This window comes from Cupriavidus phytohabitans (assembly GCF_017815025.1).
Classification (GTDB): Bacteria; Pseudomonadota; Gammaproteobacteria; order Burkholderiales; family Burkholderiaceae; genus Cupriavidus.
The window spans coordinates 1-56,272 of record NZ_JAGIQB010000009.1 but is presented as its reverse complement, the minus strand read 5'-3'; the positions used below and the strand labels follow the sequence as shown (position 1 = coordinate 56,272).

At 66.3% G+C, this 56,272-nt stretch carries 55 protein-coding genes and 1 tRNA gene (1 of these 56 cut by a window edge); 38 read left to right on the top strand and 18 right to left on the bottom strand.

The genetic code is table 11. The features are described from left to right. Window positions 1–566, top strand: partial view of a tRNA pseudouridine(55) synthase TruB gene (gene truB, locus J8I34_RS08305; protein ID WP_209805806.1) — the 3' portion only. 391 nt of this gene lie to the left of the window's left edge; the window shows 566 of its 957 coding nt (coding positions 392–957); its start codon lies beyond the left edge, outside the window; its stop codon occupies window positions 564–566. Window positions 567–590: 24 nt separating this feature from the next. On the opposite strand, the gene J8I34_RS08300 is transcribed toward truB, so the two are convergent. From J8I34_RS08300 to J8I34_RS08260, 9 genes are all read right to left on the bottom strand, one after another. After that, window positions 591–1,583: a Bug family tripartite tricarboxylate transporter substrate binding protein gene (locus J8I34_RS08300; RefSeq protein ID WP_115661856.1), complete on the bottom strand. Its 993-nt coding sequence runs from the start codon at window positions 1,581–1,583 to the stop codon at window positions 591–593. A 67-nt stretch (window positions 1,584–1,650) separates the two neighbouring features. Next, the gene (locus J8I34_RS08295; protein WP_209805805.1) at window positions 1,651–2,358 is read right to left on the bottom strand and encodes an AroM family protein; all 708 of its coding nucleotides are present in this window, start codon (window positions 2,356–2,358) and stop codon (window positions 1,651–1,653) included. After that, the gene (locus tag J8I34_RS08290) at window positions 2,355–3,278 is read right to left on the bottom strand and encodes a DUF1177 domain-containing protein (RefSeq protein WP_209805804.1); all 924 of its coding nucleotides are present in this window, start codon (window positions 3,276–3,278) and stop codon (window positions 2,355–2,357) included. The genes J8I34_RS08295 and J8I34_RS08290 overlap by 4 nt, the downstream gene beginning before the upstream one ends. A 29-nt stretch (window positions 3,279–3,307) precedes the next feature. Next, a complete protein-coding gene (gene pepE / locus J8I34_RS08285) occupies window positions 3,308–4,024 on the bottom strand; it encodes a dipeptidase PepE (RefSeq protein WP_209805803.1) in 717 nt (238 codons plus the stop codon). Window positions 4,025–4,045: 21 nt separating this feature from the next. Then, window positions 4,046–4,834: an IclR family transcriptional regulator gene (locus J8I34_RS08280; protein ID WP_209805802.1), complete on the bottom strand. Its 789-nt coding sequence runs from the start codon at window positions 4,832–4,834 to the stop codon at window positions 4,046–4,048. Window positions 4,835–5,006: 172 nt separating this feature from the next. Continuing rightward, window positions 5,007–6,617, bottom strand: coding sequence for a DHA2 family efflux MFS transporter permease subunit (locus tag J8I34_RS08275; RefSeq protein ID WP_029046205.1), 1,611 nt, complete (start codon window positions 6,615–6,617; stop codon window positions 5,007–5,009). A 2-nt stretch (window positions 6,618–6,619) separates the two neighbouring features. Continuing rightward, window positions 6,620–7,933 (bottom strand): HlyD family secretion protein, encoded by a 1,314-nt coding sequence (locus tag J8I34_RS08270; RefSeq protein ID WP_245175837.1) that lies wholly within the window; start codon window positions 7,931–7,933, stop codon window positions 6,620–6,622. A 44-nt stretch (window positions 7,934–7,977) separates the two neighbouring features. After that, the gene (locus J8I34_RS08265; RefSeq protein WP_209805801.1) at window positions 7,978–9,531 is read right to left on the bottom strand and encodes an efflux transporter outer membrane subunit; all 1,554 of its coding nucleotides are present in this window, start codon (window positions 9,529–9,531) and stop codon (window positions 7,978–7,980) included. A 105-nt stretch (window positions 9,532–9,636) separates the two neighbouring features. After that, window positions 9,637–10,122 carry a MarR family winged helix-turn-helix transcriptional regulator gene (locus J8I34_RS08260; RefSeq protein WP_209805800.1) on the bottom strand — a complete coding sequence of 162 codons (486 nt, stop codon included), beginning with the start codon at window positions 10,120–10,122 and terminating at the stop codon, window positions 9,637–9,639. A 212-nt stretch (window positions 10,123–10,334) separates the two neighbouring features. Between J8I34_RS08260 and typA the strand changes: the two genes are divergently transcribed. Beyond that, window positions 10,335–12,155 (top strand): translational GTPase TypA, encoded by a 1,821-nt coding sequence (gene typA / locus J8I34_RS08255; protein ID WP_029046208.1) that lies wholly within the window; start codon window positions 10,335–10,337, stop codon window positions 12,153–12,155. Between the two features lie 44 nt (window positions 12,156–12,199). Here typA and J8I34_RS08250 read toward each other — a convergent pair whose 3' ends face one another. Next, window positions 12,200–13,063, bottom strand: a complete 864-nt coding sequence (locus J8I34_RS08250) for a sterol desaturase family protein (RefSeq protein WP_209805799.1) — start codon at window positions 13,061–13,063, stop codon at window positions 12,200–12,202. A gap of 138 nt (window positions 13,064–13,201) precedes the next feature. On the opposite strand from J8I34_RS08250, the gene J8I34_RS08245 reads away from it, so the two are divergent. The 6 genes from J8I34_RS08245 to J8I34_RS08220 all read left to right on the top strand — a co-directional run bounded on the left by J8I34_RS08245 (window position 13,202) and on the right by J8I34_RS08220 (window position 18,198). After that, a complete protein-coding gene (locus J8I34_RS08245) occupies window positions 13,202–14,290 on the top strand; it encodes an enoyl-CoA hydratase/isomerase family protein (protein WP_209805798.1) in 1,089 nt (362 codons plus the stop codon). A gap of 160 nt (window positions 14,291–14,450) precedes the next feature. Continuing rightward, window positions 14,451–15,014, top strand: a complete 564-nt coding sequence (locus J8I34_RS08240; protein WP_209805797.1) for an NADPH-dependent FMN reductase — start codon at window positions 14,451–14,453, stop codon at window positions 15,012–15,014. Window positions 15,015–15,254: 240 nt separating this feature from the next. Next, window positions 15,255–16,292, top strand: coding sequence for a tRNA dihydrouridine(20/20a) synthase DusA (dusA, locus tag J8I34_RS08235; RefSeq protein WP_035877126.1), 1,038 nt, complete (start codon window positions 15,255–15,257; stop codon window positions 16,290–16,292). Window positions 16,293–17,289: 997 nt separating this feature from the next. Then, window positions 17,290–17,568 (top strand): hypothetical protein, encoded by a 279-nt coding sequence (locus J8I34_RS08230; protein WP_209805796.1) that lies wholly within the window; start codon window positions 17,290–17,292, stop codon window positions 17,566–17,568. A 101-nt stretch (window positions 17,569–17,669) separates the two neighbouring features. Then, window positions 17,670–17,745: transfer RNA gene (locus J8I34_RS08225), tRNA-His, on the top strand. Between the two features lie 108 nt (window positions 17,746–17,853). Continuing rightward, window positions 17,854–18,198, top strand: a complete 345-nt coding sequence (locus J8I34_RS08220; RefSeq protein ID WP_232232466.1) for a hypothetical protein — start codon at window positions 17,854–17,856, stop codon at window positions 18,196–18,198. Window positions 18,199–18,240: 42 nt separating this feature from the next. Here J8I34_RS08220 and J8I34_RS08215 read toward each other — a convergent pair whose 3' ends face one another. Beyond that, a complete protein-coding gene (locus J8I34_RS08215) occupies window positions 18,241–18,411 on the bottom strand; it encodes a hypothetical protein (protein WP_198030846.1) in 171 nt (56 codons plus the stop codon). A gap of 113 nt (window positions 18,412–18,524) precedes the next feature. Then, a complete protein-coding gene (gene lexA / locus J8I34_RS08210) occupies window positions 18,525–19,181 on the bottom strand; it encodes a transcriptional repressor LexA (RefSeq protein ID WP_029048697.1) in 657 nt (218 codons plus the stop codon). Window positions 19,182–19,470: 289 nt separating this feature from the next. Between lexA and J8I34_RS08205 the strand changes: the two genes are divergently transcribed. From J8I34_RS08205 to J8I34_RS08170, 8 genes are all read left to right on the top strand, one after another. Continuing rightward, window positions 19,471–20,463, top strand: coding sequence for an asparaginase (locus tag J8I34_RS08205; protein WP_209805795.1), 993 nt, complete (start codon window positions 19,471–19,473; stop codon window positions 20,461–20,463). A gap of 112 nt (window positions 20,464–20,575) precedes the next feature. Next, a complete protein-coding gene (gene rpsF, locus J8I34_RS08200) occupies window positions 20,576–20,950 on the top strand; it encodes a 30S ribosomal protein S6 (protein ID WP_029048699.1) in 375 nt (124 codons plus the stop codon). Between the two features lie 77 nt (window positions 20,951–21,027). Continuing rightward, a complete protein-coding gene (priB, locus tag J8I34_RS08195) occupies window positions 21,028–21,327 on the top strand; it encodes a primosomal replication protein N (RefSeq protein WP_029048700.1) in 300 nt (99 codons plus the stop codon). A gap of 3 nt (window positions 21,328–21,330) precedes the next feature. Continuing rightward, window positions 21,331–21,609 carry a 30S ribosomal protein S18 gene (gene rpsR / locus J8I34_RS08190; RefSeq protein WP_011298166.1) on the top strand — a complete coding sequence of 93 codons (279 nt, stop codon included), beginning with the start codon at window positions 21,331–21,333 and terminating at the stop codon, window positions 21,607–21,609. A gap of 31 nt (window positions 21,610–21,640) precedes the next feature. Next, window positions 21,641–22,093 carry a 50S ribosomal protein L9 gene (rplI, locus tag J8I34_RS08185; protein WP_029048701.1) on the top strand — a complete coding sequence of 151 codons (453 nt, stop codon included), beginning with the start codon at window positions 21,641–21,643 and terminating at the stop codon, window positions 22,091–22,093. A 173-nt stretch (window positions 22,094–22,266) separates the two neighbouring features. Further along, on the top strand, window positions 22,267–23,658 hold the full coding sequence (locus J8I34_RS08180; RefSeq protein ID WP_029048702.1) for a replicative DNA helicase: 1,392 nt from the start codon (window positions 22,267–22,269) through the stop codon (window positions 23,656–23,658). 192 nt (window positions 23,659–23,850) lie between these two features. Further along, window positions 23,851–24,477, top strand: coding sequence for a DUF47 domain-containing protein (locus tag J8I34_RS08175; RefSeq protein WP_029048703.1), 627 nt, complete (start codon window positions 23,851–23,853; stop codon window positions 24,475–24,477). Between the two features lie 13 nt (window positions 24,478–24,490). Then, window positions 24,491–25,498 carry an inorganic phosphate transporter gene (locus tag J8I34_RS08170; protein WP_029048704.1) on the top strand — a complete coding sequence of 336 codons (1,008 nt, stop codon included), beginning with the start codon at window positions 24,491–24,493 and terminating at the stop codon, window positions 25,496–25,498. A gap of 70 nt (window positions 25,499–25,568) precedes the next feature. Here the strand turns inward: J8I34_RS08170 and J8I34_RS08165 are convergent, their stop codons facing one another. The 5 genes from J8I34_RS08165 to J8I34_RS08145 form a co-directional block, all read right to left on the bottom strand. Continuing rightward, a complete protein-coding gene (locus J8I34_RS08165) occupies window positions 25,569–26,240 on the bottom strand; it encodes a C40 family peptidase (protein WP_209805794.1) in 672 nt (223 codons plus the stop codon). A 47-nt stretch (window positions 26,241–26,287) separates the two neighbouring features. Further along, window positions 26,288–26,695, bottom strand: coding sequence for a hypothetical protein (locus J8I34_RS08160; RefSeq protein ID WP_035878244.1), 408 nt, complete (start codon window positions 26,693–26,695; stop codon window positions 26,288–26,290). Window positions 26,696–26,826: 131 nt separating this feature from the next. Then, window positions 26,827–28,530, bottom strand: a complete 1,704-nt coding sequence (locus J8I34_RS08155; protein ID WP_029048707.1) for a PhoH family protein — start codon at window positions 28,528–28,530, stop codon at window positions 26,827–26,829. Window positions 28,531–28,905: 375 nt separating this feature from the next. Beyond that, a complete protein-coding gene (locus J8I34_RS08150; protein ID WP_029048708.1) occupies window positions 28,906–29,370 on the bottom strand; it encodes a peroxiredoxin in 465 nt (154 codons plus the stop codon). 141 nt (window positions 29,371–29,511) lie between these two features. After that, a complete protein-coding gene (locus J8I34_RS08145; protein ID WP_029048709.1) occupies window positions 29,512–29,901 on the bottom strand; it encodes an Mth938-like domain-containing protein in 390 nt (129 codons plus the stop codon). A 354-nt stretch (window positions 29,902–30,255) separates the two neighbouring features. Here J8I34_RS08145 and J8I34_RS08140 point away from each other — a divergent pair, with 354 nt between their 5' ends. From J8I34_RS08140 to crcB, 7 genes are all read left to right on the top strand, one after another. Then, complete coding sequence (locus tag J8I34_RS08140; RefSeq protein ID WP_029048710.1) at window positions 30,256–31,491, top strand: pyridoxal phosphate-dependent aminotransferase; 1,236 nt, start codon at window positions 30,256–30,258, stop codon at window positions 31,489–31,491. A 49-nt stretch (window positions 31,492–31,540) separates the two neighbouring features. After that, window positions 31,541–32,851, top strand: a complete 1,311-nt coding sequence (locus J8I34_RS08135; protein ID WP_029048711.1) for a homoserine dehydrogenase — start codon at window positions 31,541–31,543, stop codon at window positions 32,849–32,851. Window positions 32,852–32,873: 22 nt separating this feature from the next. Beyond that, window positions 32,874–34,322: a threonine synthase gene (gene thrC / locus J8I34_RS08130; RefSeq protein WP_209805793.1), complete on the top strand. Its 1,449-nt coding sequence runs from the start codon at window positions 32,874–32,876 to the stop codon at window positions 34,320–34,322. Between the two features lie 183 nt (window positions 34,323–34,505). Continuing rightward, window positions 34,506–35,747: a molybdopterin molybdotransferase MoeA gene (locus J8I34_RS08125; RefSeq protein WP_209805792.1), complete on the top strand. Its 1,242-nt coding sequence runs from the start codon at window positions 34,506–34,508 to the stop codon at window positions 35,745–35,747. Between the two features lie 36 nt (window positions 35,748–35,783). Then, window positions 35,784–36,041 (top strand): molybdopterin converting factor subunit 1, encoded by a 258-nt coding sequence (moaD, locus tag J8I34_RS08120; RefSeq protein WP_029048714.1) that lies wholly within the window; start codon window positions 35,784–35,786, stop codon window positions 36,039–36,041. 1 nt (window position 36,042) lies between these two features. Then, complete coding sequence (gene moaE / locus J8I34_RS08115; RefSeq protein ID WP_029048715.1) at window positions 36,043–36,528, top strand: molybdopterin synthase catalytic subunit MoaE; 486 nt, start codon at window positions 36,043–36,045, stop codon at window positions 36,526–36,528. After that, window positions 36,528–36,908 carry a fluoride efflux transporter CrcB gene (gene crcB / locus J8I34_RS08110; protein WP_209805791.1) on the top strand — a complete coding sequence of 127 codons (381 nt, stop codon included), beginning with the start codon at window positions 36,528–36,530 and terminating at the stop codon, window positions 36,906–36,908. The genes moaE and crcB overlap by 1 nt, the downstream gene beginning before the upstream one ends. Here crcB and J8I34_RS08105 read toward each other — a convergent pair. Beyond that, on the bottom strand, window positions 36,890–37,756 hold the full coding sequence (locus J8I34_RS08105) for an alpha/beta fold hydrolase (RefSeq protein ID WP_209805790.1): 867 nt from the start codon (window positions 37,754–37,756) through the stop codon (window positions 36,890–36,892). The genes crcB and J8I34_RS08105 overlap by 19 nt on opposite strands. Window positions 37,757–37,981: 225 nt before the next feature. On the opposite strand from J8I34_RS08105, the gene J8I34_RS08100 reads away from it, so the two are divergent. From J8I34_RS08100 to J8I34_RS08030, 15 genes are all read left to right on the top strand, one after another. After that, window positions 37,982–38,635: a TetR/AcrR family transcriptional regulator gene (locus J8I34_RS08100; protein WP_371748050.1), complete on the top strand. Its 654-nt coding sequence runs from the start codon at window positions 37,982–37,984 to the stop codon at window positions 38,633–38,635. Then, a complete protein-coding gene (locus J8I34_RS08095; protein WP_029048718.1) occupies window positions 38,632–39,414 on the top strand; it encodes an enoyl-CoA hydratase/isomerase family protein in 783 nt (260 codons plus the stop codon). Before J8I34_RS08100 ends, J8I34_RS08095 begins: the two co-directional genes overlap by 4 nt. 77 nt (window positions 39,415–39,491) lie before the next feature. Further along, window positions 39,492–40,679: a substrate-binding domain-containing protein gene (locus J8I34_RS08090; RefSeq protein ID WP_209805789.1), complete on the top strand. Its 1,188-nt coding sequence runs from the start codon at window positions 39,492–39,494 to the stop codon at window positions 40,677–40,679. Window positions 40,680–40,804: 125 nt separating this feature from the next. After that, a complete protein-coding gene (locus tag J8I34_RS08085) occupies window positions 40,805–41,569 on the top strand; it encodes an ABC transporter ATP-binding protein (protein WP_029048720.1) in 765 nt (254 codons plus the stop codon). Next, complete coding sequence (locus J8I34_RS08080; RefSeq protein WP_209805788.1) at window positions 41,562–42,302, top strand: branched-chain amino acid ABC transporter ATP-binding protein; 741 nt, start codon at window positions 41,562–41,564, stop codon at window positions 42,300–42,302. Before J8I34_RS08085 ends, J8I34_RS08080 begins: the two co-directional genes overlap by 8 nt. Window positions 42,303–42,402: 100 nt before the next feature. After that, window positions 42,403–43,428, top strand: a complete 1,026-nt coding sequence (locus J8I34_RS08075) for a branched-chain amino acid ABC transporter permease (RefSeq protein ID WP_029048722.1) — start codon at window positions 42,403–42,405, stop codon at window positions 43,426–43,428. A gap of 16 nt (window positions 43,429–43,444) precedes the next feature. Then, window positions 43,445–44,521: a branched-chain amino acid ABC transporter permease gene (locus J8I34_RS08070; protein WP_209805787.1), complete on the top strand. Its 1,077-nt coding sequence runs from the start codon at window positions 43,445–43,447 to the stop codon at window positions 44,519–44,521. 15 nt (window positions 44,522–44,536) lie between these two features. After that, window positions 44,537–46,081: an acyl-CoA synthetase gene (locus J8I34_RS08065; RefSeq protein WP_209805786.1), complete on the top strand. Its 1,545-nt coding sequence runs from the start codon at window positions 44,537–44,539 to the stop codon at window positions 46,079–46,081. A 131-nt stretch (window positions 46,082–46,212) separates the two neighbouring features. Further along, window positions 46,213–48,363 carry a D-(-)-3-hydroxybutyrate oligomer hydrolase gene (locus J8I34_RS08060; RefSeq protein WP_209805785.1) on the top strand — a complete coding sequence of 717 codons (2,151 nt, stop codon included), beginning with the start codon at window positions 46,213–46,215 and terminating at the stop codon, window positions 48,361–48,363. After that, window positions 48,363–49,247: a MaoC/PaaZ C-terminal domain-containing protein gene (locus J8I34_RS08055; protein ID WP_209805784.1), complete on the top strand. Its 885-nt coding sequence runs from the start codon at window positions 48,363–48,365 to the stop codon at window positions 49,245–49,247. The genes J8I34_RS08060 and J8I34_RS08055 overlap by 1 nt, the downstream gene beginning before the upstream one ends. 196 nt (window positions 49,248–49,443) lie before the next feature. Next, entirely contained in the window at window positions 49,444–52,032 is a 2,589-nt protein-coding gene (clpB, locus tag J8I34_RS08050; RefSeq protein WP_209805783.1) for an ATP-dependent chaperone ClpB, read from the top strand. Between the two features lie 253 nt (window positions 52,033–52,285). Further along, window positions 52,286–52,825, top strand: coding sequence for a ferritin-like domain-containing protein (locus tag J8I34_RS08045; RefSeq protein ID WP_209772147.1), 540 nt, complete (start codon window positions 52,286–52,288; stop codon window positions 52,823–52,825). 424 nt (window positions 52,826–53,249) lie between these two features. Continuing rightward, on the top strand, window positions 53,250–54,254 hold the full coding sequence (locus J8I34_RS08040; protein ID WP_209805782.1) for a sulfate ABC transporter substrate-binding protein: 1,005 nt from the start codon (window positions 53,250–53,252) through the stop codon (window positions 54,252–54,254). Window positions 54,255–54,342: 88 nt separating this feature from the next. Next, window positions 54,343–54,978: an NADPH-dependent FMN reductase gene (gene ssuE, locus J8I34_RS08035; RefSeq protein WP_209805781.1), complete on the top strand. Its 636-nt coding sequence runs from the start codon at window positions 54,343–54,345 to the stop codon at window positions 54,976–54,978. Between the two features lie 167 nt (window positions 54,979–55,145). After that, a complete protein-coding gene (locus tag J8I34_RS08030; RefSeq protein ID WP_209805780.1) occupies window positions 55,146–56,195 on the top strand; it encodes a sulfonate ABC transporter substrate-binding protein in 1,050 nt (349 codons plus the stop codon). Window positions 56,196–56,272 lie beyond the last annotated feature (77 nt).

Here is a 56,272-nt window from a genome sequence, read left to right as displayed (position 1 = left end):
TGCATTCGGCGCTGAAGAAAGATGGCCGCCCGCTGTACGAGTACGCGCGCGCAGGGCAGACGGTCGAGCGCGCCGCGCGCCGTGTCACCATCCACGCGATCGAACTGCTGGATTGCGCGCTGCCCCCGTCGTTCACCACGGCCGCGTTTACCATGCGCGTGACCTGCAGCAAGGGCACTTACATCCGCACGCTGGCCGAGGATATCGGCGAGGCGCTGGGCTGCGGCGCCCACCTGACCGGGCTGCGCCGCATTGCCGTGGGCGACCTGACGCTGGACGGTGCGGTGACGCTCGAGCAGATCGAGCATCAGGACGATGCCGCGCGCCCAGGCATGCTGGCCCCGGTCGACGCCTTGCTGCAGAAAAGCCCGCCCGTGACGCTGGACGAAGCTGCCGCTTCGCGCTTCCTGCAGGGGCAGCGCATTGCGCGCCGGGACCTGCCCGATGGCTCCGATATCGCGGAAGGCGTGCTGGCGCGCGTTTATGCAGGCGCGCCAGCGCGCCTGCTCGGCGTCGCCCGTATGCGCGAGGGCGCTTTGCGGCCGGAGCGGCTGGTCAAGCTGTAGGCGCCGCTCCTTGCCGGTAGCGGATCAGTCGAGCGTGATTTTCGCTGCCTTGATCACATCGGCCCACATCTTGCGGTCCTGTGCCAGGAACCCGGCGAAATGCTCCGGCGTGTCGCCGACCGGCTCGGAGCCGAATTCCGCCATCTTCTTCTTCACTTCCGGATTCGCCAGCGCCTTCACCAGTGCCTGGTTGTAGCGGGCGACGATCGGCCTGGGCAGGTCCTTCGGGCCGAAGATCCCTTGCCAGGTCGGCATGTTGAAATCCTTCAGCCCGCTCTCGGCCAGCGTCGGCACGTCGGGCAACAGTGGCGAGCGCTTGCTGCCGGTGACGGCGATGGCGCGGACCTTGCCGGACTTGGCCAGCTGTGCCGCCGTGGTGATGTTGTCGACGGTCATGGCGATATGGCCGCCCATCAGGTCGGTGATCACCGGCGTGGCGCCCTTGTACGGCGCGTGGACCATGTCGACGCCGAGGCGATGCAGCATGGTTTCGGCGATCAGGTGGTTGGAGGTGCCGACGCCCGCGGTGCCATAGGTGACCTGTGGCGTCTTTTTCACGTACGCAGTGAAATCTGCCATCGACTTGACTGGCAGGGCCGGGTTGATGATCACCACGTTGGGCTGCGTCGCCAGCATGGCGATCGGCGTAAAGTCATCCGCCTTGTACGGCGTGCCCTTCGGGTTGAGCACATGCGTCACCGCCATCGCACCGGCTGCGCCCATGCCGATGGTGTAGCCGTCGGCCGGCGCCTTGGCCAGCTTGTCGGCGGCGATATTGCCGCCCGCGCCCGGCACGTTTTCCACCACCACCGGCACGCCGAGGCTTTCCGACAGCGGTCCCTGCACCAGCCGCGCCAGCAGGTCGGCGGAACCACCCGGCGCGAAGCCGACCAGCAACCGCACCGGCTTCGACGGCTTCCACTCCTGCGCATGCGCCCCCGTTGCCGCTACCGCGCCCAGGCTCATGCACACCATGCCGCGCAGCAGCGGCCCCATCCACTTCGCCACCTTTTCCATCGTTACTTCCACCCCAGCAGTGTCACAGGCAATCTGTCAGCGGGCTTGCCCTTACCCGTAAGCAGGATCACAGGCCGTGCCCGCTGCGGCCATCCAGCACCTGGCCGAGCAGCGTGGCTACCATCCGGTTCGAGAGCAGCACCGGCGCTCCGGCATGGCGCGCGACTTCGGCGCGCATCGCCTCGGTGTAGCCCATGCAATGCATCACCACCAGGTCGCAGCCGCGCAGCGTTTCACCGGCCTGCGCGAAACGGCCGGTGCCGGTGTCGGTATAAGGGGAGGCATGCGTAACGCGCAATTCACAGGACACCGGCCCGATCAGGTGAAAGCTGCCGACCTGGCCTTCCAGGGGCAGCACGATGCCGAGCCGCTTGCATCCCTGGGCGAGCGCGACGGTCAGGTGATCCACCACCTGCTGCGGCTCGATCACCAGCGTGCGCATCGGCGGCAGCGCGGTGCCCGTGCACAGCGGCACCAGCGCGTCGAAGCGGCCATCGTCCAGCGAGGCCATCAGCCGCGCGAGCATGGCTTCGGCCACCGGCTTGCCCATTACCGCCTGCGAGCCGTCGCGCAGGCGGCTGGCAAAGCGGTACTCGTCGCCTGCCGGGGCGAGTGCGGCGATCTGGTCCGCGTCGAGGTCGTCGAGGATGCCGAATTCTTCCGCCGCCACCGGCAGGCCCAGGTCGGCCAGTATCTGCGGCACCACGTCGGTCCGCGGCGCCTGGCCGATGGTGACGAAGGCCACGCGCGGCAGCCGTTCCGCCGTGGCGCTCATGCCGCCACCCCGACGGTTTGCAAGTGCGCCAGCGAGCCGTAGCGCCGCTGCAGTTCGGCCCACTCGTCCACGCCGTAGAAGGAGCACTGGCCCTGGCCGAACAGCTTCGCGACCTCGATGCAGAAGCGCGTGGCCACATCCAGATCATGGGCGTTGGTCACGCCAGTCGCACAGCCCGGCACCGTGGTCTGCGCGGTCAGCGCCACGCCGACCACCGGTGCATCGGTGACGATGGCGGGCTGCATGATCGAATTGACGTGCCACAGGCCGTTCTCGTAAGGCGTGATGTCCTGCGTGGTCAGCGGCAGCACCACCGGCAGCTCGCCGCTGACCCACCCGATCAGGTCCAGCATGCGTTCGGGCAGCCGCAGCAGCCAGCCTTCCTTGGCTACCGGCGTCAGCGCGACGCCGCGCCGGTTGACGAAGCGGTTGCCACGCGTGGTATCGACCGACAGGATCGCCGCCATTTGCGGATGGACCTCGTGCGACATCATCGTGCGCATGGCGAAGGGCGACTTCATCATCGGCACCGGCTGGTGCGGACGCGTGGCAGCGTGCGGGCAGATATGCGTGTGGATGCGGACCGGGCCGGCCAGCACGTCGCCGCCGGCGGCCATGTCGGCCAGCTTCAGCGCGGTGGCGACCGCGACGATGGCGCCGTCGGCATCGGACACCAGGCCGGTCACGGCCGGGCGGGCGCCCACGCCGCCGAGGCGGCCGACCACGCCCAGCGCGGGCGCGTCGGGATTGCGGCCGGGCAGGGTGCAGGCGAGGAAGTCGGTGTAGAGGCCGTTCTCTTCCACGCGCGTCACCGTGACGTCGCTGATGCCGCGCGCGCGCAGCAAAGTGGCAACGGCTGCGCCGTCGACATTGGCTGCGGACAGCAGCTCGATCGATTCAATCACCTGCTTGATGGACATCTTGCTTGGCTTTCCTGTATTGCGATGGGTCAGATGGCAGTGGCGCAGGCCGGCACCGACAATGCGCCGGGGGCGACGTCTTCGATCTCCTGGCCAAGGAACCAGCGTGCGCCATGCGCGCCGCCCATCTCCATGCGATCGCCCGATACGCGCACCCAGTTGCCTTCGGGCAGGCCCAGCACCGGCATCCGCGGCTGCAGCACCGTGAACTCGGCCAGGCGCTGGTCACGGGTTTCGCCGCGGAAGCCCGGCACCAGCAGGTTGAAGTAGTGCGGGTTGATCTGGAAGGGCACCAGCGCGAGCGCATCGAGGCCGCCGGGGTCGGCGACCGGCATGTCGTTGGTGGTGCGGATGCTCGGGCAGGCGACGTTGGTGCCCGCGCTCCAGCCGATATAGCGCGCGGCGCCCGCAGCCACCTGGCGCGCGATGACGGGCAGCAGGCCGCGCTCGCGCAGGCATTGCAGCAGGCGGAAGGTGTTGCCGCCACCGATGACGATCAGTTCGGCCGCTTCCACCGCCCGCACGCAGTCGGCATCGGAGAGCCGGTGTGGGGAGTGCGCTTCGATGCCGGCCGGGGCCAGTGCGTCGCGCACCAATGCTTCATACGTGCCCCAGTCGCGCGTGACGCCGGCGAACGGCAGGAAGCAGGCACGGGTGCGTCCGCCGGCCAGTTCGCGGATGGCGTCGTGGGCATGGACGAGGTAGCCCGCGTCGCTGGAGGAGTTGCTGAGTAACAGGAGTTCCATGGGATTGAGCTGCCGGGGTTGCTAGTGCCCGGCGGTGTCGCCGGGATGGAGCCAGAGCGGATCGCCGATGCGCTGCCCGACCGGCGCCACTGCCTGCACCAGCGTTTCCCGCAGCGCGTGGGCCTGGGCCTGGCTGACCTGCATCGCGGTAAACGACAGGCACAGGCCCCGCACATCGCCGGAAAGCGGATCGGCCAGCGTGGTGGCCACCGCGCCGATGCCCGGCATGCCTTCATTCACGGCGATCGCGCTGCGCTCGCGGCTGGCGCTTGCCACGCGCTCGGCCAGTTCGGCCACGGTAGCGGGGCAGCCAGCTGGCGCCTCGGGCAATTTGCGCGCGCCGGAGGTGCCATAGCGTGCGCTGAATTCGGCTTCCGGCAGGCGCGAGAGCAGCACGCGGCCCATCGCGGTGGTGAATGCCGGCCGGCGCGCGCCCGGCGGCGACAGCACTTGCACCGGGTTGCTGCCGTTCAGGCGCTGCAGGACCACGGTGTCGGTGCCGTCGAGCATCGACAGGTAGGCGGTAAAGCCGGTGGAGTCCGACAGCGAAGCCAGGATGGCCCGGCATTGCTCGTCGAACGGATGCGCCTGTGTCGCCGCCTGGGCGGCGCGAATCAGGAGCGTCCCGGGGCGGTAGCGCCGTGTCGACGGCTGCAGCTCCAGCAGCCGGTAGCGCACCATCTGCGCCAGCAGCCGCGAAGCCGAGCTCTTGGCCAGGCCGAGTTCGTCGATGACGTCGTTGAACGTGACTTCGTGCCGGCCCTGTTCGAACATGGCCAGCACGCTTTCCACGCCTTCGAGAATGCTCACACCGTCGCTCCGTCGTTCTGATATTCGGTTGGTTCCGTTTTTCGGAACCATGGTTCCGTAAATCGGTTCGGAAATCATAGGACGGCCGGGGCCGGAATACAAGGGGGCCAGTCGAGAAGACAAAAAAGGGACGCTCGCAAGCGTCCCTTTGTCCCATCAGCAGGCGTGTGCCTCAGTGCGCCGCCATCGCGTCCGCCGAACCGCCGCCGCCCCTGGCCGGCCGCGTCAGCCAGACAAAGCCGATCAGTACGAAGAACAGCATCCCCGAGATCCAGAAGATATCGTTGGCGCCCAGCATGGCTGCCTGCTGGCTGATATTGCGCTCGATCACCCCCACCGCCTGTGCCTGGCTCATGCCCATCTGCATCAGGTGGCTGAGCTGGTCCTGGTAGGCCGGGTTGTACGGGTTCACCTGCTCGACCAGCTGCGCATGGTGCAGGGCCGAGCGGTTCTCCCATACCGTGGTCGAGATCGAGGCGCCGATGCCGCCGAAGGTGATCCGCACGAAGTTCGACAGGCCCGACGCCGCCGGAATCTTCTCGGCCGGCTGCCCCGACAGGATGATCGAAGTCAGCGGGATAAAGAACATCGCCATCGCCGCGCCCTGGATCAGCGTCGGCACCATCAGCGTCCAGGTATCGACCTGCGTGGTGAAGCCCGAACGCATCAGGCTGACGATGCCGAAGGTGATGAACGCGGCCGTTGCGACCCAGCGCGCATCCATCTTCGGCAAGTTGCGCCCGATCACCGGCGACAGCAGGATCGCGAAGATCCCCACCGGCGCCATCACGATGCCGGCATCCGTCGCGGTATAGCCGACGATGGTCTGCAGCCACAGCGGCAGGATCACCAGGTTGCCGAAGAACAGCCCGTACGCCACCGAGATTGCCACCACGCCCGAGCTGAAGTTGCGGCCCTTGAACAGGCTGATGTCGACGATCGGATGCTTCTCATAGGTCTCCCACGCCAGGAAGAACAGGAAACCGACAATCGCCACCAGCGTCAGCACCACGATCTCGGTGGAGTGGAACCAGTCCAGCTCCTTGCCCTTGTCGAGCATCAGCTGCATCGAGCCCACCCAGATCACCAGCAGCGCCAGGCCGATGCGGTCGATCGGCAGCACCTTGGTCGGCGTCTCGCGGTCCTTGTAGATGGCCCAGGTGGCGTAGGCGGTGATGATCCCCACCGGCACGTTGATGTAGAAGATCCACGGCCACGTCATGTTGTCGGAGATCCAGCCACCCAGCAGCGGGCCCATGATGGGCGCCACCAGCGTGGTCATGCCCCACAGCGCCAGCGCCATGGTGCTCTTCGCGGGCGGATAGCTCGACAGCAGCAGCGACTGCGACAGCGGGATCATCGGCCCCGCCACCGCCCCTTGCAGCACTCGGGCGGCCAGCAGCGTTTCCAGGTTGGGCGCGACGCCGCACAGCCACGACGCCAGCACGAACAGCAGGATCGACGTGATGAACAGCCGCACCGCGCCGAAGCGCGTGGTCAGCCAGCCGGTCAGCGGCACCGAGATCGCATTGGCCACCGCGAACGAGGTAATGACCCAGGTGCCCTGGTTCGGCGCCACCCCGAGGTCGCCCGAGATCGCCGGGATCGACACGTTGGCGATCGACGAGTCGAGCACGTTCATGAACGTGGCCAGCGACAGCGCGATGGTGCCGAGCACCAGCTTGCCGCCGGTCAGCGGCTGCGGCGGCTGCGGCGCCAGCGGCGCGGCAGGCCGCGCCGGCGTGCCGGCGCCGGACTGCGCGGCGGTGATGGAGTTGGCCATGATCAGGAGCGGGCAGGCTTGGCGTTGGCACCGCCGGTCGCGTTGGCGGTGTCGGGCCCGATGGCCCCGTTGCCTCCGTTGGTCCCCTTGGCGCCTTCGGCCCCGGCGGCAGCAGGCAGGCCGGCGGCGCGGCCGCCGTTGTTGGCGGTGATGATCTGTGCGATCAGCTGGTCGGCGTCCTGTGCCACCTTGTCATAGACATCGGTCTGCATCGGCCTGGCCGGCGCGGCATTGGCCATGGCGGCGCCTTCCTCGCGGCGCACGTCGACCTTCACTGTCATCGACAGGCCCACGCGCAGCGGGTGATCCTTGAGCTGCCGCGCATCCAGCGCGATCCGCACCGGCAGGCGCTGCACCACCTTGATCCAGTTGCCGGTGGCGTTCTGTGCCGGCAGCAGCGAGAAGGCCGAGCCGGTACCGGCCGAGAAGCCCGCGACCTTGCCCTTGTACTCCACCTTGGAGCCGTACACGTCAGCCTCCAGCGTCACCGGCTGGCCGATGCGCATATGGGTGATCTGCACTTCCTTGAAGTTGGCGTCGACCCAGACCTGGTCCAGCGGCACCACGGCCATCAGCGGCGCGCCCGCGGCCACGCGCTGGCCCACCTGCACCGAGCGCTTGGCCACGTAGCCGGTCACCGGCGCCGGCAGCGTCGAGCGCGCGAACGACAGGTAGGCCGATCGCAGGTTGGCGGCGGCGCGCTGCACGTTGGGGTGCTTCTCCACCGTGGTCTGGTCGGTCAGCGCCTTGTTCGACGCGAGCTGCTCGCGCGCGGCCAGCAGCGCCGATTCCGCTGCCTTGAGCGCGGCCTGCGCGTGCGCGATCTCTTCACTGGAGACCGCGCCCGTGCCGGCGATGGCCTGGCGGCGGCGCAAATCTTCGCGCGCCTTGGCGACATCGGCTTCGCGCAGCGCCACGTTGGCGGCGAGCGAGCCGTTGTTCACGTAAAGCGTGCGCACCTCGCGCACGGCCTGCGCCAGTTGCGCCTCGGCCTGTTCCATCGATACCTGGGTATCGGCCCGGTCAAGCTGGATCAGCGGCTGGCCGGCGGTGACGAGCTGGGTGTCGTCGGCGGCGATCGACACGACGGTGCCGCCGACCAGCGGGGTCACCTGCACCACGTTGCCGGCAACGTACGCATCGTCGGTGCTTTCGAAATGGCGGGCGTACATGCCCCAGTACACGCCGTAGCCGATGCCGGCGACGACGATCGCCGCGGTCAGCGCCAGCAGCATGCGCTTGCGCTTGCCATTGTCGCCGGAGGCCGGGGTTTGCTGGGGATGGTTGGTGCCGGCCGCTTGCTGGTTATTGCTCATGATGTTCTCTGCTGAATCTTGTCTGCGATCACTGGGTGCGCGGATCAGCCGCGGGCGCCCGCCTGGGTCTTGTCCTGTTGCTGCGCGGCGCCGGCCTGGCTGTGGCCTGCGTGGCTCTCTTCGTCGGCAGGCTCCTGGTAGCCCCCGCAGAGCGCCTTCATCAGGCCCATCTGCAGGTCAAGCCGGCGTGCCTGCAGGTCGGTCGCGAGCCGGCGCTGCTGCAGCACGTTGCTTTCCGCGTTGAGCACGGTCAGCTGCGTGCCCAGACCTGCCTTGTAGCGCGTAGTCGCCAGCGCGTAGGCGTGCTCGGCCAGGTCCAGGGCTTCGCGCTGGGTCTGGATCTGCTTGTCGACGCTGCGGATGCTGGTCATGGTGTCGGCGGTTTCGCGCAGCGCGTCCACTAGCGCCTGGTTGTAGTTGGCCACGGCGATGTCGTAGCCGGCGTACTTGCCCTTCAGGTTGGCGCGCAGCCTGCCGCCCTCGAAGATCGGCAGGCGCACGGTCGGGCCGATGCCGAAGGTGCGGCTGATGCCCATCAGCAGGTTGGACGGATCCAGCGCTGCCAGGCCGGCAAATGCCGTCAGGCTGACGTCGGGCAGGAATTCCTTCTTGGCGACGTTGATGTCCTTGGACGCCGCTTCGACGCGCCAGCGCGCCGCCACCAGGTCGGGACGGCGGCCCAGCAGGCCGATGGTCAGATCGTCGGGCAGGGTGGGCGTGGCCTGCGCCAGCAGCACCGGGGGCTGGATCTGCAGGCCGCGGTCCGGGCCCTTGCCCAGCAGCGCGGCGAGCTGGTTGCGGGCCAGCGCGATCTCTTCGTCGACGCGCTGCAGGTCGGTCTGCGATGCGGCCACGGTGCCGCGTGCCTGCGTGGTCTCGACCTGCGTGTCCAGGCCGGCGGCCAGCCGCTGGCGCGACAGCTCGGTCAGGTCGCGGCGCTGCGCGATGGCACGCTCGGCGACGTCGCGCTGGGCATACAGCGCGGCCAGGCGGGCGTAGTTGCGCGCGATCGAGGTCGCCAGGATCAGGCGCGAGGCCTGGCTTTCCGCCTCGGCGGCACGGTCGTCCGACAGCGCCGCTTCGAGCGCATCGCGGTTCTTGCCCCAGAAGTCGAAGTCATAGGACAGGCCCACCTGCAGGCGCGACTGGTTCTGCCACGAGCCGGCCAGTGGCGTGCCTTCGAACAGGTCCTTCTCGGAGAAGCGCTGGCGGATCAGGCTGCCTTCGAACTCCAGGTGCGGGTAGAGCGCGCTGCGCGTGGCCTCGGCCATGGCGCGCGACGCTTCCACGCGGGCAAAGGCCGCCTGCAGGCTGGGATTGTCTTTGACGGCCTCGTCGACCAGCGCGCTCAGCTGCGGGTCCCTGAACTGGTCTACCCAGTCCTGCGTGGGCCACTGGCCGTGCTCGCCGGGCAGGATTTGCGAGGTGGCCATCGCGGCCGGGTCGGCCATGGTCTGGGTACTGTGCGAGTTGCCGAGCGCTGCACAGCCGGCCAGCACCGCCGCGGCAACGACCGTCAATGCCAGCGTGCCCGCCCGGCGTGCCAGCTCGGGCGGGCGGGCTGGCAGCGGGGCTTGTGAAGAGAGAACTTGTTTCATGGTGTCGCTCCGTGTCCGGAGCCATGCTTTGTGACGGGTGGTACGGTGTGTCCGGCGTGCCGGACGGTCTGCCTCGCCGGGGTTCGGGCTCCGGCCGGCGCCGCGCTACCCGCTGTAGTTGTCGATGACCCGGCGCAACATGCTCTTCAGCAACTGGACTTCGTCGGCGGAAAACCCGCTGAAGTGCTGGGAAAGTACTTTGCAGAAGATGCTCGGCAGGCGGTCGGCCAGGGCCTGGCCCTGCTCGGTCAGCAACAGGTCGACCACGCGGCGGTCGGCGTCGCGGCGCTGCCGTTCGATCAGGCCGCGCTTTTCCATGCGGCTGAGCAGGCGCGTGACGGAACCCATGTCGGTGTTCAGTTCGCGCCCCAGGTCTGTCACCGTGGCGGCGCGTCCGGAGGCGATCATGATCAGGCAACTGGCCTGCGCATGCGTGATGTCCAGGCTGCTGACCTCCTGCTCGACGGTGTGCGCCAGCGCGTTCTTGGCGCGCTGCAGCAGGTAGCCGACGCTGTCGCACATCTGGTAACTGGAGGGATCGAACAACCCGGCGTTCGTTGCCGGCGGTCGGGAGGGAAGGTCCTGTGACATCTTTGCCTTTGCAATCTTTGCTGTGGCAAATATATGTTTGCGTTTAAGGATGCGCAAGAACGGAAATTGGTTATTTCACTTTTGGCAAGGATATTTGCTAGCGGAGTGACGGTTGAGGTCAAAGCATCTTGCGCCGCAACATGCTAGAATGTTGGGTTACCTCAGATTCTCCGACTCTCCCTTGCGGGAGTCGCTTTTAGCGAGACGCAGCAATGACCCGCGCCATCCGAAACATCGCCATCATCGCCCACGTCGATCATGGCAAGACCACCCTGGTCGACCAGCTCCTGCGCCAGGCAGGCACCTTCCGCGACAACCAGCAAGTCGCCGAGCGGGTGATGGACTCGAACGACCTGGAAAAGGAACGCGGGATCACGATTCTCGCGAAGAACTGTGCCGTCGAATACAACGGCACCCATATCAATATCGTCGACACCCCGGGCCACGCCGACTTCGGCGGTGAAGTGGAGCGCGTGCTGTCGATGGTCGACGGCGTGCTGCTGCTGGTCGATGCGGTCGAGGGCCCGATGCCCCAGACCCGCTTCGTCACGCGCAAGGCGCTGGCGCTGGGCCTGAAGCCGATCGTGGTGGTCAACAAGATCGACCGCCCGGGCGCGCGTCCGGACTGGGTCATCAACCAGACCTTCGACCTGTTCGACAAGCTGGGCGCCACCGACGAGCAGCTCGACTTCCCGGTGATCTACGCCTCGGGCCTGAACGGCTTTGCCGGCCTGACCGAAGACGTGCGCGACGGCGACATGAAGCCGCTGTTCGAGACCGTGCTGGACAAGGTGCCGGTGCGTGACGACGATCGGGACGGCCCGCTGCAACTGCAAATTATCTCGCTGGACTACTCCAGCTACGTTGGCAAGATTGGCGTGGGCCGCATCTCGCGTGGCCGCGCCCGTCCGCTGCAGGACGTGGTGGTCAAGTTCGGCCCGGAAGGCAATCCGATCAAGGGCCGCATCAACCAGGTGCTGAAGTTCCAGGGCCTGGAGCGCGAGATCGTGCAGGAAGCCGAAGCAGGCGACATCGTGCTGATCAACGGCATCGAAGAACTGGGCATCGGTTGCACCGTGTGCGCGCCGGACGCCCAGGACGCGCTGCCGATGCTGAAGGTGGACGAGCCGACGCTGACGATGAACTTCTGCGTCAACACCTCGCCGCTGGCCGGCCGGGAAGGCAAGTTCGTGACCAGCCGCCAGCTGCGCGAGCGCCTGGACCGCGAACTGAAGTCGAATGTGGCGCTGCGCGTGGCTGATACCGGCGACGACACCATCTTCGAAGTGTCGGGCCGCGGTGAGCTGCACCTGACCATCCTGCTGGAAAACATGCGCCGCGAAGGCTACGAGCTGGCCGTGTCGCGGCCGCGCGTGGTGTTCAAGGAAATCGACGGCGTCAAGCATGAGCCGTACGAACTGCTGACCGTGGACGTCGAAGACAGCCACCAGGGCGGCGTGATGGAAGAGCTGGGCCGCCGCAAGGGCGAACTGCTCGACATGGCCTCGGACGGCAAGGGCCGCACGCGCCTGGAATACCGCATCCCGGCCCGTGGCCTGATCGGCTTCCAGGGCGAGTTCCTGACGCTGACGCGCGGCACCGGCCTGATCAGCCATATCTTCGACGACTACGCGCCGGTGCGCGAAGGCGGCCTGGGCGAGCGCCACAACGGCGTGCTGATCTCGCAGGACGACGGTGATGCCGTGGCCTACGCGCTGTGGAAGCTGCAGGACCGCGGGCGTATGTTCGTCAAGCCGGGCGATGCGCTGTATGAAGGCATGATCATCGGCATCCACAGCCGCGACAACGACCTGGTGGTCAACCCGATCAAGGGCAAGCAGCTGACCAACGTGCGCGCTTCGGGTACCGACGAAGCCGTGCGCCTGGTGCCGCCGATCCAGATGTCGCTCGAGTATGCGGTGGAGTTCATCGCCGACGACGAACTGGTCGAACTTACGCCCAAGAGCATCCGCCTGCGCAAGCGCCACCTGAAGGAGCATGAGCGCAAGCGTGCTGCCCGCGAAGGCGCATAAGCATTGAGCTGGTCATAGAAAACCGCGCCCGGGGCGCGGTTTTTTTATTGCCCGTCGGGCGGCGGCGCCATTGCCGGCGCGCGCGGGCTGCGCCATTCCGGCGGTTTCCACAGATAGCGGACATCCCGGTCGCGCCACGCATCGGCGAACATGTCGCGCCATTCGTGGAAAGTCAGCGTCAGCGGGTTGTGCGTGCGCACCTGGCGCGTGATGCCGTACACCGGCATCTCCCGCTCGGGGACGAAGGTTCCGAAGAGCCTGTCCCACACCGTCAGCACGCCGGCGTAGTTGCGGTCGATGTACTGCGGGTTCCTGGCGTGATGCACGCGATGGACCGAAGGCGTATTGAACAGCGACTCGATCCAGGGCGAGCGCTGTCCCAGCCGCGTATGGACGAAGAACTGGAATGCCAAATTAAGGCCGACGGCCAGGATCACCCAGTCCGGCGTGAAGCCGATATACGCCAGCGGAATCCAGAACAGCCACATCCCGGACAGTGGATACGTCAGGCTTTGCCGGAACGCCGTCGAGAAATTCATGCCTTCCGACGAGTGATGCGTCACGTGCGATGCCCATAGCCAGCGCACGCGATGGCTGGCGCGGTGGAACCAGTAGTAGAGGAAGTCCTGCAACAGCAGCAACAGCGCGAACGACCACGCCGTCTCCGGCACCGCACGCCATCCATGCTGGTAACACCAGCCGTACACCGTCCGGATCATCAGCCAAAGGAAAAATGCGTCAGAGGCCTGGTGCATCAGCGCGAGCGCCGCATTGGAGAGCGTATCGCGCAGGCTGTACACCGACCGGTCGCGGCGCGCCCAATACCAGGCCTCGCCCGAGACGGTCAGCAGGAAGACCGGCGCAAACGCCAGCAGCACGAGTCCGGGATCGAGCGATTCGGTGGTCATCCCGCAAGTGTGCACATTCCGACCGGAATTGCTACGAGAAATTCCTCAATGCTCGTGCATGCGCCGCAAGCTGCCCATGGGGTACGCCCCGCCGGTGCGGCTGGCGTAAAATCACCCGTTGCATTGGAGGAGCAAGACATGACTGAATTCGTCACGACCGAAGTCCACGGTGGCATCGGATACCTGACGCTGAATCGCCCGCAGGCGCTCAACGCGCTGTCGCTGGACATGATCCGCGCCATGACACAGGCGCTGCAGGCGTGGGCTTCGGCGCCAGACGTGGTGGCGGTGGTGGTCTCCGGTGCCGGCGGCAAGGCATTCTGCGCCGGTGGCGATATCCGCTACTTCCACAAGGCGGCGCATGAAGGCGATCCGCTGCTCGACCAGTTCTTTGTCGAGGAATACGCGCTCAATTTCCTGATCCACCGCTACGCCAAGCCTTATATCGCGCTGATGGACGGCGTGGTGATGGGCGGCGGCATGGGCATTTCGCAAGGCGCCCGGCTGCGCCTGGTTACCGAGCGCACCAGGATGGCCATGCCCGAAACCAATATCGGCCTGTTCCCCGATGTCGGCGGTGGCTGGTTCCTGGCACGCACGCCGGGCCATATCGGCGAATACCTGGGGCTGACCGGCGCCGCGATCAGCGCGGCTGATGCGCTGTACGCAGGACTGGCCGATGCCTACCTGCCAGGCAACCGGCTGGCCGAGCTGATCGATTCGCTGCGCGCGCGGCAGTTTGCCGCCGGCGATGCCGTCCTCGCGCATATCGATGGCTTCACTGCGCCGCACCGCGCTGACTGCCTGCCCGCGCAAAGCACGCTGGCGGGCCTGTCCGCACAGATCGACGCGCTGTTCGCCGGCAATACCGCGCAGGATATCCTGGCCGCCGTCAGCGACGCGCCGGGCGACTGGGCCGCGCAGACCGCTGCCATGCTGCGCAGCCGCTCGCCGCTGATGCTGTGCGTGTCGCTGGAGCAGATCCGCCGCGCGCGCGGCATGTCGCTCGAAGATGAGCTGCGCATGGAGCTGGACATGATGTACTACGTGTTCCGCAAGGGCGACGGCGTCGAGGGCATCCGCGCCCTGGCGATCGACAAGGACCACAAGCCGCGCTGGCAGCATGCCCGGCTGGATGAGGTTGGCCGCGAGACAGTCCAGTCGTTCTTCGACAGCCCGTGGCGTATGGAAGACCATCCGCTCGCCGCGCTGGGCAAGGGCGCCTGATCAGCCCGTTGCCCCTGCCAGGCGGCCTCGCGCGCCGCTCGCCTCACGGCAGGCCAGTCGCGACTCGGGTAGAGTGGTGGCTGGACCGGCGCGGGCAGCGATGCCAATCATGGCGCCTGCGCCGCCCGCTTCAAGCGTCCACACAGACAAAGGAGCCGTGATGAGCAATCCTCGTGATGTCGTTGTACTGGTGGGAAGCCTGCGCAAGGAGTCGTATAACCGCAAGCTGGCCAAGGCGCTGATCGCGCAGGCGCCGGCACAACTCAAGCTGGAGATCCTCGAGATCGGCGAACTGCAGCTCTACAACCAGGACCTGGACGACAAGCCGCCCCAGACCTGGGCCGCTTTCCGCGACCGCGTGCGCCGCGCCGATGCGGTGCTGTTCGTCACGCCTGAGTACAACCGCTCGGTCCCCGCACCGCTGAAGAACGCCATCGACGTGGGCTCGCGTCCCTATGGCAGCAGCGTCTGGGACGGCAAGCCTGCCGCCATCGTCAGTGCCTCGCCGGGAGCCGTCGGTGGCTTCGGCGCCAACCATCACCTGCGGCAGTCGATGGTGTTCCTCAATGTTCCGCTCCTGCAGCAGCCCGAGGCCTATATCGGCGGCGTCGACAAGCTACTCGACGAGCAGGGCGGCATTGCCAGCGAATCCACGCGGGGCTTCCTCGACAAGTTCCTGGCCGCCTTCGCCATGTGGATCGACAAGACTGCAGCCACACGATGAGGCGCGGCGCGCCCGCGCCCGGCAATTGCCGATGGTTCACGGCAAGGACCGGCGAGTTTTCGCCGTGCGGGCGGCGTCTCAGGCGAAAGATCTGCCAGGGTGGTAAACTCATGCGCCTCCCGAAGCCGCGATACTGCTGAGGCTGCATTGTGTGCGGCGCCCCCGGCGCATGGGAATTCCACCGGGCGCCGTTGATATCTGCGAGCAGCATGAGGATTGGCCGTGCCGATCCGTTCCCAAATGACCCATTTTCAAGGTAAACCTGCCGCGGCAAGCCCGCGCCGCGTATCCGTGGCGCCAATGATGGATTGGACAGATCGTCATTGCCGCACCTTCCACCGCCAGCTCAGTCGCCATACCTGGCTGTATACCGAGATGGTGACCACCGGCGCGCTGCTGCATGGCGACGTGCCGCGCCACCTGGACTTCGATGCGGCCGAGCAGCCCGTCGCGCTGCAGCTGGGTGGCAGTGAGCCCGCTGACCTGGCCGCGGCGGCGAGGTTGGGCGAGCAATGGGGCTACAAGGAGATCAACCTGAATTGCGGCTGCCCGTCCGAGCGCGTGCAGCGCGGTGCCTTCGGCGCCTGCCTGATGGCGGAGCCCGAACTGGTTGCCGATTGCGTGAAGGCGATGCGCAATGCGGTAAGCATCCCGGTGACGGTGAAGCACCGTATCGGCATCGATACCGTCGAGCACTACGATTTCGTGCGTGATTTTGTCGGCACGGTCGCTGAGGCGGGCTGCGAAACATTTATCGTTCATGCGCGCAATGCCATCCTGAAAGGCCTGAGCCCAAAGGAAAACCGCGAGATCCCGCCGCTGCGCTATGAAGTGGCGTACCAGCTGAAACAGGAATTTCCGCAGCTGGAGATACTGATCAATGGCGGCATCGTCACCTATGACGAGATGGCGCAGCATCTGCGGCACATCGACGGCGTGATGATTGGCCGCGAGGCATATCACCAGCCCTATGTGCTGGCGGAAATGGACGTGCGATTCTATGGCGACGCCGAGGCACCAGTGCGGTCGCGGCTGGATGTAGAGCAGGCGATGCAGGGTTATATCGGCGACATGGTCGAACGCGGCGGGTATATGGGCGCAGTCACTCGGCATATGCTGGGGCTGTACCGCGGGGTTGCGGGAGGACGAGGCTGGCGCCGCGTGCTGTCCGATGCGAAGCGCATGCATGCCGCGCGCACTCGTGCCGATGTGGATGCACTGTTTGCCGAGGCGCGTACACACCTGCATCCCCTGGCATCGGAGCCGCTGGCGGCATAAGACGATTCGCGCTCAACGATGAGCATCACGCCGTTATGGAGCGCTTGAACTCTTGCTCTAACACCGAATCGCCAACTTATGCATCGATTCGCAAGGGTAGCGCGTGCCGCACTTGCTCAGCCCGATCGCCCGGAAACCGGCGCCCGTAAAGGGATTCCAAGCGATTCAAAGGGATTCCCCTAATTCGCCGAGGCAGGGCACTTTTTTACACTGTGCCTGCCCTCGAATACAGGGCTTTCTTCAACTGATTATTCGGCCCGCTTCGGCGGGCTTTTTTTGTCGGCGCGTCCGGCGCTCTTCGTTTACCCGAATGGTGCAAAGTCCTGATGACAGTTACATTGCAACGGCCTTCAGGGCATTTGAGATCGCTAAAGTTAAGAGTCCGCGCTGCGGACTCTTTTTTTGGCCTTTTGCGATTGCGCCATTCGAGCGAATTTGACCGGGCGGCATGGAAAAGAGTTCCATCGGTCACGCTTGCGGCGGTAGGGCTATCGCGACGTATGGCTGATGCCCACGTCCAGCGTCCCGTAGGCCGTGACCCCCGACTCCCGCCCATCGGCTCCGCCGCCAGCACAGCCCGCCAGGGCCGCGACCATTCCCAGTAGCGACAAGGCTCCCGCAAGACGTTCAAGCATTGTTCGCATGCTCCTTCCTCGCAATCTTCCTGAAGATGATTGGGCCACGGCCAATGCGCCAGGTTCCAGGGAACCTGGCATTGCCAAACCGAATGATGCGGAAGGTAAAAGAGGCAGGCAGCCCGAGGGGACGGGCCGCCTGTCAGGAAGATCGAGGGGGGTCAATGTCCCTCGGAACGGAGTATCGCTGTGCGCACGTCCGCCAAGAACCCTGCAGAGGTGGGGGCTGTGCGCGCCATATCGCCAGCGGATTGGTGGCTTGCCGCAAAGGCCTTCGCGCCCGCGTTCCGCGCCCATGTCTGGCAACCGGCCTGCATGCTACGATTCTTCGCATCGCCGCAGGCGAATGAACGGCAGAAAGCGTGGACAAAGCGAACGCAAACAACGAAGGATCATTCGGCGAGGTGTTTGAGGACTTCAGGCTGGTCTGGGTTGCCGAACAACTGCAGGATGGCAAATGGACGGCGCGCTACTGCTGGCATCACGGTACTTCCGAAGCCGCGGGTAGGGCACTGCAGGAAGCCGTTTTCAACGGCAAGTCACGCCGGCTGCTGGGTCACTTCGACACCGAGGCGGAGACCATTGCCGCCATCAAGCAGGCAGTATTGCTGGAGGCCAAGTGGCAGCCGCGCAAGGCGTGATGCAAACCTCGAAAAAATTTGTGCGGGATACTAGCCATCTTGGAAAAGTGTTTGTATAATCTTGGTTTTCGTCGATCAGCACTTCGCTGATGACCTCTACGGTGGCTGTAGCTCAGTTGGTAGAGTCCAGGATTGTGATTCCTGTCGTCGTGGGTTCGAGTCCCATCAGCCACCCCAAGTTGCCAAGTGAAACAGCGCCTGTGAAGGCGCTGTTTTACTTTGTGGGTCGAATTCCAAAGGGTTCGTATGTTCCTTCGAGCAGCGGTAATGGGCGTTGGCGTGGCAATGGCCGCGATGATGGCGGGGTGTGCCACTGGCACGTCGGAAAAAGACATTCGCGCGCGTCCGCCGATGCGCTTGTTCACGCCGGCAAGAATGGCTGACGTTGCCAAATGCCTGCGCAACAATCTCGGCGATGAGGCCACGGTCGTCAACCTGCCGGCAAAGAACCAGACGGAAATCCGGATCGGGCAGCCAAACGGCAGCGGCGAGTTTGCATATGCTTACCTGATCTCGCTGACGGCCAGGCCGGATGGCACGGCCGTCGAGCTGCGCAAGACCAATACGTGGTTTCCGCAGATGACGCCGGAAGAATTGGAAACGGAAACCAAGGCGTGCGCGCGTAGCTGATTCAGGGCGGGGCGCAGGCCAGCGAGTGAGGCTGCTCCAGCTTCAAATGGCCAGCTTGTTCGTGGTTTCCAGTTCAAGCATCCTGCAGATAGCGGCCATGCTGCCTACCATGGTCCGGCGCTGCGCGCCCTGATAGACGCGTACGCCCTTGCACTGGCGGAACGGTACCGGCTTGACCGGGCGGCGGGTGGCGACGTGGTGGGTTTGCGGCATGGTTGCACCTCTTTCTTGGGCAAAAGCGGGGTCAACACCCGGCAAGCCGGGCGGCGTCTGCAAAGCAATGGAAGCGGGTGGGTCCGTGCAGGCGCAAGGCCTGCCGTGCCCGGCTAGAAGCCGGAGGATCGGATCAGGCCGACCGCGATGCCTTCCAGCGAAAACTCTTCACGCCCGGGTTCAACGATGATGTTGGCGAAGTCCGGGTTTTCCGCGATCAGCTCGATATGGCCGCCGCGCCGCTGCAGGCGCTTGACCGTGACATCGTCGCCGAGTCGTGCCACCACGATCTTGCCGTTGGGCGCTTCGCTGGCGCGGCGCACGGCGAGCAGGTCGCCGTCGAGAATACCGGCGTCGCGCATGCTCAGGCCGCGCACGCGCAGCAGGTAGTCGGGGCGTTCATCGAAAACCGAGGCGTCGACCTGGTACTGGCGGTCGATATGCTCGGCGGCAAGGATGGGGCTGCCGGCGGCAACGCGGCCGACCAACGGCAACGTCAGTTGCAACACGCCGGGAATGGGCAGCGAGAACTGGTCCGGCATTTCCGAATCGCTGCGCGACACCTTCAGGCGGATGCCGCGCGAGGCGCCCGGCGTCAACTCGATCACGCCTTTGCGGGCCAGCGCGCGCAGGTGTTCTTCCGCGGCATTTGGCGAGGAAAAGCCGAACTCGGCAGCAATCTCGGCGCGCGTGGGCGGGAAGCCGGTACGGCGGATCGTATTGCGGATCAGATCGAAAATCTGCTGCTGCCGGGGTGTCAGGGTCGCCATGGGATCGCCGTTCCGTGCAGGCGCGCTGGAGCAGGGGATGGATGGGCTTCCCAACGGGCTGGGCTGTCCCCGAAATCCTGCATCCGGCGGGCCGGGCACTGTATGTTTAAACAGTATGCTGTGATTTTATACAGTATCGGCTTCAGCGCAAGCAGAATTTTTGGTGGCGCGCGTGAACCGATCGGCATCGGCGCGCGCCATGCTGGCGGAAGTCCGCCATTACAATCGCGATTCGATTGCCCGGCGCATGCGTTCCCTTCCTCTTTCTGTTTCCTGAGCCCCAGCACCCATGACCCAATTGCCTCGCATCGTTGTACTGGCTACCGGCGGCACCATTGCCGGCGCTTCCGGCAACCCCGCCAGCAGCGCGCACTACCAGGCGGCCACGGTGCCCGTGTCGTCGTTGCTGGCGGCGGTGCCGGCGCTGAAGTCGGTGGCGCGGATCGAAGCCGAGCAGGTGGCGCAGGTCGACAGCAAGGACATGACCTTCGCGCTGTGGGCCGCGCTGGCGGCTCGCGTCGAGCACTGGTCGGCGCAGGCGGATGTGGCGGGCATCGTGATCACGCACGGCACCGATACGCTGGAAGAAACGGCGATGGCGCTGCACCTGACCCAGGCGTGCCCGATCCCGGTGGTGATGACGGCGGCGATGCGGCCCTCCACCTCGCTGTCCGCCGACGGGCCGCTCAACCTGCTTGACGCGGTACGGGTGGCGGCGCATCCGGATGCGCGCGGCAAGGGCGTCCTGGTGGTGCTGAACCAGCAGATCCACGCGGCGCGCGATGTTGCCAAGGCGCATACCTCGGCGGTGGACGCCTTCGTGTCCCAATGCGGGCCGCTCGGGATGGTGCAGGACGACTACGTGCGCTTTGGGCGCACGCCGCGGCAGGCATGGGCGATCGGGCCGATGCCGCGCGCATGGCCGGTGGTCGAGATCGTGGCGAGCTACGCACAGCCGGGCCGGATCGCCGTCGATGCGCTGGTGCAGGCTGGCGTGGCGGGCCTGGTGGTGGCCGCCGCCGGCAATGGTTCCATCCATGAAGCGCTGGCGGAGGCCCTGGTGGATGCGGCCGCGGCTGGCGTGGCGGTGGTGCGCAGTTCGCGCACCGGCGCCGGCCATGTGGCGATTCCGGCGCACCCGAGCCCGTCCGATGGCGTTTTCGTCTCTGCCGCAGATCTGAATCCTTACAAGGCGAGGGTGTTGCTGACACTGGCGCTTGCGGCCGATCCCGCGCTGGCGCAGGATCCCGTGCGCCTGCAGGCATCCTTTGCCAAGGCCTGAGGCAGCCTTGCCGCTTGCGCGGCCGGCTGGCACCGGGCTATAATTTAAGGCTATTCAACCTTGCCACACCGGACTCGTGACGCCCGGGTGGCTAATCCCAAAAGGAGCGTCAATGCGTCATTACGAAATCGTCTTCATCGTCCACCCGGACCAGAGCGAACAAGTGCCGGCCATGATCGAGCGCTACAAGCAGCTCGTGACCTCGCAGAACGGCAACGTTCACCGCGTGGAAGACTGGGGCCGTCGCCAGATGGCCTACATGATCCAGAAGCTGGCCAAGGCTCACTACGTTTGCCTGAACATCGAATGCGGCAAGGACACGCTGGCTGAACTGGAACACGCGTTCAAGTTCAACGATGCCGTGCTGCGCCACCTGATCGTGCAGACCAAGAAGGCTGAAACCGCTCCTTCGCCGATGATGAAGGAAGTGCAGCGCGAAGAAGCCCGCAAGGCCGCGCAAACGACCACCGAAGGCCAGGCCGCCTGAGTGCGGACTGCGGTGCGAGCCCTGGCTGACAGCGTCGGCCGCGGCAGCACGAATGGCAAACAGCAAGAGGCCCCGCGTTGAACCAGCTTCGGCTTGCCGCCACCCTGGCGGAACGCGATGCCCTGCGCTATACCCCGGCCGGGGTGCCCGTCGTGAACTGCATCTTGCAGTACAGCGGCGAGGCAGTCGAGGCGGAAACGCCGCGCCAGGTCGAGTTTGCCATTGCAGCGATGGGGATCGGGCCGGTTGGCCAGCGGCTTGAGCGATTGCCGCTCGGCACGCTGCTCGACTGCGAAGGATTCCTCGCCCGCAGGCACCGCAACAGCAAGGCTCTCGTCTTTCACATCACCGGATGTAAAGCATTCGCAAAGGATTGAATCATGGCATTCATCAAACGTGACAACAAGAACAAGAAGCGCTTCCAGCAACAGAACCCGCTGTTCAAGCGCAAGCGCTTCTGCCGCTTCACCGTGGCTGGCGTGGAACAGATCGACTACAAGGATCTGGACACCCTGAAGGACTTCATCGGCGACAACGGCAAGATCACGCCGGCCCGCCTGACCGGTACCAAGGCTCACTATCAGCGTCAGCTGGATACGGCCATCAAGCGCGCGCGTTTCCTCGCGCTGATGCCGTACACCGACCTGCACAAGAACTGATAGGCCCTAGGTCCGTAACGGAGAGAACACGATGCAAGTCATTCTGCTGGAAAAAGTCATCAACCTGGGCAACCTGGGTGACATCGTCAAGGTGAAGGACGGTTACGCCCGTAACTTCCTGATCCCGTCGAAGAAGGCGCGCCGCGCCACGCAAACCGCGATCGGCGAATTCGAAGTCAAGCGCGCCGAGCTGGAAAAGGCCGCTGCCGAGAAGCTGGCCGCCGCGCAAGCCGAAGGCGAGAAGCTGAACGGCCTGACCGTCCAGATCAGCCAGAAGTCGGGTGTTGACGGCCGTCTGTTCGGCTCGGTCACCAACGCCGACATCGCCGTGGCCCTGGAAGGCCAAGGCTTCAAGGTCGAGAAGGCTCAGGTTCGCCTGCCGAACGGCCCGCTGAAGATGGTGGGCGACCACCCGATCAGCGTCGCGCTGCACACCGACGTCGTGGTCGACGTGACCGTGTCGGTGCTGGGCGAGCAGGTCTAAGACCGGCGCAGCGACGCCGCGCTGCGGCGCCGCCCCGAAGCACTGCAAGCAGAAAAGGCAGGAGCCCTGGCTCCTGCCTTTTTTTGTTGCCCGCTTGCGCTGGCTGGCGGGTGTCGTGCAAATGTCCGGTGTAGTGCGTCCTCCAGCCGCGTCACGCCTTATAATCCCTCCCCATGAACGCGCCCGTCGCCGACCCCCAACTCGATAACCTCAAGGTCCCGCCGCATTCCATTGAAGCCGAGCAGTCGGTGCTCGGTGGCCTGCTGCTGGACAATGCCGCCTGGGACCGCATTGCGGACTTCCTTTCGGAGGCGGATTTCTACCGCTTCGACCACCGGATGATCTTCCAGAGCATCGCCCGGTTGATCTCGGCCACCAAGCCGGCCGACGTGATCACGGTCTACGAAATGCTGCAGGTTGCGGGCAAGGCCGAGGAAGTTGGCGGGCTGGCGTACCTGAATTCGCTGGCACAGAACACGCCCAGCGCGGCCAATATCCGTCGCTATGCGGAGATCGTGCGCGAGCGTGCGGTGCTGCGCAAGCTGGTCACCGTGGCCGACGACATCGCCTCGGCCGCCTTCGCGCCCAAGGGGCGGGAAGTCCGCGAGCTGCTGGACGAAGCCGAATCCAAGGTGTTTGCGATTGCCGAAGAGGGCGCGCGCGGCCAGGCAGGCTTCCAGGAAATCCAGCCGCTGCTGACGCAGGTGGTGGAGCGCATCGACGAGCTTTACCATCGCGACAGCACCAGCGACGTGACCGGCGTGCCCACGGGCTTCGTGGACCTGGACCGGATGACCAGCGGCATGCAGGGCGGCGACCTGATCATCGTGGCGGGCCGCCCCTCGATGGGTAAGACCGCGTTCTCGCTGAACATCGGCGAGCATGTGGCGGTGGAGCAGGGCCTGCCGGTGGCGGTGTTCTCGATGGAAATGGCCGGCACGCAGCTGGCCATGCGTATGCTGGGCTCGGTCGGCCGGCTGGACCAGCACCGGCTGCGTACCGGCCGCCTGCTGGATGAAGACTGGCCACGCCTGACGCATGCCATCCAGCGCATGAACGATGCACAGCTGTTCATCGATGAGACCCCGGCGCTGAATCCGATGGAACTACGGGCACGCTCGCGCCGCCTGGCGCGCCAGTGCGGGCAGCTCGGCCTGATCATCATCGACTACCTGCAGCTGATGTCGGGCTCCGGCGGCGGTGAGAACCGCGCGACGGAAATTTCAGAAATTTCCCGTTCGCTGAAGGGGCTGGCCAAGGAACTCAACTGCCCGGTGATCGCGCTGTCGCAGCTGAACCGAAGCCTGGAACAGCGCCCCAACAAGCGTCCGGTGATGTCCGACCTGCGCGAATCCGGCGCTATCGAACAGGATGCCGACGTGATCCTGTTCATCTACCGCGACGAGGTCTACAACCCCGATTCGCAGGACAAGGGCACCTCCGAAATCATTATCGGCAAGCAGCGTAACGGTCCGATCGGCACGGTGCGGCTGACTTTCCTGGGCCAGTTCACCAAGTTCGACAACTTCACTGGCGGCCCGGCGTTCTTCGACAACGACACCTGACGAAGTCAAGCCCGCCCGCGAGATCGCGCCGCGGGCCGTCTCGTTTGTGCCAAATCGGCGGGCAATGTCCGCGTAACCCTGTAAAATGTTGCGCTTTGATGACAGCCGCCCACCCGGCGGCTGTCTTGCTTCGCGTTCAATCCATCTGCAACACATCAGCAGCGCCACACGCGCCGCCTTAAGGAACATTCCATGTTCGGCCGATTCATGCCCACCGAGGGCAAGTTCTTCGAATATTTCAACCAGCACGCCGACTGCGCGGTGACCGCCGCCCACGAGCTCCAGGCCCTGGTCAACGACCTGCCCAACGCCGAGGCGCATGCCCGCCGCGTCCAGGCCACCGAGAAGAAGGCCGACCGGATCACGCACGACACCATCGACCTGCTGCACAAGACCTTCATCACGCCGCTGGACCGCGACGAGATCCACAAGCTCATCACGACCATGGATGACATCCTGGACCTGATGGAAGACGTGGCCGAGACCATCTCGCTGTACGACGTGACCAACCTGACCGAAGAGGCGTTGCGCCTGGCCGCGATCTGCGTGCAGTGCTGCGATCAGGTCAAGATCGCGGTGGGCCTGCTCGAGGACATGGGGAACGCCAGCACCATCCTGAAGACCGCCCAGCAGATCGACCAGCTCGAGTCCGAGGCCGACCGCGTGATGCGCTCGGCGATGTCGAAGCTGTTCCGCGACGAGACCGATGTGAAGCGCCTGATCAAGCTGAAAGCCATCTACGAACAGCTCGAGACGATCACCGACAAGTGCGAGGACGTCGCCAACATCATCGAAGGCATCGTCCTGGAAAACGCCTGAGGCGGTAATCGGCATGCAGACCATTCAAATGAGCCTGTGGGTGATTGCCCTGCTGGTGGCGCTCGCGCTGCTGTTCGACTTCATGAACGGCTTCCACGACGCGGCCAACTCGATCGCCACGGTGGTATCCACGGGCGTGCTCAAGCCGCACCATGCGGTGGCGATGGCGGCGATGTGCAACGTCGTCGCAATCTTCGTCTTTCACCTGAAGGTGGCGGCTACCGTGGGCACCGGCACCATCGATGTCGGGATCGTCGACCACTACGTAATCTTCGGCGCCTTGGTGGGCGCGATCGCCTGGAACGTCATTACCTGGTACTACGGCATCCCGTCGTCGTCATCGCACGCACTGATCGGCGGGCTGGTGGGCGCGGCGGTGGCCAAGGCCGGCACCGGTGCGCTGGTCGGCAGCGGTCTGCTGAAGACCGTGGCCTTTATCCTGATCTCGCCGTTCCTGGGTTTCCTGCTCGGCTCGATCATGATGGTGATGGTGGGCTGGACCTTCTTCCGCACGCCGCCGTCGCGGGTGGACCGCTGGTTCCGCAGGCTGCAGCTGGTGTCGGCCTCGCTGTACAGCCTGGGCCATGGCGGCAATGACGCGCAGAAGACCATCGGCATCATCTGGATGCTGCTGATCGCCAGTGGCCACGTGATGGCCGGCGGCCAGCCTCCGACGTGGGTGATCGTGAGCTGCTATGTGGCCATCGGCATGGGCACGCTGTTCGGCGGCTGGCGCATCGTGCGCACCATGGGACAGAAGATCACCAAGCTCAAACCGGTGGGCGGCTTCTGTGCCGAGACCGGCGGGGCGCTGACGCTGTTCTTTGCCTCGGCGCTGGGTGTGCCGGTATCGACCACGCATACGATCACGGGAGCTATCGTCGGCGTTGGCTCGGCGCAGAAGATGTCCGCGGTGCGCTGGGGCGTGGCCGGCAACATCGTGTGGGCCTGGGTGCTGACGATTCCGGCATCGGCCTTCATGGCGGCGATCGCATGGTGGATCGGGCGCCATATCCTGTAACGCGGGATTGGACGGTCATGCAAAAAGCCAGGCAGCTGCCTGGCTTTTTGTTTGCCCGCGTGCCGGGCGCTTAGCGGTTAGCGAAGGCGGCGATGGGGTCGTCGTCGTCGGGCAAAGGGGCCGGTTCCGGTACCAGCGGCGCTGGCGCAGGGGCCGGTGTGGCTGGCGGCGGCAGGTTGATCGCGCCGGAGACCACCCGCCGTGCGCCGTTGTAGCGCGAGGCCCAATAGGGCTTGCCCATGTCCTCCAGCCGCACGGTGCCGCCGGACGATGGTGCATGGACAAAGCGGTTCTGGCCGACGTAGATGCCGACATGCGAGTTGGCACGTCCGGTGGTGTTGAAGAACACCAGGTCGCCCGAAGCGACTTCGCTGCGGTCGAGCGCGCTTCCACGGGTGCCCATGGCTTCGGTAGTGCGCGGCAGGTTGACGTTGGCGGCACGGGATACCACATAGCGCACCAACCCGCTGCAATCGAAGCCGGCATCCGGCGTGTTGCCGCCGTAGCGGTACGGCGTGCCGACCAGCGACATCGCCTGGATCGAGATCTCCTCCAGCCCGGCGCTGGGATCGACCATGGGCTTGCCGGGCGTGCGCGGCAAGCTGCCATGGCGAGAGGGTGGGGAACTGGCGCACGCCGCGAGCAGCAGTGCGGTGGCACAGAGCAGCGGCAGGCCTGCCCTGGCGAGCGGCCCCGGCGGGGCGGGAGGACTGGAAGAACTATGGGTACGGCGCAATGGCATCGCTGGATTCCGGTCGCCGGCCTGCCGGCGCACCGGAAACCTTGCCGCTACCAGCGTAGCTGGGCGTTGCGGGTGCCGGTGCTGACCTTGATCGACTTGGGCTGGCCCTTGTAACTGGCTTCGATATTGTAGCTGCCTTCTGGCGCACGTATCAGGCAGCGGGGGCCGGCGGCGCGAAAGGTTGCGACCTCCTGTTCGTCGCGTACCAGCTTGACCGCGACGTCGGACAGGAACTCGCCCGCGGCGCCCTGCGTGAACAGGATACCGATATTGAAATCCTTCTCGCGCGCGGCAAGCGCCTGGCGCTCGTCTTCGGCGACTCCGCCACAGACATAGCTGACCGGGCCCATGGTGCGGATCACCAGGTCGTCAGCCGCGGCGCGCGCCTGGAGCGGGCAGGCCAGGGCCATGGCAGCGCCAATCAGCGCGGCCAGGCGGAGATGCTGTTGGTTCATCGACACGCCTCCAGTGGGGATGCGGGACAACAAGCGGACGTGCGGACATCATAGCCGCATTGCGCTTGCCGCTCACGACAGCGGGTCCGGGCGCCCGCCTGCAAGGCAGGGCGCCCGGGCTGCCGCCCGCGTCAGAGTACGTCGCCGGCGTGGTCGGCCAGGCGCGAGCGCTCGCCGCGCGCCAGTGTGATATGCCCGCTGTGGCTCCAGCCCTTGAAGCGATCCACCACGTAGGTCAGGCCGGACGAACCTTCGGTCAGGTACGGCGTGTCGATCTGCGCGATATTGCCCAGGCAGATGATCTTGGTACCGGGGCCCGCGCGCGTCACCAGCGTCTTCATCTGCTTTGGCGTCAGGTTCTGCGCCTCGTCGATGATGACGAACTTGTTGACGAAGGTGCGGCCGCGCATGAAGTTCATGCTCTTGACCTTGATGCGCGAGCGGATCAGCTCCTGCGTGGCGGCGCGGCCCCAGTCGCCGGCGCTGTCATCGCTCTTCTGCAGCACTTCGAGGTTGTCGTCGAATGCGCCCATCCACGGCTGCATCTTCTCTTCCTCGGTCCCGGGCAGAAAGCCGATGTCCTCGCCGACCGGCACGGTGGCGCGGGTGACGATGATCTCGTTGTAGAGCTTCTGGTCGAGCACCTGCTCCAGCCCAGCCGCCAGTGCCAGCAGCGTCTTGCCGGTACCGGCCTGGCCCAGCAGCGTGACGAAGTCGATATCCGGATTCATCAGCAGGTTGAGCGCGAAGTTCTGCTCGCGGTTGCGCGCGGTCACGCTCCACACATTGTTCTTGTGGTGCGTGTAGTCCTTGAGCGTCTGCAGCAGCGCGGTCTTGCCGTTGATTTCCTTGACCTGCGCATACAGAGGCAGGCTGCCGTCGACCGGTTCCAGGTAGACAAACTGGTTGACCAGGAAAGAGGGCACCAGCGGGCCGGTCAGGCGGTAGAACATTGCGCCGGACTTGGGATCCTGCCAGCTTTCCACGCCCTTGCCGTGCCTGGCCCAGAACTCGCCGGGCAACTGCATCACGCCGGCGTAGAGCAGGTCCTTGTCTTCCAGGACCTGGTCGTTGTAGTAGTCCTCCGCCGGCAGGCCGAGTGCGCGCGCCTTGATGCGCATGTTGATGTCTTTGGACACCAGCACGACCTGGCGCTCGGGGTATTGCTGCTGCAACGCGCTGACCACGCCCAGGATCTGGTTGTCGGCCTTGCCCTGCGGCAGGCCCTCGGGCAGCTTGATATCGTTCAGCCGCGTCTGGAAGAACAGCTTGCCCTGCGCGTCGCGGTTGCCAAGCTTTTCCAGCGGCAAGCCTTCGTCGAGTACGCCGTCGGTGCCGCCCACCAGCGAATCGAGCGTGCGGCTGACCATGCGCGCGTTGCGCGCGACTTCGCTCATGCCCTTCTTGTGGTTGTCCAGTTCTTCGAGCGTCATCATCGGCAGATAGATGTCGTGTTCCTCGAAGCGGAAGAGCGAGGTCGGGTCGTGCATCAGCACGTTGGTGTCGAGCACGAACAGCTTGCTCGGGCCTTCGGCCTTGCGCGCGCGGCGCGAGGTGCCGGCCACGGGCTTGACCAGGCTGACCGGCGGGGCGCTGGCCGTGGGCGCGGGCCCGGCCGGGGTTTCGGTGCTGCGGGCGCGGGTACCACCGGCGGCGCGTGCCTTCACGGCAGGCGCCTTGGCCTCGCCGGTTTCCAGCAATGCCACGCGCTCGAGTGCCGGCACAGGTTTCTTCGACTGTGTGGCGGACTTGGCCTTGGGCACCGCGGAGACCGGAGCGAATTCGCTCGGGTCCAGCAATTGGGCAGGCTTGGCGGGCATGGTAGGCAGCGGCATGCTTGGCTTTCCTTTCAGGGGGACGAGAGAGGGGCTAAGGCGTCCGTGCCGCGACGCGCAACTGCGTCGTGGCCAGCGACCGGGGCATGCATGCGCGAGGCACCCGGCGCGGACAGGCATGAGCGCAAACAAAAAAGCCGCCATGCCTGCATAACAGGGTTGGCGGCTTCTTTGCGGACCGGCGGCACGGCAGGTCCGCGACCGGCCTGTGGCGCGAACCGCCTGGGCCGGGAAGTCGAATCAGCGTGGCATCCGGAATCTGAACTCATTACGGGCCAATGTATCCGAAGGCCCCGGGTTTGGCAATTGGGTTTGCCAACCCTTTGCGGCGCCGGCTGTACGCTGTGTCGCAGGCACGCAAAAACGCGCAAGACCTCAGATGGCGCGCACCAGTTCCAGGATTTCGTCGACATGGTTCGGCACCTTGATGCCGCGCAGCTCGTGCCGCAGGATGCCCTTGCCGTCGATGACAAAGGTGCTGCGCTCGATGCCGCGGTACTCCTTGCCATAAAGCTTTTTCATCTTGATGACATCGAACAGCGAGCACACCGCTTCGTCGGCATCGGAGATCAGTTCGAACGGCAGCTCGAGCTTGGCCTTGAAGTTCTCGTGCGAGCGGATGCTGTCGCGCGAGATGCCGAAGACCTGCACGCCAGCCTTGGTGAAATCGTCATACTGGTCGCGGAAGTTCATGGCCTCCGTGGTGCAACCCGGCGTGTTGTCCTTCGGGTAGAAGTACAGCACCACCGTCTTGCCGCGGAAGTCGGCAAGGCGGAAGGTAGCGTCGCCGGTCATCGGCGCGCTGAAGTCGGGTACGGCCTTGTTGAGACTGATCGTCATTCTTGTGGCTCCTGGGCAAGGGGCAGGGTGATTCGGGAAGGGGGGCTGCCACCTTAGCGGGAGCAGATTGGGGCGCGCACCCGGACTTCAAGCGTGCCGTGGGCTCAACTTGCGTGGGCGCCGGGCGATCCTGCTTCGGCGTCAGGCAGCGTCGGCAGCCGGTTCGAGCAGCAGCACCGCAGCCACCTTGCGGCCCTCGGCCATCAGGATGTTGTAGGTGCGGCAGGCGGCCTGCATGTCCATCGCGTCGACGCCCACATGGCGGCGCGAAAGCGACGCGGTCAGGCGCGGATGCGGGAAGCGCAGGCGGGAGCCTGTGCCGAGCAGCACGACTTCGGGCCCGAGTTCGGCCAGTTGCTCGAAATGAACCGGCTCCAGGTCTTCGAAGCGGCTCACCGGCCAGGGCCGGATCTCGCCTTCTGGCATGACCAGGATCGAGGTGGTGTGGCGGACGAGGTTGATCTCGATGTAGTCAGGCCCATAGGCCGTGACGGTATTCAGCGACGGGGTCTGGTCGGCGTGGAGTTTCACTTGGGGGCCTCTGCGGCGACCGCCGCCGGTTGCCTGGCCGGCCCGTGGGGCGGATGGCCGACAGCGCGGGCGGTCGTGGTGTGACGGGCAGGACAGGCGCAGGGGCGGGCACTGGCCCGCAGTCGCTTGCCGTACGCGCCGCTGGCGTACGCTGCAATGCAAGAATCCCTGCCGAAGTCTGTCATAATCCGATAAATTATAGCTTTTGCCTCCCTGTTTGCCACGCCCGGGCCACGTCCGCGTTGCATTGCAGCGGACGGTGCCTCCGCGTTCGTTCAGATTTAGCCAGATATTCTGCCCGGTGCCGCCGACGCGGCACACTATCCCTGCCCGACAGCCTGCCCCGACATTGCCGTGAAACCCATCCAGAAATCCAACAAACTCAATAACGTTTGCTACGACATCCGCGGTCCGGTGCTGGAAAAGGCCAAGCAGATGGAGGAAGAAGGGCACAAGATCATCAAGCTGAATATCGGCAACCTGGCCGTATTCGGATTTGACGCGCCGGAAGAGATTCAGCAGGACATGATGCGAAACCTGCCGAATTCGGCAGGTTATTCCGATTCCAAGGGCATTTTCGCTGCACGTAAGGCGATCATGCACTATACCCAGCAAAAAAATATCGAAGGCGTTGGCCTGGACGATATTTATGTCGGCAACGGCGCCTCCGAACTGATCGTGATGGCGGTCAACGCGCTGCTCAACACCGGCGACGAAGTGCTGGTGCCGGCGCCCGACTACCCGCTGTGGACGGCCGCGGTCAGCCTGTCGGGCGGCACGCCGGTGCACTATATCTGCGACGAGGCCAACGAGTGGATGCCCGATCCGGCCGATATCCGCGCCCGCATCACGCCGCATACCAAGGCCATCGTCATCATCAACCCGAACAACCCCACCGGGGCGCTGTATTCGGATGAGCTCCTGCTCGAGATCGTTTCCATCGCGCGCGAGCACGGCCTGATCATCTTCGCCGACGAGATCTACGACAAGGTCCTGTACGACGGCGTCACCCACACCTCGATCGCCTCGCTGTCGACCGACGTGCTGACGGTGACCTTCAACGGCCTGTCCAAGAACTACCGCTCGTGCGGCTACCGCGCAGGCTGGATGGTGGTGTCGGGCGACAAGCGCCCGGCCATCGACTACATCGAAGGCCTGAACATGCTGTCGTCGATGCGCCTGTGCGCCAACGTGCCGGGCCAGTGGGCGATCCAGACCGCGCTGGGCGGCTACCAGAGCATCAACGACCTGGTTGCGGAAGGCGGGCGCCTGCGCCGCCAGCGCGACCTGGCCTATGAATTGATCACCGCGATCCCGGGCGTGACCTGCGTCAAGCCCAAGGCAGCGCTGTACCTGTTCCCGAAGCTGGACCTGTCGATGTACCCGGTGCAGGACGACCAGGAGTTCATCTATGAACTGCTGCAGGAGTCCAAGGTGCTGCTGGTGCAAGGCTCCGGCTTCAACTGGGCCAAGCCCGACCATTTCCGCATCGTGTTCCTGCCGCACGAGGAAGACCTGCGCGAGGCCATCAACCGCATCGCGCGCTTCCTCGAGGCGTACCGAAAACGCCACGGCAAGGCAGCGGCCTGATTTCGCGGGCCGCGCCGCAACCCATCCTTAGCAACTCAGAAGATTGTCCATGAACCCCATCAAAGTTGGCCTGCTCGGCATCGGTACCGTCGGTAGCGGCACGTTCAACGTGCTCAAGCGCAACCAGGAAGAAATTCGTCGCCGCGCCGGCCGCGGCATCGAGATTGCCGTGGTGGCCGATCTCAACACCGAACGCGCGCGCGAACTGACCAACGGGGAAGTGGAGATCGTCAGCGACGCCAACGAGGTCGTCAACCGCCCCGACATCGACATCGTCATCGAACTGATCGGCGGCTACGGCGTGGCGCGCGAACTGGTGCTCAAGGCCATCGAAAACGGCAAGCACGTGGTCACCGCCAACAAGGCGCTGCTGGCCGTGCATGGCAACGAGATCTTCGAAGCCGCGCGCAAGAAGGGCGTGATCGTGGCCTTCGAGGCCGCGGTCGCCGGCGGCATCCCCATCATCAAGGCGCTGCGCGAGGGCCTGACCGCCAACCGCATCCAGTGGATCGCCGGCATCATCAACGGCACCACCAACTTCATCCTGTCCGAGATGCGCGACAAGGGCCTGGATTTCGACGTGGTCCTGAAGGAAGCGCAGCAGCTGGGCTATGCCGAGGCCGATCCCACGTTCGACATCGAGGGCGTCGATGCCGCGCACAAGGTCACGCTGATGAGCGCGATCGCGTTCGGCATGCCGGTGCAGTTCGACAAGGCCCACGTGGAAGGCATCACCAAGCTGTCCGCCACCGACATCAAGTACGCCGAGGAACTGGGCTACCGCATCAAGCTGCTGGGCATCACGCGCCGCCGTGAAGACGGCGTGGAGCTGCGCGTGCATCCGACGCTGGTGCCGGCCTCGCGCCTGATCGCCAACGTGGAAGGCGCGATGAACGCCGTGCTGGTGCAGGGCGACGCCGTGGGCGCGACGCTGTACTACGGCAAGGGCGCCGGCGCCGAGCCGACCGCCTCGGCCGTGATCGCCGACCTGGTCGACGTGACCCGCCTGCACACCGCCGACCCGAACCACCGCGTGCCGCACCTGGCGTTCCAGCCGGACGAGCTGTCGAGCGTGCCGGTGCTGCCGATCGAAGAGATCAACAGCTCGTACTACCTGCGCATGCGCGTGGCCGACGAGACCGGCGTGCTGGCCGAGATCACCCGCATCCTGGCCGAGGGCGGCATCTCGATCGACGCCATGCTGCAGAAGGAATCGCGCGAAGGCGAGCCGCAGACCGACATCATCATCCTCACGCACATCACGCGCGAGAAGCACGTCAACGCCGCCATCGCCAAGATCGAGGCGCTGCCGACCGTGCTGTCCGCCGTGACGCGCCTGCGCATGGAAGAACTGAACTAAGCGCAGCTACCGTACCGCACACATGAAATACCAGTCGACCCGCGGCCATGACATGCCGCAATCGTTCTCCGAGATCCTGCTCGGCGGCCTGGCCCCGGATGGCGGCCTGTACCTGCCGAAACAGTATCCGCAAGTCACGGCCGACGAGCTGGAGGCCTGGCGCAAGCTGCCATATGCCGACCTGGCTTATGAAATCCTGCGCAAGTTCTGCGACGACATTCCCGCCGAGGACCTGCGCGCGCTGACGCGCAAGACCTACACCGCCGAGGTGTACTGCAACGCGCGCGAGGGCGACAACACCGCCGACATCACGCCGCTGCGCACGCTGGGCGAAGAGGGCGGCACGAAGCTGCAACTGCTGGGCCTGTCCAACGGCCCGACGCTGGCCTTCAAGGACATGGCGATGCAGCTGCTCGGCAACCTGTTCGAGTACGCGCTCGCCCGCGCCGGCCAGGAGCTGAACATCCTCGGCGCCACCTCCGGCGACACCGGCAGCGCCGCCGAATACGCGATGCGCGGCAAGCGCGGCATCCGCGTGTTCATGCTGAGCCCGCACCGCAAGATGAGCGCGTTCCAGACCGCGCAGATGTTCAGCCTGCAGGACCCCAACATCTTCAACATCGCCATCGAAGGCGTGTTCGATGACGCCCAGGACATCGTCAAGGCCGTCTCCAACGACCACGATTTCAAGGCGAGCCAGAAGATCGGCACGGTCAACTCCATCAACTGGGCGCGCGTGGTGGCCCAGGTGGTGTACTACTTCAAGGGCTGGCTCCTCGCGACCGATGGCCCCGGCCAGAAGGTGTCGTTCTGTGTGCCGTCGGGCAACTTCGGCAATGTCTGCGCCGGCCATATCGCGCGCATGATGGGCCTGCCCATCGACAAGCTGGTGGTCGCCACCAATGAGAACGATGTGCTCGACGAGTTCTTCCGCACCGGCGCCTACCGCGTGCGCAAGTCGTCCGAGACCTACCACACCTCCAGCCCGAGCATGGACATCTCCAAGGCCTCGAACTTCGAGCGCTTCGTGTTCGACCTGCTGGGCCAGGACGCCGGCAAGCTGGCCGCGCTGTTCCGCGACGTGGACGAGAAGGGCGGCTTCGACCTGTCGGGCACGCCGGAATTCGACCGCATCCGCGGCGAGTTCGGCTTTGTCTCGGGCCGCAGCACGCACGAGGACCGGGTGGCGACCATCCGCGACATGTCGTCGCGCTATGGCATCACCATCGATACCCACACCGCCGATGGCGTCAAGGTGGCGCGAGAGCATCTCAGTGCCGGCGTGCCGATGGTGGTGCTGGAAACCGCGCTGCCGGCCAAGTTCGCCGACACCATCCGCGAGGCGCTTGGGCACGAGCCGGAGCGTCCGGCCAGGTTCGAAGGCATCGAGAGCCTGCCGCAGCGCTTTGAAGTGATGCCGGCCGACGCCGCCAAGGTCAAGGCCTATATCGCCGGCCACACCGGCCTGTAAGCGCGTCGGCGCCATGGGCACGCTGCGGCACCGCGGCGTGCCGTGTCCGCGCCAACTCGCTACAATCTGGCTGCGGGCCCGATGCTCGGCCCCCGTATTGCTTTCCCCCTCATGGGTGGAGGCAATACGCGGGCCGTTTTTCATGGGCAGCCAACCCTCTTCGCACACTGTGCACATCGCACCATGACCCAAGCCGCAGCACCTTCCCGTCCCCCGATGCTGACCATGGCCCAGGCGCTCGATGCGCTGCTGTCGGCCGCGCGCCCGCTGGCGCAGGCGGAGCAGGTCGACACGCTTGACGCCAACGGCCGCGTGCTGGCCGCGCCCGTGACCAGCACGCTGCGCGTGCCGCCGGCGGACAACACTTCGATGGATGGCTACGCCATGCGCGCCGCCGACATCCCGGCAGGGGGTACGCGGCTGCGCGTGTCGCAGCGGATTCCGGCGGGGCATGTCGGTTCCGAACTGCAGCCCGGCACGGCCGCGCGCATCTTCACTGGCGGCCTGATCCCGCCGGGTGCCGACGCGGTCGTGATGCAGGAGCAATGCACGGCCGAAGGCGAGGACGTGATCGTCAACCATGTGCCGCAATCCGGTGAATGGATCCGGCGCGCGGGTGAGGACATCGAGGCCGGCAGCGTGATCCTGCCCGCGGGCACGCGGCTGACGCCGCAGGGGCTGGGCCTGGCCGCGTCGGTCGGCCAGGCGAAGCTGGACGTGGTGCGCCGCGTGCGCGTCGCGGTGTTCTTCACCGGCGATGAACTGGCGATGCCGGGCGAGCCGCTCAAGCCGGGCGCGATCTACAACTCGAATCGCTTCACGCTGCGCGGCTTGCTGGAAAACCTGGGCTGCGAGGTCAGCGACTTCGGCATCGTGCCCGATACGCTGGCGGCTACGCGGGAGACGCTGCGCCGTGCGGCGCAGGGGCACGACCTGATCATCACTTCGGGCGGGGTGTCGGTCGGCGAGGAAGACCATATCAAGCCCGCGGTCGAAGCCGAAGGGCGCCTGGACATGTGGCAGATCGCGATCAAGCCGGGCAAGCCGCTGGCGTTCGGCCAGGTCACCGGCGCGGGCGCCAACCCGGCGTTCTTCCTGGGATTGCCGGGCAACCCGGTGTCGAGCTTCGTCACCTTCCTGCTGTTCGTGCGTCCTTTCATCCTGCGCCTGCAGGGCGTGGCCGACGTGGCGCCGCGCCGCCTGCCGCTGCGCGCCGATTTCGAGCTGAAGAAGGGCGACCGCCGCAACGAGTTCCTGCGCGCGCGCATCAACCGCGAAGGCGGACTGGACCTGTTCTCCAACCAGAGCTCCGGCGTGCTCACGTCCACGGTATGGGGCGACGGGCTGATCGACAACCCGCCCAACCAGGCCATCGCGCGCGGCGATACCGTGCAGTTCATCCCGTTTGACGGCCTGCTTGCATAGCCGGCCCGCATTACCAGCAAGTACACAGAGGTAGTCATGACCATCGAACTACGATTCTTCGCCAGCGTGCGCGAACAGCTCGGCGTGGCCGAGGAGCGCGCCGAGGTGCCGGCCGAGGTGCGCACCGTGGGCGAGCTGCGCCAGTGGCTGCGCCAGCGCGGCGGCGCCTGGGCCGAGACCCTGGCCGAAGGCCGCGCGCTGCGTATGGCCGTCGACCACGCGGTGGCGCGCCCCGATACGGCGATCACCGATGGCTGTGAAGTGGCATTCTTCCCGCCAGTTACCGGAGGCTGAGATGAGCGTCAGGGTTCAGCGCGAGGATTTCGACCTGGGCGCCGAGGTCGCGGCACTGCGCGCCGACAATCCGCAGGTCGGCGCCGTGGCCAGCTTTATCGGCACCGTGCGCGATGTCAGCGAAGGCAGCGCCGTCAGCGCGATGGAGCTGGAGCACTACCCGGGCATGACCGAGAAGGCGCTGGCGCAGATCGAAGCGGCGGCGTGCGCGCGCTGGGAACTGCTGGGCGTCACCATCATCCACCGCGTCGGCCCGCTGCTGCCGCTGGACCAGATCGTGCTCGTCGCGGTCGCATCGAAACATCGCGGCAATGCCTTCGCGGCTTGCGAATTCATCATGGACTACCTCAAGTCCGAAGCGCCATTCTGGAAAAAGGAAGAAACGCCGGAGGGGGCGCGCTGGGTCGACGCCCGCGTGACCGATGAAGACGCGCTGAAGCGCTGGGGTATTACGTCGATCAACGCCAGCGGCGAGGACAAGCCCTGATGGGGCCGTTGGGGTTTGTTGCCGTCGGTGTCGGCGCCGCGGCGGGGGCATGGCTGCGCTGGGGTTTCTCGGTGCTGTGGAATGCGCTCAACCCCGCGCTGCCGTACGGCACGCTGGCCGCCAACCTGCTGGGCGGCTACCTGATCGGGCTGGCCGTCGGTTTTTTCGATACACACGCCGGCCTGCCGCCGGAATGGCGCCTGCTGGCCATCACCGGTTTCCTTGGCGGCCTGACCACATTCTCGACCTTTTCCAGCGAGGTGCTTGCCAACCTGCTTGCCGGCGACTACGGCTGGGCAGCGATGCACCTGCTGCTGCACCTGGGCGGCTCGCTGCTGCTGACCGCGGTGGGGTTCTGGACTTACCGCGTGCTGGCCTGATCCATGAGCGAGCGCAGCACGGCATTGAATGCCTGCGGCTGCTCCATGTGCGGACTGTGGCCAGCGCCGGCGATTACGCCCAGGCCCGCATCGGGCTGCAATGCGTGCGTGGCGATGCCTACCGCCGGCGCATAAAGCCGGCTGGCCTCGCCATAAAGGTGGAACAACGGCACGCGCGCCGCGCGCAGCGTGTCGCGGAAATCCTGCCTCGCCATGTCTTCCCATAGCGCGGCCAGCGTGCCGGCCTCGCAGCTCTCCGCCATCCGCGCAATGTGCTGCATCGCCGCGCCATCGGGGCGCCGTCCTGCCGCCCACAGTCCCAATGCCACCGAAGGCGCCAGCCGCGGCCAGTCCGCGCGGATGCGCGCCGCCATCTGCCTGGCCTGGGCCATGTCGTAATGGCCGTGGAGGCCGTGCGGCCATTGCGGGTCGGTGACCAGCCGGGGCGTCATGTCGATGCTGCCGACCGCTGCCAGTGGACAACCCGGATGGTCACGCAGCAGGCTCCATGCCACCATCGCGCCCATCGACCAGCCGACCACCACCACATCGGACAGTCCGAGATGGCCGGCCAGCGCCGCGGCATCGCGCGCCAGCGCCGCGATGGTGGTGCCGGTGGCGTGCCGCGACAGCCCATGGCCGGCATGGTCGGGCGCAATCACCCGGAATCCCGCCCGCGCCAGCGCGCGCTGGCCGTCGAAGGCTTCGCCGTTGACGGACCAGCCGTGCAACAGCAGCAGCGGCTGGCCGTCGCCGGCTTCGCGCCAGCCCGGCAAGGGGCCATGCGCCGGATGGGTAGCAAAGGGCGGGGCGGGGGCGGTGTCACATGCCGAATCGGGAGCGTCCAAGGACGTGTCTCTCCAGGCGGTGGGTAGGAATTGGTGCAACGGGGGCAGGGTGCCCCTCTATTGACATCCACGCCAGTCAATTTATACGATGAAACATGAATCAGATATCAGGTTTTGCCTGCATATCGGTTCCCGGGATGGCGGCAGGCGCGAGGAGGTGCCTGCGGCGTGACCCGAGGCGGCCGGCATTCCAATGACAAGGCGCGCAGCGCCACCGGAGACAAGATGTCCCAGACCGAGACTGGCGAAGTCGGCGAAGCCCGCGAAGCACCCGACATGGCCCACGCCGGCGGCATATGCCCGCCCAAGACCGCGCGCGGGCAGAAGACCCGCGCGGCGCTGCTGCGCGCCGCGGAAAAAGTGTTCGGCGAGAAGGGTTACTACGCCGCGTCGATCTCCGAGATCACGCAGGAAGCCAAGGTCGCCATGGGCACCTTCTACCTGTACTTCAAGGACAAGGAAGATATTTTCCGCGCGCTGGTCAGCCATATGCTGGAACTGGTGCGCGCCCACCTGCGCAAGCACGTGGCCAATGCCGCCAGCCAGATGGAAGCCGAGCGGCTGGGCCTGAAGGCCTTTCTCTCTTTCGTTTCGCGCCACAAGAACCTGTACCGCATCGTGCTGGACTCGTATTCGGTGGACGAGACCATCTACAGCAGCTACTTCCAGGTCTTTGCCGAACTCTACAGCCGGCGGCTGGAGCGCGCCGAAGAGCAGGGCGAGATCGTCCCCGGCGATGCCGAGGTGCGCGCCTGGTGCCTGATCGGCATCAGCAACTTCCTGGGCATGCGCTACGCACGCTGGAAGCGTCCGGCCTCCATGGAGAAGGTGGTCGATACTGCCTTCGACCTGATCGCCCACGGCCTGCAGCCGCGATGACCATGGCCGCAGGTTCGCTGGTCTTGCTCGAACGCAGGGACGGCGTGGCGCTGCTGCGCCTGAACCGGCCGCAGCGGCACAACAGCCTCGTGCCGGCGCTGCTGGAAGCCTTGCTGGCCGCGCTGGACGAGATCGATGCCGACACGTCGATCCGCGCCGTGGTTCTTACGCATGCCGGGCGCAATTTTTCGACCGGCGGCGACGTCGCGGCCTTCGCGGCGCAAGGCGATGGCATAGCCGCTTACGCCAGCGAGCTGCTCGCGCTGCTGAACCGTTCGATCCTGCGCCTCGCGGCGCTGCGCTGTCCGGTGGTGGCGGCCGTCGAGGGCTGGCTGACCGGCGGCTCGCTTGGACTGGTGCTGGCGTGCGACATGGCCGTGCTGGCGCAGGATGCGCGCATCGCACCGTTCTATACGGTGGTGGGTTTCAGCCCGGACGGTGGCTGGACGGCGATGCTGCCGCAACTGGTCGGTCCGGCACGCTCGCGCGCCTGGCAATTGAACAACACGGTCGTCGCGGCGCCGGATGCCGTCGCGCATGGCCTGGCCTGCGCGCTGTCGGCACCCGGTGCGGCAGAGGCCGATGCAATCGCGCTGGCGCGCGGCCTGGCGGACAAGGTGCCCGGCAGCGTGGCGAGCACCCGCGCGCTGCTGCGCTGGGACGCCGAGGTGCTGGCAGCAGGCCTTGAACGCGAGCGCGCCGCCTTCGTCGCGCAGATTGCCAGGGCGGAGACCGCCGACGGCATGCGCCGCTTCCTTGCCGGGCGAACGCGAGAGTAGCCGGGCAGCAGACATTCCCGCAGTTGCAGCAGGTTCCAGCCCTACCAACACAAAGAGAGCGAACACAGGAGACAGCCATGCAAAGCAACCCCCTCGCCGTACGCGCCCTGGTCATGGCCGCCGGCCTTCTTGCCACCGGCGCCGCGCTGGCCAAGGACATCCGCATCGCCCACGTCTACGACAAGACCGGCGCGCTGGAAGCGTATGCCAAGCAGACCCAGACCGGCCTGCTGATGGGCCTGGAATACGCCACCAACGGCACCATGGCCGTCAACGGCAACAAGCTGGTGGTGATCGAAAAGGATACGCAGGGCAAGCCCGACGTGGCCAAGGCACAGCTTGCTGCCGCCTACAGCGACGACCGCGCCGATATCGCTGTCGGCCCGACCTCGTCCGGTACCGCGCTGGCGATGCTGTCCGTGGCCGAGGAATACAAAAAGGTGCTGCTGGTCGAGCCCGCCGTCGCCGATTCGATCACCGGGGACAAGTGGAACCGCTATATCTTCCGTACCGGCCGCAATTCGTCGCAGGACGCGATCTCCAACGCCGTGGCGCTGGACAAGCCGGGCGTGACCATCGCCACGCTGGCGCAGGACTACGCCTTCGGCCGTGATGGCGTGAAGGCGTTCAAGGGCGCGCTCAAGAACGCGAAGATCGTCCATGAGGAATACCTGCCCACCAACACCACGGACTTCACCGCCGGTGCGCAGCGCTTGTTCGATTCGCTCAAGGACAAGCCCGGCCGCAAGGTGATCTTCATCATCTGGGCCGGTGCCGGCAACCCGTTCAAGATCGCCGATCTCGATCCCAGGCGCTACGGCATCGAGATCGCCACCGGCGGCAACATCCTGCCGGCGATGGCCAGCTACAAGAACTTCCCCGGCATGGAGGGGGCCACGTACTACTACTTCGGCATCCCCAAGAACAAGGCCAACGAGTGGCTGGTGTCGAACCACTACAGCAAGTTCAAGGCGCCGCCCGATTTCTTCACCGCCGGCGGCATGACCGCGGGCATCGCGCTGGTCGAGGCGCTGAAGAAGACCAACGGCGACACCGGCACCGACAAGCTGATCATGGCGATGGAAGGCATGTCGTTCGAGACGCCCAAGGGCAAGATGACCTTCCGCAAGGAAGACCACCAGGCGATGCAGTCGATGTACCACTTCAAGATCAAGGTGGACCCGGCCTTTGCCTGGGGCGTGCCTGAACTCGTGCGCGAGATCAAGCCCGAAGAAATGAACGTGCCCGTGCGCAACCAACGCTGATGAGCGCGCCAGCCTCTTCCGCCCCCTCCGCCCCCTCCGCCCCCTCCGCCCGCTCTGCCGGCCTGCCGGCGTCGCAATCGTCCGCCGCGCAGCGCGGCAAGGCAGCGGCGGCCGGCGCCCGGCCACTGCTCGAGACGCGCGAGCTGACCATCCGCTTCGGCGGCCATGTCGCGGTCAATGCGGTGTCGTGCGCGTTCCGGCCGGGCGAGCTGACCTGCATCGTCGGCCCGAACGGCGCCGGCAAGACCACGTACTTCAACCTGGTCTCGGGGCAGTTGCCGTCCACTGCCGGGCAGATCCTGCTCGACGGCGAGGACGTGACGCGCCTGCCGGTGTCGCAGAGGACCCGGCGCGGCATTGGCCGGGCCTTCCAGCTGACCAGCCTGTTCCCGCAACTCAGCGTGCTGGAGAACGTGCGGCTGGCAGTGCAGGCGCGGCAGCAGCGCGGCATCGACCTGTTCTCGATGTGGACCAGCCACCGCGACGTGCGCGCGCAGGCGCTGGCAATCCTGGAGCGCGTTGCGCTGGCGGGCAAGCAGCACCTGACGGTGGCGTCGCTGCCGCATGGCGACCAGCGCAAGCTGGAGGTCGGCATCCTGCTGGCGCTGCAGCCGCGCGTGTTCATGTTCGACGAACCGACCGCGGGCATGAGCGTGGACGAGGTGCCGGTGATCCTGGACCTGATCCGCGAGATCCGCCAGGACCGCAGCAAGACCGTGCTGCTGGTCGAGCACAAGATGGACGTGGTGCGCTCGCTGGCCGACCGGATCATCGTGCTGCACAACGGCACGCTCGTGGCCGACGGCGATCCGGCCGAGGTGATTGCGTCGCCCGTGGTGCAACAGGCATACCTCGGCATGGCAGAGGAGGAGGGGGGCAACCATGGCTGACGCGCAACTCGCCACGCCGATCCTGCGGCTGCAGGGCGTGCAGACCCATATCGGCCCGTATCACATCCTGCACGGCGTCAGCTTCGACGTGCCGCGCGGCGGCGTGACCATGCTGCTGGGACGCAACGGCGCCGGGAAGACCACCACGCTGCGCACCATCATGGGCTTGTGGCAGGCGAGCGCGGGCACGGTGACCTTCGACGGCACGGACATCACGCGCCACAGCACGCCGTCGATCGCGCAGGCCGGCATCGCCTACGTGCCGGAGAACATGAGCGTGTTCTCGGACCTCACCGTGGCCGAGAACATGCGCCTGGCCGCGCGCAGCGGGGCCATCGACGAGCGGCGGCTGGACTGGGTGTTTCGCATGTTCCCGGCGCTGAAGACCTTCTGGCACCAGCGTGCCGGCGTGCTGTCGGGCGGGCAGAAACAGATGCTGTCGGTGGCGCGCGCGATCATCGAGCCGCGCAAGCTGCTGATCGTCGACGAGCCCACCAAGGGGCTGGCACCCGCGATCATCCAGAACATGATCCACGTATTCCGCGAGCTGAAGCAGACCGAAGTATCGATCCTGCTGGTGGAGCAGAACTTCAACTTGGCGAAGTCGGTGGGAGATACGGTGGCGGTGATGGATGATGGACGCACCGTGCATGCGGGGACGATGGCGGCGCTGGCGGGCGATGAGGGGCTGCAGCAGCAATTGCTGGGGCTGTCGCTGGCGGCGCACCAGTAGCCAGGACGCTTCGACGAGACCGATTGTTTGCTCCCTCTCCCGCAAGCGGGAGAGGGAGCACACCGAACGCGGAGAGTCAGCCGCGGCAGGACGGAGACCCATGACAACTTCAACGACCTTACCCACCGCACCGCCGGCGGCCCTGCCCAGGGTCCGGCTCGACTGGACCCCGCTGGCCCTGGCGCCGCTGCTGATGCTGCTGGCCTTCCCGCTGGTCGGCAGTCCTTCCACCTGGCTCACGCTGACTATCGCCGGGCTGGCGATGGGGATGATCATCTTCGTGGTGTCCTCCGGCCTGACGCTGGTCTTCGGCCTGATGGACGTGCTCAACTTCGGCCACGGCGCCTTCATCGCGCTGGGAGCCTACGTGGCGGCATCGGTGCTGCTGCCGATGGCCGGCTGGGTGGAGGCGGACAGCCTCGCGCAGAACCTGGCGGTCTTCGCGCTGGCGATCGCTGCCGCCATGGTCGCGGCCGGCGCGGTAGGCCTCTTCTTCGAGCGCGTGGTGGTGCGCCCGGTCTACGGCCAGCACCTGAAGCAGATCCTGATCACAATGGGCGGCATGATCGTCGCCGAGCAGCTGATCAAGGCGATCTGGGGCCCGGAAACCATCGCGCTGCAGGTGCCCACCACCTTCCGCGGCGCGGTGCTGCTTGGGGATGCCGCGATCGAGAAGTACCGGCTGATCGCGATGGTGCTCGGGCTGGTGATCTTCATCGCGATGCTGCTGCTGCTCAACCGCACCCGCATCGGCCTGCTGATCCGCGCCGGCGTGGAGAACCGCGAGATGGTCGAGGCGCTCGGCTACCGCATCCGCCGGCTGTTCATCGGCGTGTTCGTGGCTGGCGCCGGCCTGGCCGGGCTGGGCGGCGTGCTGTGGGGCCTGTACCAGCAGAACATCACCGCGGCGATCGGGGCGCAGGTCAATGTGCTGATCTTTATCGTCATCATCATCGGCGGGCTGGGCTCGACCACGGGCTGCTTCGTCGGCGCGTTGCTGGTCGGCCTGATGGCGAACTACACCGGCTTCCTGTTCCCGAAGGTTGCGCTGTTCTCCAACATCCTGCTGATGATGCTGATCCTGCTGTGGCGCCCGCAAGGGCTGTTCCCGGTGGCACGGCGCTGATCGGAGCGACACGACCATGATCCGACTTCTCTCCGGCGACCTGCCACGCAGCCGCGTGCTGACCGTAATCCTGCTGCTGATCCTGTTGGCGCTGGCCTGCGCGCCGTTCGCCTTCCCCGGCGCGCGGGCGCTGAACATGGCGGCCAAGATCTGCATCTTCGTGGTGCTGGTAGCCAGCTATGACCTGCTGCTCGGCTACACCGGCATCGTCTCGTTCGCGCATACGATGTTCTTTGGCATCGGCGGCTATGGTGTGGCCATTGCCATGTCGCGGATGGAGCCGGGCTGGGGCGCGCTCGCCGTGGGCGCCGTGGGCGCGCTGGCGGTCTCGGCGCTGCTGGCTTTCCTGATCGGCCTGTTCTCGCTGCGCGTGCGCGCGATCTTCTTCGCGATGATCACGCTGGCGGTGGCGACTGCCTTCGCCACGCTGGTTTCGCAGTTGTCGGAATGGACCGGCGGCGAGGACGGGCTGACCTTCAAGGTGCCCGAGGTGCTGCGCCCGGGCTTCTCGATCGGCGAGGCCGAACTGCTGGGCGTGCCCCTGACCGGCAAGCTGCTGAGCTATTACGTGGTGTTCGCCGGCGCGCTGGTGTTGTTCCTGGCGCTGCTGCGCATCGTCAACTCACCCTTCGGCCGCGTGCTGCAGGCGATCCGCGAGAACGACTTCCGTGCCGAGGCCATTGGCTACCGCACTGTGGTTTACCGCACAGTGTCGACGGTATTGTCTGCGATGTTCGCCACGCTGGCCGGGGTGCTGATGGCGGTGTGGCTGCGCTATAACGGTCCTGATACGTCGCTGTCGTTCGAAATCATGGTCGACATCCTGCTGATCGTGGTGATCGGCGGCATGGGCACCCTCTACGGCGCGGTGATCGGCACGGTGCTGTTCCTGGTGGCGCAGACCTACCTGCAGGACGTGATGAAACTGGCCAGCGACGCCACCGCGGCGCTGCCGCTGCTGTCGTCGCTGCTGCATCCGGACCGCTGGCTGCTGTGGCTGGGGCTGCTGTTTATCCTCAGCGTCTACTATTTCCCGCAGGGCGTGGTGGGGCGGCTGCGCGGCAATCGTGCCGTGCAGGACGTGGCAACCTGAACGGAGGCCCGCGCAATGTACGTGATCGACTGGCTGCACAAGAACGCACAGCACACTCCCGACAAGGTCGCGCTGGTAGACGTGGAAAGCGGGCGCCGGGTGACCTATCGCCAGTTCGACGAACGCGCCAGCCGCTTCGCCGAATACCTGGCGGAAGGCCTGCAACTGGCACCAGGCACGCGCGTCGCCGTGCTGGCGCACAACAGCTCCGACTATTTCGAGATGCTGTACGGCTGCGCCAAGGCCGGCATGGTGATGGTGTGCCTGAACTGGCGCCTGCCCGCTGCGGAGCTGTTGCCGATCCTGCAGGACTGCACGCCCGAGGTGCTGGTAGCCGGCGACGGCTTCCTGGCCGTGGCCGCCGAACTGGCGCGCACCGTGCCGCTGCGCGCGGTCCTGCATCTTGCCGACGACGAGGCGGCCGATGTACCCGGTGGCTGGACCGAATACGAAGCGGTGCTCGACGCCGCTTCGGGCCGCATCATCGAGATGCCGTGCCGCGACGAGTCCGAGGTCTGGCACCTGCTGTACACCTCCGGCACCACCGGCAAGCCCAAGGGCGTGATCCAGACCTATGGCATGGTGTTCTTCAACGCCGTCAACGCCATGCTGGCCAACAAGATCACGCGCGACGACGTATTCCTGAACGTGCTGCCGTTCTTCCATACCGGCGGCCTGAACCTGTATGCCAACCCGGTGCTGCACGCCGGCGGCACGGTGCACATCATGCGGCAGTTCGAGCCGCAGGTCGTGCTGGACCGGCTCGACAGCAAATCGGGCGAGGGCATCACCATGTTCTTCGCGGTGCCGGCGGTCTACCTGTTCCTGAGCCAGCACGCGGGCTTCGCGCAGGCGGACTTCTGCGGCGTGCGCAACATGTCGGCGGGCGGCTCGCCGGTGCCGCGGCCGCTGCTGGAAGCCTACCTGGCCAAGGGCGTCACCATCTGCTTCGGCTTCGGCATGACCGAAACCGGTCCCACGGTCTTTGTCTGCGACGAAGACACCGCGCGCCGCAAGATCGGCACCATCGGCAAGCCGGTGGGGTCGATGCTGACGCGCATCGTCGACCCGCGGGGCCATGACGTCGCACCCGGCGCGCGCGGCGAACTGCTGATCAGGGGACCGGGAGTCACACCCGGCTACTGGAACCTGCCGGAAGCGACCGCCAACGCGATCCGCGACGGCTGGCTGCATTCCGGCGACATCGCCTGGCGCGACGATGAGGGCGACTACTACATCGTCGACCGCGCCAAGGACATGTATATCTCCGGCGGCGAGAACGTCTATCCCGCCGAGGTCGAGAACGTGTTGTTCCAGCTGCCGGGCGTGGCTGAGGCCGCCGTGATCGGCACGCCGGACGAACGCTGGGGCGAGACCGGCATGGCGCTGGTGGTGCTGCGCGCTGGCGCCACGCTCGATGCAGCGCAGGTCATCGCCCATTGCAAGGCGCAGCTCGCCGGCTACAAGGTGCCGCGCCACGTGCGCTTTGTCGACGCCTTGCCGCGCACGCCATCCGGCAAGGTGGAAAAGCACAGGCTGCGCGCCAGGTTTGCCGGCTGAGGCGCCACGTTTTGCCATAAGCATTTCCCGCAGTTCCCCCGCAGTTCCGCAGTCCGCAGTCCGCAGTCTCCGCTGTTCTCCATTGACGTTCGTCTCTACCGCCCCGACACGGGCGACAGAAGGAGGGTGACATGCATTCCAGGCAGTTTCCGCCGCAGCAAGAAAGCCGCCTGCGCCGCACGGCGTTCGCCATCGCAGCCGCGATGCTGGCCGCCGCCTGCGGCTCGGGCGATGACAACAATGGCAGCGGCAGCAACCCCAACACCAAGCCTGCATATATCGGCACGGTCACCATCAACAGCTACAACGGCAGCAGCGACGACCTGCTGACCGCGGGGCTGGGCAAGGACGGACTCGCCAGCGCCACCGCGCCGGTGCCGACCAATGCCACCGCGCCGACCGCGGCGGAACTGCGCCGCTATGCGATCTACGCCAACTACCGCGCCATCGTGGATACGACCGCGGCTGGCGGCTATGGCTCGCTGTATGGCCCCAACGTGGACGCGCAGGGCAATGTCACCGGCTCTGAAGGCAAGATCGCCGGCGTGGAATACCTGGCGTTCTCGGACGACGGCACAGGCCAGCAGAACGTGACCATGCTGGTGCAGATCCCGGCCAGCTTCGACACCGCCAGGCCGTGCGTGATCACCGCGACGTCTTCGGGCTCGCGCGGCGTGTACGGCGCCATTGCCACCGGCGAATGGGGGCTGAAGCGCGGCTGCGCGGTCGCCTATACCGACAAGGGCACTGGTGCCGCGCCGCACGACCTGGATACCGACACCGTGCCGCTGATAGACGGCACCCGCGCCACGCGCGCCGCCGCCGGCAAGAATGCGCAGTTCGCCGCGCCCGCCGGCGCCACGTCGCTGGCGGACTTCACCGCCGCCAGCCCGCACCGGCTCGCGTTCAAGCACGCGCATTCGCAGCGCAATCCGGAGAAGGACTGGGGCAAGTTCACGCTGCAGGCGGTCGAGTTCGCGATCTGGGCGATCAACGACCGCTTCGGCGCCGTGTCCGCCAATGGCACGCGCCAGCGCAGCATGGACAAGGACAAGATCCTGGTGATTGCGTCGAGCGTGTCAAACGGCGGCGGCGCCGCGGTGGCCGCGGCCGAGCAGGATGCCGATGGGTTGATCGACGGCGTCGCCGTGGGCGAGCCCAACCTCAACATGCCGCCGGACACGGGCGTCGTGGTGCGGCGCGGCGGCGTGCAGGTCCTGTCCTCGGGCCGCACGCTGTATGATTACACCAGCACGGCCAACCTGCTCCAGCACTGCGCCGCGCGCACCACCGCGCTGACGCAGTCCCCCTTCTACGACAACCCGACCATGGCGCCATTCTTCGCCGCGCGCTGCACCACGCTCGCGGAAAAGGGCCTGGTCACCGGCACCAATACCAGCGAGCAGAGCGCCAGCGCGCTGCAGGTCCTGCATGAAGCGGGCTGGGAGTCCGAATCCGATGACCTGCACCCGTCGCTGGCCGCATTCGACACGGCTGCCGCGATTACCGTGACCTATGCCAACGCCTACGCGCAGGCGAGCGTGACCGACAAGCTTTGCGGCTACAGCTTCGCCAATACGCTGACAGATCTGAAGCCGGCCGCGATTGCCCCCGCGGCGCTGGCATCGATGTTCGCCACGGGCAACGGCATCCCGCCGCAGCCGCCGTCGGTGCAGCTGATCAACGACCTCGACCCGACGCACGGACCGTACCTGAACCTGGTTTCGGTGTCGGCATCGAACGGCCGCACCGACCTCAACTACGATGGCGCCGATTGCCTGCGCAAGCTGCTGGCCGGCAGCGACGCCGCGGCGCGCGCACTGCAGGCGGGCCAGGCGCTGACGCTGCGCAACGGCAACCTGCGCGGCAAGCCGGCGGTGATCGTGCATGGCCGCAGCGACGGCCTGCTGCCGGTGAACCATACCTCGCGCCCGTACCTGGGGCTGAACCGGCAGCAAGAGGGCGTGACCAGCAAGCTGTCGTACATCGAAGTGGAGAATGCCCAGCATTTCGATGCCTTCATCGGGCTGGTGCCGGGCTACAGCAACCGCTACGTGCCGCTCCATGTCTACCTGAACCGCGCGCTCGACGCCGTCTACGACAACCTGACCACCGGCAAGGCGCTGCCGCCATCGCAGGTGGTGCGCACCACGCCGCGCGGCGGCACCTTCAACACGCCGGCGCCCACGCTGCTGCCGTCCAATGTCCCGCCGATCGCCGCCACGCCCGCACCGGGCAATGCGATTTCCGTCAACGCTTCGACCGTAGAGGTGCCCAACTGATGACCGACGCCATGCCGCGCGCGCTGACGCAACGCGACTTCGACCGCTTCGCCGCGCTGTCGCGCGACGACAACCCGATTCACTGCGATCCGGCCTTTGCCCGCGGCACGCACTTCGGTGCCACGGTGGCGCACGGCATGTTCCTGTTTTCGCTGCTGTGCGCCCATACCTGGCGGGAGCTTGCTGCGCCCGCGCTGCCGGTGGCGCAGACGCTGATGTTCCCGACGCCGGCCTTCGCCGGCGACGCGGTGGCGTTTGCGCTGGTCCCGCAGCCACAGCCACAGCCACAGGCGGGGCTGGCGGCTTTCGGCACCACGGTCAGCGCTGGCCTTCCCGGTGCGGCGCCGCGCGTCGCGGCCACAGGCGAATCGTCGTGGCTGGCCGACGCGGCACCGGGCCGGCTGCCATCGTGGCCGGGCGAGCAGCCGGAGCCCGGGGGCGATCCGGCGCTGTACGGCCTGCGCCCCGGGCAGTCGGCTAGCGCCACGCGCGCCTTCACAGCGGCCGATATCGGCGAGTACGTCGCCCTGACCGGCGATTCCAACCCGTACCACGCCGACGCCGCCTTCGCCCGCGCGCGCGGGTTCGGCGAGGCGGCGGTGCCGCTGCCGCTGCTGGCCGGCATGTTCTCGGACCTGCTTGGCACCCGCTTGCCGGGGCGCGGCACCGGCTGGATGAAGCAATCGCTGCGCCTGGCCTCGGCGGCGCGGCTGGATGAGGCGCTGACGGCGCAGGTGCGCATCGTCCGGCTGCGCGCCGGCAAGGACCTGGTCAACCTGGCGAGCGTGGTCACCGGCGAGGATGGCCGCGTGGTCGTGCAGGGCGAGTCGCTGGTGCTGGTGCGCAACCTGGCGGACAAGGGAAGCGAGAGCCGGGCGGCATAGCGAGGCGCGTCACAAGGTCCGCCGCGTATCGTTTGCTTCACTCGATAACGTGCGGCGGCGGTCCTTGAAATGTCGCGACAAAGCCTTATCTTTCGGATATCCAGTGTCCGGCAGGGCATCCAGGCAACCCGGCGGGTGAAGCCCGGAGCCAGCGCCCCCCGCATCAGGACACGACCTATCCGAGAGAGGGAATCCTATGCGTCTTGACAAGCTGACCACCCGGTTCCAGGAAGCGCTGGCTGAAGCGCAAAGCCTGGCCCTGGCCAACGACAACCAATATATCGACCCGCAGCATGTGCTGCGCGCGCTGCTGTCGCAGGACGACGGCGCTGCCCGCGCGCTGCTCGCACGCGCCGGCGTCAACGTGCAGGGCCTGCAGACGGCGCTGGACGCCGCCATCAAGCGCCTGCCGCAGGTGCAGGGCACCAACGAGGTCCAGATCGGCCGCGACCTGGTCAACCTGCTCAATGCCACCGAGAAAGAAGCGCTCAAGCGCGGCGACCAGTTCATCGCCAGCGAGCTGTTCCTGCTTGCCGTGTCCGACGACAAAGGTGACGCCGGGCGCATCGCGCGCGAGAACGGCCTGAACCGCAAGTCGCTGGAATCGGCCATCCAGGCCGTGCGCGGCGGCGAATCGGTCAACAGCGCCGAAGCCGAGGGCCAGCGCGAGGCGCTGAAGAAATACACCATCGACCTGACCGAGCGTGCCCGCATCGGCAAGCTCGATCCCGTCATCGGCCGCGACGACGAGATCCGCCGCGCGATCCAGATCCTGCAGCGCCGCACCAAGAACAACCCGGTGCTGATCGGCGAACCCGGCGTGGGCAAGACCGCGATCGTGGAAGGGCTTGCGCAGCGCATCGTCAACGGCGAAGTGCCGGAAAGCCTGAAGAACAAGCGCGTGCTGGTGCTCGACATGGCCGGCCTGCTGGCCGGCGCCAAGTACCGCGGCGAGTTCGAGGAACGCCTGAAGGCCGTGCTGAACGACGTCGCCAAGGACGAGGGCCAGACCATCGTCTTCATCGACGAGATCCACACCATGGTCGGCGCGGGCAAGGCCGAGGGCGCGATCGACGCGGGCAACATGCTCAAGCCGGCGCTGGCGCGCGGCGAGCTGCACTGCATCGGCGCGACCACGCTGGACGAATACCGCAAGTACATCGAGAAGGACGCCGCGCTCGAGCGCCGCTTCCAGAAGGTGCTGGTCGACGAGCCCACGGTGGAAGCCACCATCGCCATCCTGCGCGGCCTGCAGGAGAAGTATGAGCTGCACCACGGCGTCGAGATCACCGACCCGGCCATCGTCGCCGCGGCGGAGCTGTCGCACCGCTATATCACCGACCGCTTCCTGCCCGACAAGGCCATCGACCTGATTGACGAGGCGGCCGCGCGCATCAAGATGGAAATCGACTCCAAGCCGGAGGCGATGGACAAGCTCGAGCGCCGCACCATCCAGCTCAAGATCGAGCGCGAAGCGGTCAAGAAGGAGACCGACGAAGCCTCGCTCAAGCGCCTCGACCTGATCGAGCAGGAAATCGCGCGCCTGGAGAAAGAGTACGCCGACCTGGACGAGATCTGGAAGGCCGAGAAGGGCGCCGCGCAGGGCACGGCCGCGCTGAAGGAAGAGATCGAGAAGGTCAAGCTGGAGATCGCCAAGCTGCAGCGCGAAGGCAAGCTCGACAAGGTGGCCGAGCTGCAGTACGGCAAGCTGCCGGGCCTGGAAGGCAAGCTCAAGGCCGCGACCGACGCCGAGGCCAGCGAGCAGAAGCAGCCCAACAAGCTGCTGCGCACGCAGGTGGGTGCCGAGGAAATCGCCGAAGTGGTGAGCCGCGCGACCGGCATCCCGGTGTCGAAGATGATGCAGGGCGAGCGCGAGAAGCTGCTGAAGATGGAAGAGCGCCTGCATGCGCGCGTGGTGGGCCAGGACGAGGCCGTGCGGCTGGTGTCCGACGCCATCCGCCGTTCGCGTGCCGGGCTGGCGGACGAGAACAAGCCCTATGGCTCGTTCCTGTTCCTGGGTCCGACCGGTGTCGGCAAGACCGAGCTGTGCAAGGCGCTGGCCGAGTTCATGTTCGATTCCGAAGAGCACCTGATCCGCATCGACATGAGCGAGTTCATGGAGAAGCACAGCGTCAGCCGACTGATCGGCGCGCCGCCGGGATACGTGGGCTATGAGGAAGGCGGCTACCTGACCGAGGCCGTGCGCCGCAAGCCGTACAGCGTGGTGCTGCTCGACGAAGTCGAGAAGGCCCACCCGGACGTCTTCAACGTGCTGCTGCAGGTGCTGGACGACGGCCGCCTGACCGATGGCCAGGGCCGCACGGTGGACTTCAAGAACACGGTGATCGTGATGACGTCCAACCTGGGTTCGCAGATCATCCAGTCGATGGCCGGCGAGCCGCAGGAAGCGATCAAGGGCGCGGTCTGGCAGGAAGTGCGCACGCATTTCCGGCCGGAATTCCTGAACCGGATCGATGAAGTCGTGGTGTTCCACGCGCTCGACCAGAAGAACATCGAGTCGATCGCGCGCATCCAGCTGCAGCGCCTGCAGGTTCGCCTGGCCCGCATGGACATGACGCTGGAGGTCAGCGACCACGCGCTGGAGAAGATCGCCAGCGCGGGCTACGACCCGGTGTTCGGGGCGCGGCCGCTCAAGCGGGCGATCCAGCAGCAGATCGAGAACCCGGTGGCGCGCGCCATCCTGGAAGGCAAGTTCGCGGCGAAGGATGTGGTGCCGGTGGACTATGTGGATGGCGAGTTCACGTTCGGGCAGGCCGTCCACTAACATCTGAGGCAGCCCGGATGCCGACAACCCCCTGCGTGTTGCGCGCAGGGGTTTTTTTTCGTCTGTACAGCGGCTGGCGCGTGTAACGCGGATCGGGCGCGTGAAAATTTTGCATACGCGAGGGATCGGCGGCTTGCTGGCGCCCGTGCGATGCGGCCGAACATCGAGTGGCACACTTTTCGCGTTGCAAAAGGGTTGAGTTTCCTTCTGACGCGCTGCGACGCCATGCAGCCATCCCTACAGGAGCCAATCCATGACCGACAAGTCCTTCCTCACAGACGTCAAGACCCTGCGCGAGCGCGCCCGCAAGCACATCGACGAGGGGGCCGTGACCGCGGGCTATACGGCGGACCGCGAGGCGGTGCTGAAGTTGCTCAACGATGCGCTGGCCACCGAGATCGTCTGCGTGCTGCGCTATCGCCGCCACTACTTCATGGCCCAGGGCCCGAACTCGAAGAGTGTCGCCGAAGAATTCCTGGCCCACTCCAATGAAGAGCAGGGCCATGCCGACCAGATCGCCGAGCGCATCGTCCAGCTTGGCGGCGAGCCCGACTTCGCGCCGGACGGCCTGACCAGCCGTTCGCATGCCGAGTATGTCCCGGGCAACAACCTGACCGAGATGATCAAGGAAGACCTGGTGGCCGAGCGCATCGCCATCGACAGCTATCGCGAGATCATCAGGTTCCTGGGCGAGCGTGACCCGACCTCGCGCCGCATGATGGAAGGGATCCTGGCGGTGGAAGAAGAACACGCCGACGAGATGGCGGACCTGTTGGCGCGCCAGGGCGGCTGAGGCTCCGCGCGGAGATTCGCTGCGGGTTGTTCCGGACTTGACCGCGATCAAATCAGACCCCGCGGCGACCCGATACCATTCACTTGTCATGGAGATGCGGGGGCGCTCTTCATGACTTGTCTACCCGTTTCCGGAATGGAAACTTCGCCCGCACCGGTTTGCCGGTGCGGGCGTTTTCTTTTGTGCGTGCCGGTTGCGCCACACCGTGCCATGCCGCGCTACCTGGAGCCCCGTCGTCCCCCATATGACGGCATGCCGATATTTCCGTCCGATCTTATGCAAAAAACAGTAAAGGATCGGCGAAACCATTCGTTCCGTCGAGAAAGCCCCGTCGGTAGTCTTGCTCCTGACACAAGCCCGCCCCAGACGGTGGGCGAAGGCAACCAGAGGCGCCTGGCGCCCATTCATGACGGGAGCAACACAAATGATCCGCAAACTGGCCATCGGCCTGGCAGTCCTGGGCGCCCTGGGCGCGGCGCAGACCGCTTCGGCGACCAGCCTGCTCAATGTTTCCTATGACCCGACGCGCGAACTGTACGTCGACGTCAATGCCGCCTTCGCCAAGGCCTGGAAGGCCCAGGGCGGCGATGCCGTGACCGTGCGCCAGTCGCATGGCGGATCCGGCAAGCAGGCCCGTTCGGTGATCGACGGGCTGGACGCTGACGTGGTGACGCTGGCGCTGGGCTACGACGTCGACGCCATCGCCGAGAGGGGCCTGATCAGGACCGACTGGCAAAAGCGCCTGCCGCATAACGCTTCGCCGTACACCTCGACCATCGTGTTCCTGGTGCGCAAGGGCAACCCCAAGGGCATCAAGGACTGGGGCGACCTGGTCAAGCCGGGCGTGCAGGTGATCACGCCGAACCCCAAGACCTCGGGCGGCGCGCGCTGGAACTACCTGGCCGCATGGGGCTATGCGCTGCGCCAGCCGGGCGGCAATGAAGCCAAGGCGCGCGAGTTCGTCGGCGAGTTGCTCAAGCACGTGCCGGTGCTGGATTCCGGCGCGCGCGGCGCCACCACCACGTTCGTCGAGCGTGGCCTGGGTGACGTGCTGCTGGCCTGGGAAAACGAAGCCATCCTGGCCATCAAGGAACTGGGTCCCGACAAGTTCGAGATCGTCGCTCCGTCGATCTCGATCCTGGCCGAACCGCCGGTGGCCGTGGTCGACAAGGTGGTCGACAAGAAGGGCACGCGCAAGGCCGCCGAGGCCTACCTGCAGTTCCTGTACACCGACGAAGGCCAGGAGATCGCCGCGAAGAACTACTACCGTCCGCTCTCGCAGAAGGTGGCGGCCAAGTACGCGGCCAACTTCCCCAAGGTGAAGCTGTTCACCATCGATGAAGCGTTCGGCGGCTGGCAGAAGGCCCAGAAGACCCACTTCGCCGATGGCGGCTCGTTCGATCAGATTTATCAACCCGGCAAGAAATAGCCCCGGGAATAACACCGATCAGGCCGGCGGGCCGGGCCGCGTGGGGCGGTCCGGCACCGAGCCGGCCTACAAGAAGAAGGAAGCCCCGATGTCCATCCTGACGCTCTCCGGCAGCCCGTCGGTCCAGTCCCGCTCCGGCCTTGTGCTGGCGCACCTGCGCTCCGCGCTGGAGGCCGCTGGCGAACGCACCCGCCACCTGGACCTGCGCGACCTGCCGGCGGGTCCGCTGCTGGCGGCGCGCGTGGACGACCACGCCATTGCCGGCGCCGCCCGCGCGGTGGCCGAGGCCCAGGTGGTGGTGCTGGCCACGCCGGTCTACAAGGCCGCCTACAGCGGCCTGCTCAAGGCCTTCCTGGACCTGCTGCCGCAGACCGGCCTGCGCGACAAGATCGTGCTGCCGATCGCCACCGGCGGCAGCCTCGCCCATGCGCTGGCGATCGACTACGCGCTGCGCCCGGTGCTGTCCGCGCTGGGTTCGCGCCAGATCCTGCCCGGCATCTTTGCCGTGGACCAGCAGATCGAAATCTCCGACTTGGGCGGCGTGCGCCAGGCGCGCTTCGACGCCGCGCTGTCCGCCCGCCTGGACGAAGGCCTGCTGCGCGTGCGCGACGCACTGGCCCATGCGCGCATCGAGGTTCCGCTCGACGCACTCGACGTTGTGCCCGGCGCCTTCGGGCAGCGCGCCGCCGCTGCCGCCGTGGTGGCGGAGCGATGTACCGCCTGATCTGAATTCCTGATGTATTGGCGCCGGCCAGCCCGGCGCCGCGGCAGCAACGCCGCCAGCCATGCCACCGGCAATCCGGGTAGGCAGGGCGGGATGTTGCCCGCGTTTCCACGCAATCCAACTTCAGAACATACGCCGGCTCCCTGGCCGGCCAAGGAGGAAATCGCATGACCACCACCATCAAGCCGGCCGGCTCGCTGCGCCGCCGTTTGTATATCGCGGCGCTGGTCGCCGCCACTGGCCTGGCCTACGGCCTGCTGCCCGGCCGCGCCGAAGCGCAATCGAAGAGCATCGACGCCAGGGTGCTGCGCATCGGCTACCAGAAGTACGGCACGCTGACGCTGCTGAAGGCGCGCGGCACGCTGGAAAAGCGGCTGGCGCCGCAAGGCATCACCGTCAAGTGGACGGAATTCCCGGCCGGCCCGCAGTTGCTGGAAGGCCTCAATGTCGGCGCCGTCGACTTCGGCACCGTGGGCGAGGCGCCGCCGATCTTCGCGCAGGCCGCCGGCGCGCAGCTGGTCTATGTCGGCAACGAACCGCCGGCGCCGGCCGCCGAGGCCATTGTCGTGCCCAAGGGATCGGCGCTGCGCTCGGTGGCCGACCTGCGCGGCAAGCGCGTGGCCCTCAACAAGGGCTCGAACGTGCATTACCTGCTGGTGCGCCAGTTGGAGAAGGCCGGCCTGCAGTACAGCGATATCCAGCCGGTCTACCTGCCGCCCGCCGATGCGCGCGCGGCCTTCGAGCGCGGCTCGGTCGATGCCTGGGTGATCTGGGATCCGTTCTTCGCCGCCGCCGAGAAGCAGCTGGGCGCGCGCGTGCTGGCCGATGGCCGTGGCGCCGACGGCAAGAACGTGGTCAGCAACCACCAGTTCTACCTGGCGTCGCGTCCCTACGCACAGGCCAGGCCCGAGATCGTGCGCCTGATCCTCGATGAACTCGCCACGCTGGGCACGTGGGCGGAAAAGAACCCCAAAGACGCGACCGCCGTGCTGACCGGCGAAGTCGGCCTGCCTGCCGACGTGCTGGAACTGGCGGTCTCGCGCTTCGCTTACGGCGCGCGCCCGGTCAGCGCCGACGTGCTGGCCGAGCAGCAGCGCATCGCCGATGCCTTCCACGCGCTCAAGCTGATCCCCAAGCCGGTCAAGGTGGCGGATGCGCGCTGGGAGGTGCCGCAACAGAGGCCGCAACAGAGGCCGCAGCAGCAGGCGCAGCGCTAAGGATGGTCTGAACAACCTGCCGTAGCCGAAGGCCACGGCGTGCTCAGCACGCATTGATTTCACAGGATGAGACGAAT

What these genes read in the sequence shown, in the direction of transcription:
- J8I34_RS08300 (WP_115661856.1), bottom strand. Translation starts at nt 1,583, where the DNA reads ATGGAAAAGGTGGCGAAGTGGATGGGGCCGCTGCTGCGCGGCATGGTG.
- J8I34_RS08295 (WP_209805805.1), bottom strand. Translation starts at nt 2,358, where the DNA reads ATGAGCGCCACGGCGGAACGGCTGCCGCGCGTGGCCTTCGTCACCATC.
- J8I34_RS08290 (WP_209805804.1), bottom strand. Translation starts at nt 3,278, where the DNA reads ATGTCCATCAAGCAGGTGATTGAATCGATCGAGCTGCTGTCCGCAGCC.
- pepE (WP_209805803.1), bottom strand. Translation starts at nt 4,024, where the DNA reads ATGGAACTCCTGTTACTCAGCAACTCCTCCAGCGACGCGGGCTACCTC.
- J8I34_RS08275 (WP_029046205.1), bottom strand. Translation starts at nt 6,617, where the DNA reads ATGGCCAACTCCATCACCGCCGCGCAGTCCGGCGCCGGCACGCCGGCG.
- J8I34_RS08270 (WP_245175837.1), bottom strand. Translation starts at nt 7,933, where the DNA reads ATGAGCAATAACCAGCAAGCGGCCGGCACCAACCATCCCCAGCAAACC.
- J8I34_RS08265 (WP_209805801.1), bottom strand. Translation starts at nt 9,531, where the DNA reads ATGAAACAAGTTCTCTCTTCACAAGCCCCGCTGCCAGCCCGCCCGCCC.
- J8I34_RS08260 (WP_209805800.1), bottom strand. Translation starts at nt 10,122, where the DNA reads ATGTCACAGGACCTTCCCTCCCGACCGCCGGCAACGAACGCCGGGTTG.
- typA (WP_029046208.1), top strand. Translation starts at nt 10,335, where the DNA reads ATGACCCGCGCCATCCGAAACATCGCCATCATCGCCCACGTCGATCAT.
- J8I34_RS08250 (WP_209805799.1), bottom strand. Translation starts at nt 13,063, where the DNA reads ATGACCACCGAATCGCTCGATCCCGGACTCGTGCTGCTGGCGTTTGCG.
- J8I34_RS08245 (WP_209805798.1), top strand. Translation starts at nt 13,202, where the DNA reads ATGACTGAATTCGTCACGACCGAAGTCCACGGTGGCATCGGATACCTG.
- J8I34_RS08240 (WP_209805797.1), top strand. Translation starts at nt 14,451, where the DNA reads ATGAGCAATCCTCGTGATGTCGTTGTACTGGTGGGAAGCCTGCGCAAG.
- dusA (WP_035877126.1), top strand. Translation starts at nt 15,255, where the DNA reads ATGACCCATTTTCAAGGTAAACCTGCCGCGGCAAGCCCGCGCCGCGTA.
- J8I34_RS08220 (WP_232232466.1), top strand. Translation starts at nt 17,854, where the DNA reads ATGGCCGCGATGATGGCGGGGTGTGCCACTGGCACGTCGGAAAAAGAC.
- J8I34_RS08215 (WP_198030846.1), bottom strand. Translation starts at nt 18,411, where the DNA reads ATGCCGCAAACCCACCACGTCGCCACCCGCCGCCCGGTCAAGCCGGTA.
- lexA (WP_029048697.1), bottom strand. Translation starts at nt 19,181, where the DNA reads ATGGCGACCCTGACACCCCGGCAGCAGCAGATTTTCGATCTGATCCGC.
- J8I34_RS08205 (WP_209805795.1), top strand. Translation starts at nt 19,471, where the DNA reads ATGACCCAATTGCCTCGCATCGTTGTACTGGCTACCGGCGGCACCATT.
- rpsF (WP_029048699.1), top strand. Translation starts at nt 20,576, where the DNA reads ATGCGTCATTACGAAATCGTCTTCATCGTCCACCCGGACCAGAGCGAA.
- rpsR (WP_011298166.1), top strand. Translation starts at nt 21,331, where the DNA reads ATGGCATTCATCAAACGTGACAACAAGAACAAGAAGCGCTTCCAGCAA.
- rplI (WP_029048701.1), top strand. Translation starts at nt 21,641, where the DNA reads ATGCAAGTCATTCTGCTGGAAAAAGTCATCAACCTGGGCAACCTGGGT.
- J8I34_RS08180 (WP_029048702.1), top strand. Translation starts at nt 22,267, where the DNA reads ATGAACGCGCCCGTCGCCGACCCCCAACTCGATAACCTCAAGGTCCCG.
- J8I34_RS08175 (WP_029048703.1), top strand. Translation starts at nt 23,851, where the DNA reads ATGTTCGGCCGATTCATGCCCACCGAGGGCAAGTTCTTCGAATATTTC.
- J8I34_RS08170 (WP_029048704.1), top strand. Translation starts at nt 24,491, where the DNA reads ATGCAGACCATTCAAATGAGCCTGTGGGTGATTGCCCTGCTGGTGGCG.
- J8I34_RS08165 (WP_209805794.1), bottom strand. Translation starts at nt 26,240, where the DNA reads ATGCCATTGCGCCGTACCCATAGTTCTTCCAGTCCTCCCGCCCCGCCG.
- J8I34_RS08160 (WP_035878244.1), bottom strand. Translation starts at nt 26,695, where the DNA reads ATGAACCAACAGCATCTCCGCCTGGCCGCGCTGATTGGCGCTGCCATG.
- J8I34_RS08155 (WP_029048707.1), bottom strand. Translation starts at nt 28,530, where the DNA reads ATGCCGCTGCCTACCATGCCCGCCAAGCCTGCCCAATTGCTGGACCCG.
- J8I34_RS08150 (WP_029048708.1), bottom strand. Translation starts at nt 29,370, where the DNA reads ATGACGATCAGTCTCAACAAGGCCGTACCCGACTTCAGCGCGCCGATG.
- J8I34_RS08135 (WP_029048711.1), top strand. Translation starts at nt 31,541, where the DNA reads ATGAACCCCATCAAAGTTGGCCTGCTCGGCATCGGTACCGTCGGTAGC.
- thrC (WP_209805793.1), top strand. Translation starts at nt 32,874, where the DNA reads ATGAAATACCAGTCGACCCGCGGCCATGACATGCCGCAATCGTTCTCC.
- J8I34_RS08125 (WP_209805792.1), top strand. Translation starts at nt 34,506, where the DNA reads ATGACCCAAGCCGCAGCACCTTCCCGTCCCCCGATGCTGACCATGGCC.
- moaD (WP_029048714.1), top strand. Translation starts at nt 35,784, where the DNA reads ATGACCATCGAACTACGATTCTTCGCCAGCGTGCGCGAACAGCTCGGC.
- moaE (WP_029048715.1), top strand. Translation starts at nt 36,043, where the DNA reads ATGAGCGTCAGGGTTCAGCGCGAGGATTTCGACCTGGGCGCCGAGGTC.
- crcB (WP_209805791.1), top strand. Translation starts at nt 36,528, where the DNA reads ATGGGGCCGTTGGGGTTTGTTGCCGTCGGTGTCGGCGCCGCGGCGGGG.
- J8I34_RS08100 (WP_371748050.1), top strand. Translation starts at nt 37,982, where the DNA reads ATGTCCCAGACCGAGACTGGCGAAGTCGGCGAAGCCCGCGAAGCACCC.
- J8I34_RS08095 (WP_029048718.1), top strand. Translation starts at nt 38,632, where the DNA reads ATGACCATGGCCGCAGGTTCGCTGGTCTTGCTCGAACGCAGGGACGGC.
- J8I34_RS08090 (WP_209805789.1), top strand. Translation starts at nt 39,492, where the DNA reads ATGCAAAGCAACCCCCTCGCCGTACGCGCCCTGGTCATGGCCGCCGGC.
- J8I34_RS08080 (WP_209805788.1), top strand. Translation starts at nt 41,562, where the DNA reads ATGGCTGACGCGCAACTCGCCACGCCGATCCTGCGGCTGCAGGGCGTG.
- J8I34_RS08075 (WP_029048722.1), top strand. Translation starts at nt 42,403, where the DNA reads ATGACAACTTCAACGACCTTACCCACCGCACCGCCGGCGGCCCTGCCC.
- J8I34_RS08070 (WP_209805787.1), top strand. Translation starts at nt 43,445, where the DNA reads ATGATCCGACTTCTCTCCGGCGACCTGCCACGCAGCCGCGTGCTGACC.
- J8I34_RS08065 (WP_209805786.1), top strand. Translation starts at nt 44,537, where the DNA reads ATGTACGTGATCGACTGGCTGCACAAGAACGCACAGCACACTCCCGAC.
- J8I34_RS08060 (WP_209805785.1), top strand. Translation starts at nt 46,213, where the DNA reads ATGCATTCCAGGCAGTTTCCGCCGCAGCAAGAAAGCCGCCTGCGCCGC.
- J8I34_RS08055 (WP_209805784.1), top strand. Translation starts at nt 48,363, where the DNA reads ATGACCGACGCCATGCCGCGCGCGCTGACGCAACGCGACTTCGACCGC.
- clpB (WP_209805783.1), top strand. Translation starts at nt 49,444, where the DNA reads ATGCGTCTTGACAAGCTGACCACCCGGTTCCAGGAAGCGCTGGCTGAA.
- J8I34_RS08045 (WP_209772147.1), top strand. Translation starts at nt 52,286, where the DNA reads ATGACCGACAAGTCCTTCCTCACAGACGTCAAGACCCTGCGCGAGCGC.
- J8I34_RS08040 (WP_209805782.1), top strand. Translation starts at nt 53,250, where the DNA reads ATGATCCGCAAACTGGCCATCGGCCTGGCAGTCCTGGGCGCCCTGGGC.
- ssuE (WP_209805781.1), top strand. Translation starts at nt 54,343, where the DNA reads ATGTCCATCCTGACGCTCTCCGGCAGCCCGTCGGTCCAGTCCCGCTCC.
- J8I34_RS08030 (WP_209805780.1), top strand. Translation starts at nt 55,146, where the DNA reads ATGACCACCACCATCAAGCCGGCCGGCTCGCTGCGCCGCCGTTTGTAT.